This window comes from Actinoplanes sandaracinus, assembly GCF_030009775.1.
In the GTDB taxonomy this organism is placed as follows: Bacteria; Actinomycetota; Actinomycetes; order Mycobacteriales; family Micromonosporaceae; genus Actinoplanes; species Actinoplanes sandaracinus.
In genome coordinates this window covers 1-55,464 of the sequence record NZ_JASCTH010000022.1, presented here as the reverse complement: position 1 = coordinate 55,464, position 55,464 = coordinate 1, and the positions used below count along the sequence as shown (strand labels likewise).

General features: G+C 69.9%; 57 protein-coding genes, 3 tRNA genes and 3 pseudogenes (1 of these 63 only partly in view). 37 read left to right on the top strand and 26 right to left on the bottom strand.

Features of this window, described 5'->3' with window-relative positions:
* Nucleotides 1–102, top strand: the end of a protein-coding gene (locus QLQ12_RS30045) for a hypothetical protein (RefSeq protein ID WP_282763945.1). 420 nt of this gene lie to the left of the window's left edge; only the last 102 of its 522 coding nucleotides appear in the window; its start codon lies beyond the left edge, outside the window; its stop codon occupies nt 100–102.
* 8 nt (nt 103–110) lie between these two features.
* Here the strand turns inward: QLQ12_RS30045 and QLQ12_RS30040 are convergent, their stop codons facing one another.
* Both QLQ12_RS30040 and QLQ12_RS30035 read right to left on the bottom strand, forming a co-directional pair.
* Nucleotides 111–437: a hypothetical protein gene (locus tag QLQ12_RS30040; protein WP_282763944.1), complete on the bottom strand. Its 327-nt coding sequence runs from the start codon at nt 435–437 to the stop codon at nt 111–113.
* A gap of 26 nt (nt 438–463) precedes the next feature.
* Nucleotides 464–1,651 (bottom strand): LOG family protein, encoded by a 1,188-nt coding sequence (locus tag QLQ12_RS30035; protein WP_282763943.1) that lies wholly within the window; start codon nt 1,649–1,651, stop codon nt 464–466.
* Between the two features lie 97 nt (nt 1,652–1,748).
* Between QLQ12_RS30035 and QLQ12_RS30030 the strand changes: the two genes are divergently transcribed.
* Both QLQ12_RS30030 and QLQ12_RS30025 read left to right on the top strand, forming a co-directional pair.
* Nucleotides 1,749–2,738, top strand: coding sequence for an ADP-ribosylglycohydrolase family protein (locus tag QLQ12_RS30030; RefSeq protein ID WP_282763942.1), 990 nt, complete (start codon nt 1,749–1,751; stop codon nt 2,736–2,738).
* A gap of 74 nt (nt 2,739–2,812) precedes the next feature.
* On the top strand, nt 2,813–3,235 hold the full coding sequence (locus QLQ12_RS30025; protein WP_282763941.1) for a DUF3151 domain-containing protein: 423 nt from the start codon (nt 2,813–2,815) through the stop codon (nt 3,233–3,235).
* Nucleotides 3,236–3,274: 39 nt separating this feature from the next.
* Here the strand turns inward: QLQ12_RS30025 and QLQ12_RS47175 are convergent.
* The 3 genes and pseudogenes from QLQ12_RS47175 to QLQ12_RS30010 all read right to left on the bottom strand — a co-directional run.
* A pseudogene (locus QLQ12_RS47175) lies at nt 3,275–4,450 on the bottom strand (MinD/ParA family ATP-binding protein); the annotation flags it as partial.
* Between the two features lie 882 nt (nt 4,451–5,332).
* Nucleotides 5,333–6,292 carry a diacylglycerol kinase family protein gene (locus QLQ12_RS30015; RefSeq protein ID WP_282763939.1) on the bottom strand — a complete coding sequence of 320 codons (960 nt, stop codon included), beginning with the start codon at nt 6,290–6,292 and terminating at the stop codon, nt 5,333–5,335.
* 3 nt (nt 6,293–6,295) lie between these two features.
* Complete coding sequence (locus QLQ12_RS30010) at nt 6,296–7,588, bottom strand: adenylosuccinate synthase (protein ID WP_282763938.1); 1,293 nt, start codon at nt 7,586–7,588, stop codon at nt 6,296–6,298.
* A 103-nt stretch (nt 7,589–7,691) separates the two neighbouring features.
* Between QLQ12_RS30010 and purD the strand changes: the two genes are divergently transcribed.
* Nucleotides 7,692–8,933, top strand: coding sequence for a phosphoribosylamine--glycine ligase (purD, locus tag QLQ12_RS30005; protein WP_282763937.1), 1,242 nt, complete (start codon nt 7,692–7,694; stop codon nt 8,931–8,933).
* On the opposite strand, the gene QLQ12_RS30000 is transcribed toward purD, so the two are convergent.
* Together QLQ12_RS30000 and QLQ12_RS29995 are read right to left on the bottom strand one after the other, a co-directional pair.
* Nucleotides 8,923–9,192 (bottom strand): hypothetical protein, encoded by a 270-nt coding sequence (locus QLQ12_RS30000; RefSeq protein ID WP_282763936.1) that lies wholly within the window; start codon nt 9,190–9,192, stop codon nt 8,923–8,925. The two genes, purD and QLQ12_RS30000, sit on opposite strands and share 11 nt — an antisense overlap.
* Entirely contained in the window at nt 9,147–9,329 is a 183-nt protein-coding gene (locus QLQ12_RS29995) for a hypothetical protein (protein WP_282763935.1), read from the bottom strand. Before QLQ12_RS29995 ends, QLQ12_RS30000 begins: the two co-directional genes overlap by 46 nt.
* 2 nt (nt 9,330–9,331) lie before the next feature.
* Between QLQ12_RS29995 and QLQ12_RS29990 the strand changes: the two genes are divergently transcribed.
* Entirely contained in the window at nt 9,332–9,547 is a 216-nt protein-coding gene (locus QLQ12_RS29990) for a hypothetical protein (RefSeq protein ID WP_282763934.1), read from the top strand.
* 67 nt (nt 9,548–9,614) lie between these two features.
* Here QLQ12_RS29990 and QLQ12_RS29985 read toward each other — a convergent pair whose 3' ends face one another.
* Nucleotides 9,615–10,067, bottom strand: a complete 453-nt coding sequence (locus QLQ12_RS29985) for an SCP2 sterol-binding domain-containing protein (RefSeq protein ID WP_282763933.1) — start codon at nt 10,065–10,067, stop codon at nt 9,615–9,617.
* 128 nt (nt 10,068–10,195) lie between these two features.
* Here QLQ12_RS29985 and QLQ12_RS29980 point away from each other — a divergent pair, with 128 nt between their 5' ends.
* The 3 genes from QLQ12_RS29980 to purB are packed head-to-tail and all read left to right on the top strand — an operon-like array spanning nt 10,196 to nt 13,406.
* Nucleotides 10,196–10,738 carry an ArsR/SmtB family transcription factor gene (locus QLQ12_RS29980; protein WP_282763932.1) on the top strand — a complete coding sequence of 181 codons (543 nt, stop codon included), beginning with the start codon at nt 10,196–10,198 and terminating at the stop codon, nt 10,736–10,738.
* Nucleotides 10,735–11,988 (top strand): MFS transporter, encoded by a 1,254-nt coding sequence (locus tag QLQ12_RS29975; protein WP_282763931.1) that lies wholly within the window; start codon nt 10,735–10,737, stop codon nt 11,986–11,988. The genes QLQ12_RS29980 and QLQ12_RS29975 overlap by 4 nt, the downstream gene beginning before the upstream one ends.
* On the top strand, nt 11,985–13,406 hold the full coding sequence (gene purB / locus QLQ12_RS29970) for an adenylosuccinate lyase (protein ID WP_282763930.1): 1,422 nt from the start codon (nt 11,985–11,987) through the stop codon (nt 13,404–13,406). Before QLQ12_RS29975 ends, purB begins: the two co-directional genes overlap by 4 nt.
* A gap of 4 nt (nt 13,407–13,410) precedes the next feature.
* Here the strand turns inward: purB and QLQ12_RS29965 are convergent, their stop codons facing one another.
* Nucleotides 13,411–14,088, bottom strand: a complete 678-nt coding sequence (locus tag QLQ12_RS29965; protein WP_407651627.1) for a S1 family peptidase — start codon at nt 14,086–14,088, stop codon at nt 13,411–13,413.
* Nucleotides 14,089–14,323: 235 nt separating this feature from the next.
* Here QLQ12_RS29965 and purS point away from each other — a divergent pair, with 235 nt between their 5' ends.
* From purS to purL, 3 genes are read left to right on the top strand one after another with little or no spacing between them, the layout of a single operon-like run.
* Nucleotides 14,324–14,581: a phosphoribosylformylglycinamidine synthase subunit PurS gene (gene purS, locus QLQ12_RS29960; protein ID WP_282763929.1), complete on the top strand. Its 258-nt coding sequence runs from the start codon at nt 14,324–14,326 to the stop codon at nt 14,579–14,581.
* The gene (gene purQ, locus QLQ12_RS29955; protein WP_282763981.1) at nt 14,578–15,279 is read left to right on the top strand and encodes a phosphoribosylformylglycinamidine synthase subunit PurQ; all 702 of its coding nucleotides are present in this window, start codon (nt 14,578–14,580) and stop codon (nt 15,277–15,279) included. Before purS ends, purQ begins: the two co-directional genes overlap by 4 nt.
* On the top strand, nt 15,276–17,771 hold the full coding sequence (gene purL, locus QLQ12_RS29950; RefSeq protein ID WP_407651626.1) for a phosphoribosylformylglycinamidine synthase subunit PurL: 2,496 nt from the start codon (nt 15,276–15,278) through the stop codon (nt 17,769–17,771). The genes purQ and purL overlap by 4 nt, the downstream gene beginning before the upstream one ends.
* A gap of 135 nt (nt 17,772–17,906) precedes the next feature.
* On the opposite strand, the gene QLQ12_RS29945 is transcribed toward purL, so the two are convergent.
* Nucleotides 17,907–19,604, bottom strand: coding sequence for a carboxypeptidase regulatory-like domain-containing protein (locus QLQ12_RS29945; protein WP_282763928.1), 1,698 nt, complete (start codon nt 19,602–19,604; stop codon nt 17,907–17,909).
* 277 nt (nt 19,605–19,881) lie between these two features.
* On the opposite strand from QLQ12_RS29945, the gene QLQ12_RS29940 reads away from it, so the two are divergent.
* The 5 genes from QLQ12_RS29940 to amcA all read left to right on the top strand — a co-directional run bounded on the left by QLQ12_RS29940 (nt 19,882) and on the right by amcA (nt 24,670).
* Nucleotides 19,882–20,244, top strand: coding sequence for a sterol carrier family protein (locus tag QLQ12_RS29940; RefSeq protein WP_282763927.1), 363 nt, complete (start codon nt 19,882–19,884; stop codon nt 20,242–20,244).
* Between the two features lie 142 nt (nt 20,245–20,386).
* Nucleotides 20,387–21,997, top strand: a complete 1,611-nt coding sequence (gene purF, locus QLQ12_RS29935) for an amidophosphoribosyltransferase (RefSeq protein ID WP_282763926.1) — start codon at nt 20,387–20,389, stop codon at nt 21,995–21,997.
* Between the two features lie 34 nt (nt 21,998–22,031).
* Complete coding sequence (gene purM / locus QLQ12_RS29930; RefSeq protein ID WP_282763925.1) at nt 22,032–23,183, top strand: phosphoribosylformylglycinamidine cyclo-ligase; 1,152 nt, start codon at nt 22,032–22,034, stop codon at nt 23,181–23,183.
* A gap of 187 nt (nt 23,184–23,370) precedes the next feature.
* A complete protein-coding gene (gene amcB / locus QLQ12_RS29925) occupies nt 23,371–24,474 on the top strand; it encodes a cyclophane-forming radical SAM peptide maturase AmcB (protein WP_282763979.1) in 1,104 nt (367 codons plus the stop codon).
* Nucleotides 24,443–24,670 carry a multiple cyclophane-containing RiPP AmcA gene (amcA, locus tag QLQ12_RS29920; protein WP_282763924.1) on the top strand — a complete coding sequence of 76 codons (228 nt, stop codon included), beginning with the start codon at nt 24,443–24,445 and terminating at the stop codon, nt 24,668–24,670. The genes amcB and amcA overlap by 32 nt, the downstream gene beginning before the upstream one ends.
* A gap of 142 nt (nt 24,671–24,812) precedes the next feature.
* Here amcA and QLQ12_RS29915 read toward each other — a convergent pair whose 3' ends face one another.
* Both QLQ12_RS29915 and QLQ12_RS29910 read right to left on the bottom strand, forming a co-directional pair.
* Nucleotides 24,813–25,052, bottom strand: a complete 240-nt coding sequence (locus QLQ12_RS29915) for a DUF3073 domain-containing protein (RefSeq protein ID WP_282763923.1) — start codon at nt 25,050–25,052, stop codon at nt 24,813–24,815.
* Between the two features lie 182 nt (nt 25,053–25,234).
* Complete coding sequence (locus QLQ12_RS29910) at nt 25,235–26,299, bottom strand: Glu/Leu/Phe/Val family dehydrogenase (RefSeq protein WP_282763922.1); 1,065 nt, start codon at nt 26,297–26,299, stop codon at nt 25,235–25,237.
* A 207-nt stretch (nt 26,300–26,506) separates the two neighbouring features.
* On the opposite strand from QLQ12_RS29910, the gene QLQ12_RS29905 reads away from it, so the two are divergent.
* Together QLQ12_RS29905 and QLQ12_RS29900 are read left to right on the top strand one after the other, a co-directional pair.
* On the top strand, nt 26,507–27,346 hold the full coding sequence (locus QLQ12_RS29905; RefSeq protein ID WP_282763921.1) for a hypothetical protein: 840 nt from the start codon (nt 26,507–26,509) through the stop codon (nt 27,344–27,346).
* Nucleotides 27,347–27,629: 283 nt separating this feature from the next.
* Nucleotides 27,630–27,839, top strand: coding sequence for a BldC family transcriptional regulator (locus QLQ12_RS29900; protein WP_014687221.1), 210 nt, complete (start codon nt 27,630–27,632; stop codon nt 27,837–27,839).
* Between the two features lie 119 nt (nt 27,840–27,958).
* Here QLQ12_RS29900 and QLQ12_RS29895 read toward each other — a convergent pair whose 3' ends face one another.
* Entirely contained in the window at nt 27,959–28,330 is a 372-nt protein-coding gene (locus QLQ12_RS29895; RefSeq protein WP_282763920.1) for a PPOX class F420-dependent oxidoreductase, read from the bottom strand.
* Between the two features lie 18 nt (nt 28,331–28,348).
* Here QLQ12_RS29895 and QLQ12_RS29890 point away from each other — a divergent pair, with 18 nt between their 5' ends.
* From QLQ12_RS29890 to QLQ12_RS29875, 4 genes are all read left to right on the top strand, one after another.
* Nucleotides 28,349–29,125, top strand: a complete 777-nt coding sequence (locus tag QLQ12_RS29890) for a class I SAM-dependent methyltransferase (protein ID WP_282763919.1) — start codon at nt 28,349–28,351, stop codon at nt 29,123–29,125.
* Nucleotides 29,122–29,688 carry an RNA 2'-phosphotransferase gene (locus QLQ12_RS29885; RefSeq protein ID WP_282763918.1) on the top strand — a complete coding sequence of 189 codons (567 nt, stop codon included), beginning with the start codon at nt 29,122–29,124 and terminating at the stop codon, nt 29,686–29,688. The genes QLQ12_RS29890 and QLQ12_RS29885 overlap by 4 nt, the downstream gene beginning before the upstream one ends.
* A gap of 82 nt (nt 29,689–29,770) precedes the next feature.
* Nucleotides 29,771–30,367, top strand: a complete 597-nt coding sequence (locus QLQ12_RS29880; protein WP_282763917.1) for a hypothetical protein — start codon at nt 29,771–29,773, stop codon at nt 30,365–30,367.
* The gene (locus tag QLQ12_RS29875) at nt 30,364–31,638 is read left to right on the top strand and encodes a PrsW family intramembrane metalloprotease (protein WP_282763916.1); all 1,275 of its coding nucleotides are present in this window, start codon (nt 30,364–30,366) and stop codon (nt 31,636–31,638) included. The genes QLQ12_RS29880 and QLQ12_RS29875 overlap by 4 nt, the downstream gene beginning before the upstream one ends.
* Nucleotides 31,639–31,640: 2 nt before the next feature.
* On the opposite strand, the gene QLQ12_RS29870 is transcribed toward QLQ12_RS29875, so the two are convergent.
* Nucleotides 31,641–31,895, bottom strand: coding sequence for a hypothetical protein (locus tag QLQ12_RS29870; protein WP_282763978.1), 255 nt, complete (start codon nt 31,893–31,895; stop codon nt 31,641–31,643).
* Nucleotides 31,896–32,096: 201 nt separating this feature from the next.
* On the opposite strand from QLQ12_RS29870, the gene QLQ12_RS29865 reads away from it, so the two are divergent.
* From QLQ12_RS29865 to QLQ12_RS29855, 3 genes are read left to right on the top strand one after another with little or no spacing between them, the layout of a single operon-like run.
* Nucleotides 32,097–32,447, top strand: a complete 351-nt coding sequence (locus QLQ12_RS29865) for a hotdog fold thioesterase (protein WP_328518322.1) — start codon at nt 32,097–32,099, stop codon at nt 32,445–32,447.
* A 50-nt stretch (nt 32,448–32,497) separates the two neighbouring features.
* Nucleotides 32,498–32,887 (top strand): hypothetical protein, encoded by a 390-nt coding sequence (locus tag QLQ12_RS29860; RefSeq protein ID WP_282763914.1) that lies wholly within the window; start codon nt 32,498–32,500, stop codon nt 32,885–32,887.
* Between the two features lie 37 nt (nt 32,888–32,924).
* Nucleotides 32,925–33,614 carry a DUF2786 domain-containing protein gene (locus QLQ12_RS29855; RefSeq protein WP_328518321.1) on the top strand — a complete coding sequence of 230 codons (690 nt, stop codon included), beginning with the start codon at nt 32,925–32,927 and terminating at the stop codon, nt 33,612–33,614.
* A gap of 12 nt (nt 33,615–33,626) precedes the next feature.
* Here the strand turns inward: QLQ12_RS29855 and QLQ12_RS29850 are convergent, their stop codons facing one another.
* Nucleotides 33,627–33,935, bottom strand: a complete 309-nt coding sequence (locus tag QLQ12_RS29850) for a hypothetical protein (RefSeq protein WP_282763913.1) — start codon at nt 33,933–33,935, stop codon at nt 33,627–33,629.
* A 130-nt stretch (nt 33,936–34,065) separates the two neighbouring features.
* Here QLQ12_RS29850 and QLQ12_RS29845 point away from each other — a divergent pair, with 130 nt between their 5' ends.
* The 3 genes from QLQ12_RS29845 (at nt 34,066) to QLQ12_RS29835 (ending at nt 36,819) form a co-directional block, all read left to right on the top strand.
* The gene (locus QLQ12_RS29845; protein WP_282763912.1) at nt 34,066–34,566 is read left to right on the top strand and encodes a permease-like cell division protein FtsX; all 501 of its coding nucleotides are present in this window, start codon (nt 34,066–34,068) and stop codon (nt 34,564–34,566) included.
* Between the two features lie 150 nt (nt 34,567–34,716).
* Entirely contained in the window at nt 34,717–35,754 is a 1,038-nt protein-coding gene (locus QLQ12_RS29840; RefSeq protein WP_282763911.1) for a calcium-binding protein, read from the top strand.
* 213 nt (nt 35,755–35,967) lie between these two features.
* On the top strand, nt 35,968–36,819 hold the full coding sequence (locus QLQ12_RS29835) for an NAD(P)H-binding protein (RefSeq protein ID WP_282763910.1): 852 nt from the start codon (nt 35,968–35,970) through the stop codon (nt 36,817–36,819).
* 84 nt (nt 36,820–36,903) lie between these two features.
* Here the strand turns inward: QLQ12_RS29835 and QLQ12_RS29830 are convergent, their stop codons facing one another.
* Nucleotides 36,904–37,653, bottom strand: coding sequence for a hypothetical protein (locus QLQ12_RS29830; RefSeq protein ID WP_282763909.1), 750 nt, complete (start codon nt 37,651–37,653; stop codon nt 36,904–36,906).
* Nucleotides 37,654–37,738: 85 nt separating this feature from the next.
* Here QLQ12_RS29830 and QLQ12_RS29825 point away from each other — a divergent pair, with 85 nt between their 5' ends.
* Both QLQ12_RS29825 and QLQ12_RS29820 read left to right on the top strand, forming a co-directional pair.
* Nucleotides 37,739–38,308: a hypothetical protein gene (locus QLQ12_RS29825; RefSeq protein WP_282763908.1), complete on the top strand. Its 570-nt coding sequence runs from the start codon at nt 37,739–37,741 to the stop codon at nt 38,306–38,308.
* Nucleotides 38,309–38,328: 20 nt separating this feature from the next.
* Nucleotides 38,329–38,673 (top strand): annotated as a pseudogene (locus tag QLQ12_RS29820) (NUDIX domain-containing protein); the annotation flags it as partial.
* Nucleotides 38,674–38,706: 33 nt separating this feature from the next.
* Here QLQ12_RS29820 and QLQ12_RS29815 read toward each other — a convergent pair.
* Entirely contained in the window at nt 38,707–39,723 is a 1,017-nt protein-coding gene (locus tag QLQ12_RS29815; RefSeq protein WP_282763907.1) for a hypothetical protein, read from the bottom strand.
* Between the two features lie 422 nt (nt 39,724–40,145).
* Here QLQ12_RS29815 and QLQ12_RS29810 point away from each other — a divergent pair.
* A protein-coding gene (locus QLQ12_RS29810) for an IS5 family transposase (RefSeq protein ID WP_407651624.1) occupies nt 40,146–40,951 on the top strand; the annotation gives its coding sequence in 2 pieces (ribosomal slippage) (nt 40,146–40,491 and nt 40,491–40,951; 807 coding nt in all).
* An 18-nt stretch (nt 40,952–40,969) separates the two neighbouring features.
* Here QLQ12_RS29810 and QLQ12_RS29805 read toward each other — a convergent pair.
* Together QLQ12_RS29805 and QLQ12_RS29800 are read right to left on the bottom strand one after the other, a co-directional pair.
* Nucleotides 40,970–41,539: a hypothetical protein gene (locus QLQ12_RS29805; protein WP_282763905.1), complete on the bottom strand. Its 570-nt coding sequence runs from the start codon at nt 41,537–41,539 to the stop codon at nt 40,970–40,972.
* Between the two features lie 559 nt (nt 41,540–42,098).
* A complete protein-coding gene (locus QLQ12_RS29800; RefSeq protein ID WP_282763904.1) occupies nt 42,099–44,033 on the bottom strand; it encodes a LamG-like jellyroll fold domain-containing protein in 1,935 nt (644 codons plus the stop codon).
* A 450-nt stretch (nt 44,034–44,483) separates the two neighbouring features.
* Here QLQ12_RS29800 and QLQ12_RS47170 point away from each other — a divergent pair.
* A pseudogene (locus tag QLQ12_RS47170) lies at nt 44,484–44,585 on the top strand (hypothetical protein); the annotation flags it as partial.
* Between the two features lie 76 nt (nt 44,586–44,661).
* Nucleotides 44,662–45,078, top strand: coding sequence for a tyrosine-type recombinase/integrase (locus tag QLQ12_RS29790; protein WP_282763903.1), 417 nt, complete (start codon nt 44,662–44,664; stop codon nt 45,076–45,078).
* A 272-nt stretch (nt 45,079–45,350) separates the two neighbouring features.
* Here QLQ12_RS29790 and QLQ12_RS29785 read toward each other — a convergent pair.
* The 7 genes from QLQ12_RS29785 to QLQ12_RS29755 all read right to left on the bottom strand — a co-directional run bounded on the left by QLQ12_RS29785 (nt 45,351) and on the right by QLQ12_RS29755 (nt 50,129).
* Nucleotides 45,351–45,427, bottom strand: a tRNA-Phe gene (locus QLQ12_RS29785).
* Nucleotides 45,428–45,441: 14 nt separating this feature from the next.
* Nucleotides 45,442–45,515, bottom strand: a tRNA-Asp gene (locus QLQ12_RS29780).
* A 69-nt stretch (nt 45,516–45,584) separates the two neighbouring features.
* Nucleotides 45,585–45,657, bottom strand: a tRNA-Glu gene (locus QLQ12_RS29775).
* Between the two features lie 170 nt (nt 45,658–45,827).
* Entirely contained in the window at nt 45,828–46,790 is a 963-nt protein-coding gene (locus QLQ12_RS29770; protein WP_282763902.1) for a MerR family transcriptional regulator, read from the bottom strand.
* A complete protein-coding gene (gene idi / locus QLQ12_RS29765; protein WP_282763901.1) occupies nt 46,780–47,442 on the bottom strand; it encodes an isopentenyl-diphosphate Delta-isomerase in 663 nt (220 codons plus the stop codon). Before idi ends, QLQ12_RS29770 begins: the two co-directional genes overlap by 11 nt.
* Before the next feature lie 49 nt (nt 47,443–47,491).
* On the bottom strand, nt 47,492–49,012 hold the full coding sequence (gene crtI / locus QLQ12_RS29760) for a phytoene desaturase family protein (protein ID WP_282763900.1): 1,521 nt from the start codon (nt 49,010–49,012) through the stop codon (nt 47,492–47,494).
* Nucleotides 49,013–49,058: 46 nt separating this feature from the next.
* Nucleotides 49,059–50,129 carry a polyprenyl synthetase family protein gene (locus QLQ12_RS29755; RefSeq protein ID WP_407651623.1) on the bottom strand — a complete coding sequence of 357 codons (1,071 nt, stop codon included), beginning with the start codon at nt 50,127–50,129 and terminating at the stop codon, nt 49,059–49,061.
* Nucleotides 50,130–50,205: 76 nt separating this feature from the next.
* Between QLQ12_RS29755 and QLQ12_RS29750 the strand changes: the two genes are divergently transcribed.
* From QLQ12_RS29750 to QLQ12_RS29735, 4 genes are all read left to right on the top strand, one after another.
* Complete coding sequence (locus QLQ12_RS29750) at nt 50,206–51,093, top strand: phytoene/squalene synthase family protein (protein WP_282763899.1); 888 nt, start codon at nt 50,206–50,208, stop codon at nt 51,091–51,093.
* Nucleotides 51,093–52,418, top strand: coding sequence for a cryptochrome/photolyase family protein (locus QLQ12_RS29745; protein WP_282763898.1), 1,326 nt, complete (start codon nt 51,093–51,095; stop codon nt 52,416–52,418). The genes QLQ12_RS29750 and QLQ12_RS29745 overlap by 1 nt, the downstream gene beginning before the upstream one ends.
* 240 nt (nt 52,419–52,658) lie before the next feature.
* The gene (locus QLQ12_RS29740; protein WP_282763897.1) at nt 52,659–54,023 is read left to right on the top strand and encodes a dihydrolipoyl dehydrogenase family protein; all 1,365 of its coding nucleotides are present in this window, start codon (nt 52,659–52,661) and stop codon (nt 54,021–54,023) included.
* A 77-nt stretch (nt 54,024–54,100) separates the two neighbouring features.
* A complete protein-coding gene (locus QLQ12_RS29735) occupies nt 54,101–55,018 on the top strand; it encodes a Rieske (2Fe-2S) protein (protein WP_282763896.1) in 918 nt (305 codons plus the stop codon).
* The last annotated feature ends 446 nt before the right edge of the window (nt 55,019–55,464 follow it).

Below are 55,464 nucleotides of genomic sequence, written 5' to 3'. Positions count from 1 at the left end.
GCGCGCCTCGCGATCTACAACGCGATGGACGAGAACGGCATCACCGACGTGCCGGAGAGCGACCTGCCCGTGGCGCACTGGCGCCGGGTGCACGTCGCCTGACCGGAGCGTCAGTCCCCGCCGCCGCCCCCTCCACCGCCGCCGCTGTCGCCGCCACCACCCCAGGACGAACCGCCGCTGTCGCCGCCACCCCAGCCCCAGCCGCCACCGCTGTCACTCGACGATGAGCCGCTGTCGCTCCATGAGTGGTCGTCCGACGACGAACTGCCGTGGTGGTTGTGCGAGCCGCTGGCCACCCAGGCGCCGCCGTTGCCACGCCCACCGCCGTGCCGGCCCTGGCGGTATGCCTGACGGGTGTTGTGGCTGACGACCAGCACCAGAATCATCACGAAGACCACGACGACGATCGCCGCGACGAGGAAGAACATCAGGTCCATGGCAGCAGTGTGCGACAGCCCCGCCACTATGTCGTCAGTGCCGCCACGGCTTCGTCCAGAGAGTCGGTGACCACGATCAGATCGGACTGGTCGCCGTGGGGCGAACGGGCGAGCAGCGGCCCCAGCAGGTCCGCCACCGGCAGTGCCGACCAGTGCTCGACGCCGAGGAAGACGTACGCCCCGGAGGGCCCGTCGGTGGCGTAGAACGTCTTCGTCGCCGCCTGGAAGATCTCCTGCACCGTGCCGGCCCAGCCCGGCGCGAAGACGATGCCGCCGCGGGCCAGCCGCAGGATCGAGTCCTCCCGGACCGCGTTGGAGAAGTACTTGCCGATCTGGCCGGCGAACAGGTTCGCCGGCTCGTGGCCGTACAACCAGGTGGGCAGGGCCAGGCCGCCGTGCCGGAGCCGCCCGGCCACGTCGAGGTCCGGCAGCGGGTACGCCGCCCGCACGTCCAGCGCCGCCGCCGTGTAGGGATCGTGGTCGCCGAAGTGCGGCGCGGCCGAGAGCCGGTCGATCGCCGCCTTCAGGTCCGGCGCCGGGCGGGACGCGAAGTACGCCCCCAGGTTGGCCGCCTCCATCACGCCGGGGCCGCCGCCGGTCACGATCAGGCGGTCGGCGTCGGCCAGGCGACGGGCCAGTTCGGCGGCCATCCGGTACGGCTCCGACCCGCGCGGCTCGGCGTGCCCGCCCATGATGCCGATCGCGCCGCCCGGCCCGTGCGCACGCGCCCACTCGTTGAGGGCCTTGCCGAGCGCGTTGTCGATCCCGGCGTCGTGCAACCGCTGGGAGAGCGCCTCCCGGATGTCCGGTACCGCGCCGCCGTGTGCCACGAAATGGCGGTAGACCATCGTGTCGAACATGCCGGCGAAGCCGTGCCCGGCGAACCCGGCGGACAGGTCCTCAGGGGTGTAGAGCAGCGCCGGATGGGTCGGGTAGGGCCGCCCGTCGAACGGCGGAATCACGTGCGCCCCGCGCCGGATCAGGTCGGCCTCCACCTCCGGGCCGGCCAGATGACAACCGGCGAACATGGTGTCCCGCACATCCACGCCGGTCAGGTCCGGCGGGTCACGGTCCAGGCGCAGGCCCAGGACACAGAGCCCGGCCAAGGTGTTCTTGGCCAGGTGCACGTCCAGTTCGGCACGGGTTTCGATCTCGTCGGCGGTCGCGTCGAACGGCGCGTCCCCACCGAGCACAGGTTGCAGCGGATCGGGCATGCCGTCCATCTTGCGCGCAGCACGCACTTCGCCGACGCCCTACCCGGGGGCTCGCCGCACTTCTGCCCGCTCCGCGGCCACGCCCTAGAGTTGTCGCATGCGTGCTGCGACGGGTTCACTCTTCGGTCTCGCCTACGGCGACTCACTCGGGAAACCGACCGAATTCCAGGAGTACGCGACCATCGTGGCCCGTTACGGCCCCGGCGGCCCACAGCAGCTCGTCGGTGAGCCCGCCCTGGTCACCGACGACACCCAGATGGCGCTGGCGGTCGGCGAGGCGCTGCTGGAAGTGAGCGCCGTCACTCCGGCGGTTCTCGAACCCGTGCTGCGGCGCCGCTTCCTGGAGTGGGCGGCCAGCCCCGAGAACGACCGCGCTCCCGGCATGACCTGCCTGCGGGCGATCGGAAACCTGGCTGACGGCCGGCCCTGGACCCGGGCCACTCAGCCCGACTCGAAGGGCTGCGGGGCGAACATGCGGGTCACGCCCGTCGGCCTGGTGCCGGGCCTCACCGACGATCAGCGGGCCGGGGTGGCGCAGTTCCAGGCCGCCCTCACGCACGGGCATCCGACGTCGCTGGCGGCGAGTGAACTCACCGCGTACGCCGTCCTCTGGCTTCGTGCGGGCCTCGCGCCGGCGAGCCTGCTCGCCGCCCTGCGTGAGCGCTGCGCCGAGCAGCGCAAGGTCTACCGCGGTGACTGGCTCGGCGAGCTCTGGCAGCGGCCGGCCGTGTCCTCGCCGGAGGAGTTCATCGCGCGGGGCTGGGAGGAGTGCGCCGCCGCGCTGGACCGGGTCGGCGACGCGCTCGCCGCCGGCGACCACAGCGGCGACCCCTGCCTGCGCACCGGCGCCGGGTGGATCGCCGAGGAGGCGCTGGCCACCGCGCTCTACGTCTATCTGATCTCCCCGGAGGAACCGGTCGCCGTCCTCGGTCGCGGTGCGGCCTCGTCCGGCGACTCCGACTCCATCGCCTGCCTGGCGGGGGCCTTCGCGGGCGCGGCGCTCGGCATCACCGCCTGGCCGGCCGAGTGGCAGACCCAGATCGAGTACGCCGACAGATTGTTCCGCCTCGGCTCGGCCTGGGACTGAGCTTTTCGGGCTGTTCATGTGGCGAAACGCCGTCAAGGCGGAATGAACCCCGGCCGGGCGGGTTGAATGGGGGCATGCAGAACCTCCTTCCCGAGCCGCCGGCCACCCGACTGCCCGCTGACGCCGAGGCCGACAAGGCCCTGGCCGACGCCGCTGCCACGGGCTCCGAGCAGGCCTTCAAGGCGGTCGCCGCCAAGTACCCCTCCTACAGCGCCGCATGGGCGCCGCTTGCCGCTGCCGCTCTGGCCGCGAACGAGCCGGTCACCGCGTATGCCTACGCCCGCACCGGTTACCACCGCGGCCTGGACGCGCTGCGCCGTAACGGCTGGAAAGGCCACGGCCCGGTGCCCTGGTCGCACGAGCCCAACCAGGGCTTCCTGCGCTGCCTGCACGCCCTGTCGCAGGCCGCCGCGTTGATCGGTGAGGCCGACGAGGCGGCACGCTGCGCCCAGTTCCTGCGCGACAGCGACCCGGCCGCCGCCGACGCCCTGACATAACCTGACCACCCGCGATCTTGTTGATTCCCGGCGCATCTTTTACAGGCCGTCGGCTACTGCTGCGGCGATCTTCAACCAGGCGTCCTTCGTCTGGCCGGAGAGTTCGCCGTACCGGATCGGCTCACCCGAGTCGATCAGACGCTCGTACGGCGCCACCAGCACGGCCCTGGTCCGGGCCGCGAAGTGCTGCTGGATCCACTGCAGGTCGATGTCCTTGCGGGTCGGCGGCATGGTGACGATGGTCACCGCCTGCCGCACCAGCCGTCGACGGCCACTCTGCTCCAAGTGGTCGAGCGCCCGCGCGGCGGTCTCGGCCGAGTCGTTACGGGCGGACATCGTGATCACCAGCTGGTCGGTGGCGTCCATGGCGGCCTGCCAGTTCTCCGCGCGGACGTTGTTGCCGGTGTCCACGAAGATCAGCTTGTAGAACCGGCTCACCACGTCACGGATCTCGGCGAACGAGGTGGCGGTCAGCATCTCGCCGGCCGTCGCCGACTCGTCCGACGCGAGCACGTCGAACATGCCCTCGCCCTGGGCCCGCACATATTGCGACAGGTCGCCGACCCGCCCCTGCGCGCCCTGGAAGAGATGCAGGTCACGCATCATGTCCCGGACCGTGCGCGCGTGGAAGTCCTGCTGCGCCCGCATGCCGAGCGTGCCCTGGGTCTCGTTGTTGTCCCAGGCCAGCACGTAACCCCCGCGCTTCTGCCCGAACGTCATCGCGAGCAGCAGCACGGCCACGGTCTTGCCGGCGCCGCCCTTGGGATTGACCACGGTGACCTGACGCAGCCCACCGAAGTTGCGGCGGACCATCTCGACGTCCTGTTTGTACTCCAGCTCGCGCTGCCCCGGGGATAGCTTGACCAGGCCGAGCATGCCCTTCTGCAGGATCGCCCGGGCACCCATGGTGGCGGTCTGCTGAGCCGGCTTGGCGAGCCGCCGGCGGGCGAACTCCTCCGCCGTCGGCGTCGCGTCCGCCATCCAGTTGAGCTCCTGGAACGGGTCGGCCTCACCGCCGCCCGACTGCCGCGCCTGATCCTGCTCCTCGGTGGGCGGCGGCTGATGGATGTTCAGACACCCCGGGTCGGCCGGCCCGGCCTGCACGGCGGGCGAGGGCACGGGCGCGACGTGGGCGGACGGCCAGGTCTCCGCAGCGCCCTGCGGCGGCTGCGAGGGGTGCTGCGCATGCGGGGGTACGGGCGCGGCGTGCGCGGGCGGCCACGTCTCGGCCGCGCCTTGCGGCGGGCGGGGCGTGTGCTGCGCCTGCGGGGGTACGGCCGTCGGCTGCGCCGGAGGGACCGGCTGCACAGGGACAGGCTGTACAGAGATCGGCTGCACAGAGACCGGCTGCACAGAGACCGGTTGCACAGAGACCGGCTGCACAGGGACCGGCCGCGGCGGCGGTTGTGGGACCACCGGCGCCTGCCCCTGCTGGGCCGCGCCCTGACCCGGCCGGATGGGAGCCGTCTCCTGCTGGACCGGAGTCGTCGGTCGGTGGAGCGGCTGCGCCCACGGCGAGTCGGCCGCGGTGTGCCCGGGATGCGCGTCCGGCGTGGGGTGCGCATTCGGCCGGACATGGGCGTCCGGACCGGGAAGCGTGTCCGGCGTGGGATGCGCATTCGGCCGGGGGAGCGCCTCCGCTGCGGGATGCGGGTGCCGCTGCGGCGCCGGCGAGGTGTGGGCGGCCGGTCCGGGCCATCCGTTCGGATCGGCCTGCGGTGCCGGTGCCGGTGCCGCAGTGGTGGCGTCCGGGGGCGGCCAGCTCTCGGGACGCTCAGCCGACGGCGCCCGCTGCGCGGGGACGTGCACCCCCGGTGGCAGGTCAGGGTCACCGGCCGGCCGGAACACTCCCGGCTCCACCTGCGCCATGCCGAACTGCGGCACCTCGATCGGCGGCACCCGGTCGGCCAGTGGAACGGCGCGGCCGTGCACCGGTGTCTCGGGCTCGTCGGCCCAGAACGGTTCCACGTCCCGGGCCGGGGGCGTGGGCTCGGTCCCCGGGACGTAGACGCGGTCGGCGTGCTCCTCCGTCACGGATGAGACCTCCGGTATCACGTAAATATCTGGCTGAGAACCCGTCCAGCGTGGCACGGGTCGTCAGTCCGCGTACACCGCCCAGGCACCCGGCTCGGTCCACCAGGATCGCTTGCGGCTCGTCGATCCCGCCACCCCATCATCGAGGAACTGTAGATCCCCCTCACGGGGGAGGACCGAGACCGCTCGTCCACGGGTCCGGCGGACCTCTACTCGTACCCTCGTGCCCTGGAAGAGCTTTTTGACGACGACCGGGACCGCGACGGCGACCTCGACCCGGCCGTCGGTGGGGTCGCCGTCGGCCAGCAGCCGCAAGCCGTCGAACTCGGCATAACCGGCCGCGTTGCCGATGGCGACGGCGAGGACCGGTTCCTCGCCGTCGGTGAGCACGGCGTCGTCCACCTCGACCCGGCCGCGCCACGGCACCGCCCGGCCGTTGTCGTCGGAGCCGCCGAGCAGCGCGCCGTCCAGGGTGACCGAGCCGCCGTCGTTGCGCAGCAGGTCGAGCCGCCGGACCGTGCCGTTCAGCACGGCCGCGGCGACGCCGGCGGGGGTCCGCGGCAGGCCCAGCTGGGCCGCGAGATCCTCGGTGTTGCCGGCGTCGAGCGGCAGGATCGCGATCGGAGGCAGGTCCGGCACGGTCCGGGTGGCGGGCAGGTCGCCGGGACGCTTGCTGGGCGGCGGGGCGTACCGTCGGACCAGCCGGCGCATGACGGCCCGGAGCTGGCCGTCGGCCGCGCTCGCCACCACCAGCCGTAGCCCGGTGTCCGGGCCGGGCCAGGTCAGGCCGTCCGGCCGGGCCGGCCCGTCGAAACGGGCCAGCACCGCGTCGATCTCCTGATCGGAGCCGGCCAGCACGGTCTCCACCGCCGCGCCGGCCTCACGCAGCGCGTCGGCGCAGGCCAGCACGGGGGTGCGCGGGGTGGCGCACTCGGACTTGCAGCCGCCGCAGCCCGACCCGCAGGAGTCGCTCGACCCCTCGGCCAGACTGAGAAGCACGACGGTCAGATTGTCACGTGGCATGGGTCAGGCGTCGCCGAGCACCGAGTGCCGCTCGATGACGGCCTCCCGGCCGGGACCGACCCCGACGATGGAGATGCGGGCGCCGATCCGGGCCTCGACGAACTCGACGAAGTCCTGCGCCTCGCGAGGCAGGTCCTCGAACTTGCGGCAGCCGGAGATGTCCTGCTTCCAGCCGGGCAGCGTCTCGTAGATCGGGAGCGCGTGGTGGAAGTCGGTCTGGTTGACCGGCATCTCGTCGTGCCGGACGCCGTTGACCTCGTAAGCGACGCAGACCGGGATCTCGTCGAGGTCGTCGTAGTTGTCCAGCTTGGTCATGGCGAAGTCGGTGACCCCGTTGATCCGCTGCGCATACCGGCCGATGACCAGGTCGAGCCAGCCGATCCGGCGCGGGCGGCCGGTGGTGGTGCCGTACTCGTGACCGACCTCACGCAGGTAGTCGCCGAACTTGTCGTGCAGCTCGGTGGGGAACGGCCCCTCGCCGACGCGGGTGGTGAACGCCTTCAGCACGGCGACGACCCGGTCGATCCGGGTCGGCGGGATGCCGGAGCCGGTGCAGGCGCCGCCGGACGTCGCGTTCGAGCTGGTCACGAACGGGTAGGTGCCGTGGTCCACGTCGAGCAGGGTGGCCTGGCCGGCCTCGCAGAGCACAACCTTGCCACCGTCGATGGCCTGGGACAGCTCCAGGGCGGTGTCCGCCACGTAGGGCCGGAGCCGGTCGACGTAGGAGAGCAACTCCTGGACGACGTCCTCGACCTTCACCCCGGAACGGTTGTAGATCTTCGACAGCACCTGGTTCTTCAGGGCGAGTGCGGCGGTGACCTTCTGCCGCAGGATCGACTCGTCGAACAGGTCCTGGATCCGGATGCCGACCCGGTTCATCTTGTCGGCGTAGGTCGGGCCGATGCCGCGACCGGTCGTGCCGATCCGCCGGGAACCGAGGAACCGCTCGCTGACCTTGTCGAGCGATCGGTTGTAGGAGGCGATCACGTGCGCGTTCGCGCTGATCCGCAGCCGGGAGGTGTCGATGCCACGCGCTTCCAGACCGTCGATCTCCTGGAAGAGCACGTTGAGGTCGACGACGACGCCGTTGCCGATCACCGGTACGACGCCCGGGGAGAGGATCCCGCTCGGGAGGAGGTGCAGTGCGTATTTCTCGCCGTCGATGACGACGGTGTGGCCCGCGTTGTTGCCACCGTTGAACTTGACCACGTAGTCGAGCCGGTCACCCAGCAGGTCTGTGGCTTTGCCCTTGCCCTCGTCGCCCCACTGGGCGCCGACCAACACGATCACCGGCACTTGTGTGATGCCCTTCCGAACGGCACTGCCCCGACGTCGTACCTGGAGGAGCCCGGGTACTGCCGAAGTTTACGCGACCCTTCCCCCGGTAGCATGGGCCGTCGTGCGCGTACTTCTGATCGGCTCCGGTGGGCGCGAGCACGCGCTGGCCGTCGGGCTGTCCAACGACCCGTCCGTCGACTTCCTGGCCGCCGCGCCGGGCAACCCTGGCATCGCCCAGCTCGCTGAACTGCATGAGGTGAAGGCCACCGACCCGGCCGCGGTCGCGGCGCTCGCCGTCGAGTTGAGCGCCGACCTGGTCGTGATCGGCCCGGAGGCCCCGCTGGTGGCCGGCGTCGCCGACGCGGTCCGGGCCAAGGGCATCGCCTGCTTCGGCCCGAGTGCGGCCGCCGCCCGGCTGGAGGGCTCGAAGGCGTTCGCCAACGAGATCATGGCCGCCGCCGGGGTGCCGACCGCCCGTTCCTTCGCCTGCACGTCCGTCGCCGAGGCCGCCGCGGCCCTCGACGAGCTGGGCGCGCCTTACGTGGTGAAGAACGACGGCCTGGCCGCGGGCAAGGGCGTGGTCGTCACCGACGACCTCGAGGAGGCCCTGATCCACGCCGAGGCGTGCGGCAAGGTCGTCATCGAGGAGTTCCTGCCCGGTCCCGAGGTCTCCCTCTTCGTGGTGACCGACGGCACCGCGGTCGCGCCGCTGATGCCGGCGCAGGACTTCAAACGGCTGCTCGACGGCGACGAGGGCCCGAACACCGGCGGCATGGGCGCCTACGCCCCGCTCGACTGGGCGCCGGCCGACCTGGTGGAGCGTGTGCTGCGGGAGACGGTCGAGCCGACGCTGGCCGAGATGCGCAAGCGGGGCACCCCGTTCGCCGGCCTGCTCTACGTCGGGCTCGCCCTCACCCCGGACGGCCCGAAGGTGATCGAGTTCAACGCCCGGTTCGGTGACCCGGAGACCCAGGTGGTGCTCGCCCTGCTGGAGAGTCCGCTGGCCGGTCTGCTGCACGCGGCCGCCACCGGTACGCTCGCCGGCCACGAGCCGCTGCGCTGGTCGGACGGCGCGGCCGTCACCGTGGTCGTGGCCAGTCACAACTACCCCGGCGTCCCGCGGACCGGTGACGTCATCGAGGGCGCCGAGCGTCCCGGCGTGATTCACGCGGGCACCGCCCGTGACGCCGGCGGCGCCCTGGTCTCGGCCGGTGGACGGGTCCTCAGCGTCACCGCCACCGGCGCCGACCTCACGGCCGCCCGCGAGGCCGCGTACGCCCTGATCGAGGGGATCCGGCTGGACGGCGCCCAGTTCCGCACGGACATCGCCCTGCGTGCCGTCGAGGGACGCATCACGCTGTGACGAGGGCCGGCCGCGTGGCGTCCCGCAACAGCGCTACGGAGCCACAGGACGCCCGCGGCCCCGGCCACCAGCCCGCCCAGGTAAGCGCTTCGGGAACGGCGGCGCGCAGTGCCGCGGCGCCCAGGCCCGGCACGTAGAGGGCCAGGGCGGCGCGGGGCAGCACTCCGGCGCGCCATGACGCGATGCCGAAGAGCACCACGCCGGCCAGGAAGGTCAGAGCCACCACCAGGAAGTACGGCCGTCCCGGCCCGGTGAGCACACCGCCTCCCGGGCCGCCGCGTCCTGATGTTGCGGGACCGCGTGGGTGAGGAACTCGATCGAGAAGAGCCCGCTCAGCCCGAGGTGGTTGAGCACGAAGCCGGCCAGCCGAGCCGCTCCGCCTCCCGCCGCTGACACAGGTGGAGCGCGGTCAGGGTGAGGGCTGTCTGCTCAAGGATCTGCCGCCCCGGGATCTGGCCCGGGCGGTCCGGCTGGCCGGGGCCGGTGTCGACCAGCACGACAGCACTGTGCTGCGGCGGCTCGGCACGGCCCTGGACCGGAGTGCGGTAGGTGCGACGCCCCGGATCGACCTGACTCAGGCCGCCATCTACGCCCGCGACCATGGGCTGCTCTGAGGCCGCCCGTACCGATGAGTGGTTTCGGGCGCGCGAGGCACCCGAAACCGCAAGCGAGCCGCGGCGGTCAGCCCTTGGGGATGTCGAAGAGCTTCGGGATGCTGGTGGCGAGGTTGAGGTCACCCTTCGCCTTGATCTTGCCGGTCATGAACAGCATCATCGGGTTCCCGCTGCCGGAGACGACCTTGAGGAACGTGACCGCGTCCATGGTCATGGCGAGTTTCGGCTCGCGGACCGGCGAGCTGGTCACGGTGCAGGTGGCGTTCTCGACCACCGTCTCGTAGGTGTCGCTCGAACCCTCCGGGCCGCCGGTGAGGATCCAGTGGATCACGGTGGCGGTGTTGCCGGCCCGGTCGGCGCGGAAGAGCGTCGGCATCCGGTTGAAGACCTCGTCGAGAACCTTGGTGCGGCTGTCCGACGCCATCACTTCGGCGATCTTGGAGTCCGGCGTGGACTTGACGAGCTGAGTGAACTCCTTCGGGCCGATCGACGCGAGCGACTCGGGGCTGAAATCGGTCATCAGTAGGCCTTTCGAATCTGCCGGTTTACTCGCCGGTAACTTTAGCGAGAATGCCGTGAACTCGTGCAGTGTGCCACTCTCCAACAATCGTTTGACAGTCGGGTGACGGCGTTCCTAGAGTCCCCAACATGTCTTTGGGAGAAGGTGGCGCAGAGGGGGGCAGGGCCGCGTTGCGGGCCCTGGCCCATCCGGTTCGCCTCCAGATCATGTCTCTGCTCACCGGGGCCTCGCTGACCGCGGCCGAGGTCGCCCGGGAGCTCGGGCTGACCCACGCCAACGCCAGCTACCACCTGCGCAACCTCCTCTCCGGTGGGCTGATCGTGGTGGCCGGAGAGGAGAAGATCCGCGGTGGCCTCGCGAAGCGGTACCGGTACGACACGGATCGCGAACCGGTCCGCGGCCCCGACCCGCAAGCCGAGCGCCGCGCGGAGTTCGCCGCGCTCGCCCACGAGCTGATCCGGCGCAGCGGGACGGCCCGGTTCGTCGAGGGCGCCGGTCTGGGCGCCGACGGCGACTTCTGGGTCGACCCCGAGACCTGGCTGGCGATCCGGGACCGGATCTGCGAGGCGGTCAACGACCTGCACCGCGCGGCCCGGCCGCCGCGCACCGCCGGCACCGTGCGCACCAGCACCACGGTGGCGATGTTCCAGCTCCGAGAGGAGCAGGAGTGAACGCGCTCGCCCCACTGCGGCACACGCCGTTCCGGTTCCTGCTCGCCGGCCGCACGATCAACGCTCTCGGCAACTCGATCGCGCCCATCGCCCTGGCCTTCGCCGTCCTCGACCTGACCGGTTCGGCCGGCGACCTGGGCCTGGTCGTCGGCGCCCGCAGCCTGGCCAACGTGCTCTTCCTGCTGTTCGGCGGAGTGCTGGCCGACCGCCTGCCACGCCACCTGCTGATGGTCGGGTCGAGCCTGGCCGCCGGCGCCGTGCAGGCCGTGGTCGCCGCCCTGGTGCTCACCGGCAACGCGACGATCCCGCTGCTCATCGCCCTCTCCATGGTGAACGGCATGGCGAGTGCCCTGGCTCTGCCGGCCAGCGCGGCGCTGCTTCCGCAGACCGTCGGCGAAGAGGTCCGGCTCCAGGCCAACGCCCTCAGCCGGCTCTGTCTGAACACCGCGCTGGTGGGCGGCGCCTCGGTCGGCGGGGTGGTGATCGCGGCCACCAGCCCGGGTGTCGGGCTCGCTGTCGACGCCGCCACGTTCGTCCTCTCGGCCCTCTGCTTCGCCGGGGTGCGGGTGGCCGTACCGAAGAAGGCCGAGGTGAAGGCCGATCGGCCGAACGTTTTCGCCGACCTGCGGACCGGATGGTCGGAATTCCGCTCGCGGACCTGGCTCTGGGCGGTGGTGGCCGGGTTCAGCCTGCTCAACGCGGCATGGAGCGGTGGCATGTACGTGCTCGGGCCGGCCGTCGCCGACGAGACCATCGGCCGTCAGGCGTGGGGTCTGGTGCTCGCCGGGGAGACCGTCGGGATGATCGTCGGCGGGCTGCTGGCGATCCGCCTCAAGCTGCGCCGGCTGCTCCTGTTCGGTGTGCTGAGCTGCTGCGGGATGGCGTTGCCGCTGTTCGTGCTGGGCGCCTACCCGAAACTCTGGGCGCTGCTCGCCGCGACCTTCGTGGCCGGAGTGATGCTGGAGCAGTTCGCGGTCGCGTGGGACACCACGATGCAGGAGCACGTGCCGCCCGACCGGCTGGCCCGGGTGTACTCGTACGACATGGTCGGCTCGTTCGTCGCGATGCCGGCCGGTGAGGTGGCGATCGGTCCGGTCGGGCAGGCGGTCGGCCTGGAGGTGGCGCTGGTCGGCGCGGGCGCGGTGGCGACCGTGGCGGTGGCCAGCATGCTCACCAGCCGCGAGGTCCGTACCCTGCGTCACCGGCTGCCGGAGGACGAACCCGCGAGCGTGAAAGAATCGGTCGCGTGACCATCCCGAACGTGCTCGCCGCCCGGTACGCCTCCGCCGATCTCGTCACCCTCTGGTCCCCGGAGGAGAAGATCCGGATGGAGCGCAAGCTCTGGCTCGCGGTCCTGAAGGCTCAGCGTGATCTCGGCGTCGACGTGCCCGAGGGCGCCGTCGAGGCGTATGAGGCGGTTCTCGACCGGGTCGACCTCGAGTCGATCGCCGCCCGTGAGCGGATCACCCGGCACGACGTGAAGGCCCGCATCGAGGAGTTCAGCGAGCTGGCCGGCTTCGAGCAGATTCACAAGGGAATGACCTCCCGCGATCTGACGGAGAACGTCGAGCAGCTGCAGATCCGGGCGTCCCTGGAACTGATCCGGAGCCGGGTGGTGGCCACGCTGACCCGCCTGGCCGCGCTCGCCGTCGAGCACTCCGACCTGGTGATGACCGGCCGGTCGCACAACGTCGCGGCGCAGGCCACCACGCTCGGCAAGCGGTTCGCCTCGGCGGCGGAGGAGCTGCTGATCGCGTACGAGCGGCTGGACGACCTGATCGGCCGTTACCCGCTGCGTGGCATCAAGGGCCCGGTCGGCACCGCCGCCGACCAGCTCGACCTCTTCGACGGCGACTTCGACAAGGCCGCCGCTCTGGAGACCAAGGTCGCCGAGCACCTCGGGTTCGCCCGGGTGCTGTCCAGCGTCGGCCAGGTCTACCCGCGATCGCTCGATTTCGACGTGGTGTCCGCGCTGGCCCAGATCGTCGCCGGCCCGTCCTCGCTGGCCACCACGATCCGCCTGATGGTCGGCCAGGAGCTGGTGACCGAGGGATTCAAGCCCGGCCAGGTCGGCTCCTCGGCGATGCCGCACAAGATGAACACCCGGTCCTCGGAGCGGGTCAACGGCCTCGCGGTGATCGTCCGCGGTTACCTCTCGATGGTCGGCGAGCTGGCCGGTGACCAGTGGAACGAGGGTGACGTCTCCTGCTCGGTGGTGCGCCGGGTCGCGCTGCCGGACGCGTTCTTCGCCGCCGACGGGCTGTTCCAGACGTTCCTCACGGTGCTGGACGAGTTCGGGGCGTACCCCGCGGTCGTCGCCCGCGAGCTGGACCGCTTCCTGCCGTTCCTGGCCACCACGAAGGTACTGGTCGCGGCGGTGCGCAAGGGCGTCGGCCGGGAGGTCGCGCACGAGGTGATCAAGGAGCACGCGGTCGGTGTCGCGCTGGCCATGCGGGAGAAGGGCGCCGCGGTCAACGACCTCTTCGACCGCCTCGCGGCCGACGAGCGCCTGAAGCTGTCGCGTGCCGAGATCGACACCCTGGTGGCGGACCGTGCCGCCTTCGTCGGCGCGGCGCCGGCGCAGGTGCGTGCGGTCGCCGACCGGATCGCCGAGATCGTCGCCCGGCATCCGGAGGCGGCGGCGTACGCACCCGCGCCGATCCTCTGAGTCGTCAGACGCCCGCGGTGGTCGAGATCCACGCGCGGTTGTAGGCGACACTGCCGTAGTACTGGCGGCTCGAGCCGTCCGCGGTCGACGCGACGCCCACCTGGGCGCCGTTGTAGACCTGCGGGCCGCCCGAGTCGCCACGCCACGCGTTGCCGTTGACGCGGGTGCTGGCGATCGCCCGGCCGTTGTAGGCATCGGTCGCGTTGGTCGAGGTGACACGCACGGTGGCGGTCTTCAGGGTCGTCGACGCCGAGCAGCCCGAGTAACAGGTCATGCCCCAGCCGTAGATCGAGTTCGTCGAGTTGACCGGCGGGTAGGCGCTGGACAGCGGCATGTAGGTGGTGTTGACCGGGCTGCTCAGGCGGAGCAGGGCGAGGTCGTACCGGGAGGCGGACGACGAGACGGTACGGGTGACGCCGCCCGAGGTCCGGTTGACGCTGCCGACGCGTACCGACATGGCGCCGCTCACGCAGTGCCGTGCGGTGAGCACGTAGTTGGCCGAGATGATCGTGCCGGAGCAGGTGAAGCTGCCGTTGCTCAGCACGGCGGCGGCCCACGGCGCCGAGGCGACGGTGCCGCCGCCGATGATGAACGGGGTGACGGGTTCGTCAGCGTGGGCGGCGGTGGGGGCGACCAGGGCCGTGACCGCACCGGCGACGGCGGCCAGGAGTCGAATGCGCACGTCGAGATCTCCTTCTGGGGGAATATTAAATCGAAATCGACAAATGCAAACTACGGCCGGTACGCCGTCCGCCCCAGAACCCAATTGATACATATCACTAAGTGATGGCCGGGATGTGAACGCGCATGCCCTGCTCAATGACGCTCGGGTCGGGCTGTTGACACCGGCCCCCGGCTTGTGCGCGGGCCCCACCGGGTAGGCTTCGCGTGCTTACACCTATCAGTCAGGAGTGCCCGTGGCTCGCGTCGTGGTCGACGTCATGCTCAAGCCGGAGATCCTCGACCCACAGGGTCAAGCGGTGGCGAATGCCCTGCCCCGGCTCGGCGTCACCGATGTCACATCTGTCCGCATCGGCCGCCGGATCGAGATCGACTTTGCCGGTGAACCCGACCTTGACCGGGCTCGGGAGATCGCCGACAAGCTGCTCGCCAACCCGGTGATCGAGGACTTCGAGATCCGGCTCGTGGAGACCGCCGCGGCGGAGGTCGCCTGACCATGCGGATCGGTGTGGTCACCTTCCCTGGATCGCTCGACGACGGGGACGCCGCCCGCGCCGCCCGGATCGCCGGCGCCGAGGCCGTCCGCCTCTGGCACGGCGACCCGGACCTGCAGGGCGTCGACGCTGTCGTGCTCCCCGGCGGATTCTCTTACGGCGACTATCTGCGCTGCGGCGCCATCGCCCGGTTCGCGCCGGTGATGGAGTCCATCATCGATGCGGCACGCGGCGGGCTGCCCGTGCTCGGCATCTGCAACGGCTTCCAGGTCCTGTGCGAGGCGCACCTGCTGCCCGGCGCCCTGACCCGGAACCAGCACCTGCACTTCCGCAACCGCGACCAGTGGCTCAAGGTCGAGGCGACCAACACCGCCTGGACCAACCGCTTCACCGCCGGCCAGGAGATCCTGATCCCGGTGAAGAACGGCGAGGGCTGCTTCGTCGCCGACGCTCGCACCCTCGACCAGCTCGAGGCCGAGGGCCGAGTCGTCGCGCGCTACATCCGTGGCAACCCGAACGGCTCGCAGCGCGACATCGCCGGCATCACCAACGAGGCCGGCAACGTCGTCGGCATCATGCCGCACCCGGAACACGCCGTGGAGGCGCTGACCGGCCCGTCGCTGGACGGCCTCGGCTTCTTCACCTCCGTCCTGCGGAACCTGGCAGCGGACGGTCAGCTCGCAGGGGGACAGAAGTGACCGCGCAGCAGACTGACCCCACGAAGTCGGAAACCGCCTTCGCGGCCACGGACGTCCTGGCCGACGACTTCGACGGTCCCGACACCGTCGAGCGGGCGGAGAAATCCCCCGACGACCTCCAGCCCTACAGCGACCTGGGCCTCAAGGACGACGAGTACGCCAAGATCCGCGAGATCCTCGGTCGCCGGCCCACGGCGTCCGAGCTGGCGATGTACTCGATCATGTGGAGCGAGCACTGCTCGTACAAGTCGAGCAAGGTGCACCTCAAGCAGTTCAGCGAGAAGGCCCCGAAGAACACCCGGATGCTCGCCGGCATCGGTGAGAACGCCGGTGTGGTGCAGATCTCCGAGAAGATCGCGGTCACCTTCAAGGTCGAGTCGCACAACCACCCCAGCTACGTCGAGCCCTACCAGGGCGCGGCGACCGGTGTCGGCGGCATCGTCCGCGACATCCTGGCGATGGGCGCCCGGCCGATCGCGGTGATGGACCCGCTGCGCTTCGGTGCGCACGACCACCCCGACACCGCCCGGGTGCTGCCCGGCGTCGTCGCCGGCATCGGCGGGTACGGCAACTGCCTCGGCCTGCCCAACATCGGCGGCGAGATCGTCTTCGACCCGTGTTACCAGGGCAACCCGCTGGTCAACGCGCTCAGCATCGGTGTCCTGCCGGTCGAGCGCCTGCAGAAGAAGGAAGCCACCGGCACCGGCAACATCGTGGTGCTGCTCGGCGCCCGGACCGGCCGGGACGGCATCGGCGGCGTCTCCGTGCTGGCGTCCGCCACCTTCGACGAGGAAGCCGAACAGCGCCGCCCGTCGGTGCAGGTCGGCGACCCGTTCATGGAGAAGCTGCTGATCGAGAGCTGCCTCGAGCTCTACGACGCCGGCCTCGTCTCGGGCATCCAGGACCTCGGCGGCGCCGGGCTCACCTGCGCGCTCACCGAGACCGCCGCCGCGGCCGGCACCGGCATGCGGGTCTGGCTCGAGCGGGTCCCGCTGCGCGAGGCCTCCATGTCACCGACCGAGATCCTGGCCAGCGAGTCGCAGGAGCGGATGCTCCTGATCGTCACGCCGGAGAACCTGGACGCGGTCCTCAAGGTCGCTGAGAAGTGGGGCGTCTGGGCCACCGCCATCGGCGAGGTCACCGCGGCTTCCGCCGACGGCACCCCGGGCCGGCTGCTGATCACCTGGAACGACCACGTCGTCGTCGACGTGCCGCCGGGTTCGCTCGCCGACGACGGTCCGGTCTACAACCGGCCGTTCCGGGAGCCGAACGACGTGATCCTGCTCCAGGCCGACCGGGCCGAGACCCTGCCGCGGCCGTCCACCGGCGACGAGCTGCGCGAGACCGTGCTGCGGATGGCGGCCTCGCCGAACCTCTGCGACAAGAGCTGGGTCACCGAGCAGTACGACCGGTACGTGCTCGGCAACACGGTCCTGGCCCAGCCGGAGGACTCCGGCGTGCTGCGCATCGACGAGGAGACCGGCCTCGGGGTGGCGCTGTCCGTCGACGGGAACGGGCGGTTCGCCCGCCTGGACCCGTTCGAGGGCGCCCGGCTCGCGCTCGCCGAGTCGTACCGGAACGTCGCCGTCACCGGCGCCGAGCCGGTCGCGGTGACCGACTGCCTCAACTTCGGCTCCCCCGAGGACCCGTCGGTGATGTGGCAGTTCGCCGAGGCCACCCGTGGTCTGGCCGACGGCTGCCTCGAACTGGGCATTCCGGTGACCGGCGGCAACGTCAGCTTCTACAACCAGACCGGCGCCGCCGCGATCCACCCGACCCCGGTGGTCGGCGTGCTCGGCGTCTTCGACGATGTGGCCCGCCGCATCCCGATGGGCTTCCCGCAGCCGGCCAAGGCCGGTGGCGACCTGCTTTTCCTGCTCGGTGAGACCCGCGTGGAACTCTCCGGCTCGGAGTGGGCCTGGGTGACCCACAACCACCTCGGTGGCCGCCCGCCGAAGGCCGACCTCGCGGCTGAGCAGGCGCTCGGCCGGGTGATGGCGCGGGCCTCCCGGTCCGGCCTGGTCAGCGCGGCGCACGACCTCTCCGACGGCGGTCTGGCCCAGGTGCTCGTGGAGAGCACCCTGCGCTACGGCGTCGGCGCGAAGGTGACGCTCCCGGACGACGGCAACTCGCCGTTCGTCCACCTGTTCAGTGAGTCGGCGGCTCGCGCTCTGGTCGCTGTGCCGCGCGGGCACGACAAGGCGTTCGTCGCCCTGGCGGCTGAGCACGGCGTGCCGATCACTCCGCTCGGCGTCACCTCCGAGGAGGAGTCGCTCCAGGTGGAGGGCCAGTTCACGATCCCGCTGGACGAGCTGCGCGAGGCGTGGACGGCGACGCTGCGCAACCTGTTCGGCGGAGCGGCGGAGCTGGTGAACCGGCACGGTTCCGAGGAGGAGCCGGCGCCGGTGGAGACCGGCGAGGTTCGCTCGGTCACGCTGGAGCTGAGCCCGCAGGCTCCGGGCGGGCCGATCGACCCGGCCGCCAACGCCTGACCGCACCACGTTGAAGGCCGGCCGACGTTCTCGTCGGCCGGCCTTTTCGGTACACCACCGGGTACACCGCTCGGTACACGCGATGAGGGCCCCCGCGCATCAAGCGCGGGGGCCCTCATCGTTCGGTCGCTGTGGCTATTCGTTCCACTCACGGTTCGGGCGCTGACCGTTGTTGCCATACGTGCCGCCCTGCTGCGGCGGTGACGGCGGCGTCGCCGGAGGCGGATAACCTCCCTGCTGGTGCTGCTGGTCCTCCCAGCCGGCCTGCGGCTGCTCGTAACCGGCCTGCTGCGGCTGGTCGTAACCAGCGCCGTAGGTCCCCCCCTGCTGGTCGTAGCCGCCCTGGTCGTAGCCGCCCTGCTGGGGGTAGCCGGCGCCCGGGTGCTGCTCGTAACCGGCCTGCGGCCCGTAGCCGCCCTGTTCCTGGCCGGCCCAGCCGCCCTGGTCGCCGTAGCCGGCCTGCTGCTGGTCGTAGCCACCCTGCTCGTAACCGGCGCCGCCGTAGTTGGCGTCGCCGTACCCACCGCCCTGCTCGGGCTGGTAGAGGCTGGTGTGCTCGTCGTAGCGCTGCGGCTGCTGCGGCTGCTCGGGCTGGTACAGGTTGGTGTGCTCGTCGTACCGCGGCTGGCCGGGGTCGTTGTAACCGCCACCGGGAGCCGCGCCGTGCTGGCCGTACGGCTGCGTGGCGTAGTTCCCGCCACCCTGCGGGTTGTCCCACTGGTTGCCGCCGAAGCCGCCACCGGGGGGCAGCGGAGCGCCGTACGGGTCCGGGAACTCGTCCTCGGCCGGTCGGTGGATCATCGTGGGCGCGTTACTCAAGTCGGCGGGCATGCCGGCGCCCATCGCGCCACCGAGACCGGCGCCCATCGCACCACCGAGACCGGCGGCCGGAGCGATCATCGTGGCGTCTCCGCGGCCGGCGCCCACCGGCGCGGCCACCCGGGTGGCGTCGAAGCCCCCGGCACTCGCCGGGACCGCCTTGCCGACGCCGGTGTCCGAGCTGAGCTTGTCGGCGTTCTTGCGCCGTAGCCACACCAGCACCATCGCGCCGATACCGGCGGCGACGAGCAGGCCGCCCATGACGATCAGCAGCCAGCTGCTGCCGCCCTCATCGGTGCTCGCGGTCTTGTCGAGACCCTGGTCGATCGGGATCTTGCTGTTCTCGTCGGTGGGGTCGTCCTCGGCCGCGTCAGTGGTGGCCTGAGCCTTGGTCGAGGTGCTCGACGACGGAGTCGGCGAGGTGCTCGTCGTGGCGGCCTTCTTGATCGTGAGAGGCACGTTCACCGTACGGCCGGCGGCGCCCTGGACGCTGACCTGGGCGGCCTCGTAGCCGGCCTTGGCCGCGGCGACCTGGATCGTGCCGGCCGCGATCGGCTTGGCGTCCGTCGAGGTGAACGAGTAGCCGCCGCTGTTGTCGGTGGTGGCGGTGTAGCTGTGGCCCTGGCTGTCCTTCATCACGACCTGCACGCCGGCCACCCGGGCGCCGTCGTCGTTCTTGATGCGGCCGGACACCTGGCGCACGGTCGTCGGCGCGGCGGGCCCCTCGACCGTGATGTCCGCGGTCGCGACGCCGGGCTGCTCGCCGGACACCGTGGCGGTGACGCTGACCGTCACCGTCTTTGTCTGGCCCGCCGGCACGGCCGGAGCGGTGAGGGTCGCCTCGAAGCTCTCCGGGTTGTTGATCTCCCGGCTGGGGCTGCAGTCGCCGCTGCAGCCCATGCCGGTGACGGCGATGTCGACGCGCCCGTTGCCGCCCTCGCCGCCGCCCCCGGGGTTACTTACGGTGTAGCGGATGGTTACAGTGGAACCCGACGCGACGTTCCGCGCTGACACAGAGCCGATCGACACCTCTGGAGGCGCCGCCAGGGCAGCCGTCGGAACACCGGCCACCATGCCGATGACCAGTGCCAGCAACGCACCGGCCTGGGTAGTCCGGGCTCGTAGGTGCGTTCTCACGTCCACCGCCTTCCGGTCGCGCGGTCCCCGGTTTCTTCGATGTCCGGTGGATCCCACGACGTGCACACCGTCGGCAACTATGCCTTGTCATACGTCACTCGCGCGACCCAGGGCGGTGTGCCGTTCTCCTCAGCTCGGGTCGTATCGTCCCGACATGTCACCTGCGCACAATAATTCCCAACCGGTCGCCGCGGCGTTGGACGCGCTGGACCGGGGTGTCGAACCCGACCGCACGGTGCTCCGTGACGCGGTGCGAGCACTGCTGACCGAGTTGTCCCGGCAAGCGCCTGGCCGTTCGGTGGAGGTGCGGATTCCGCCTTTCGGCGCGATTCAGTGCGTCGCCGGCCCGCGGCACACCCGCGGCACACCCCCCAATGTGGTCGAAACGGATCCGGCGACCTGGCTGCTCGTGGCCACCGGCCGGGTGCAGTGGAACGACGCCGTTCACGACGGCCGGATCCGTGCCAGCGGTGTCCGTACCGATCTGTCCGAGTACCTGCCGCTCGTCGGCCGATGAGCCCGGGTGCCGTTCCCTCGGGCTCGCGTACACTGGGCGGTCGGACGGACCAGCGAGTTCGGGCAGATCGGACTCGGCCAGATTCGAGCGGATGCCGATGACGACCAGGGTCCGTGCAGTTCCGACATGAGGGAGCGAGCAGGTGCCCCGAGGCGACGGCCGATTGACCGACGATCTCGACCCCCAGGAGCGCGGCCCCCAGGATGCCTGCGGCGTCTTCGGCGTCTGGGCCCCCGAGGAAGAGGTCGCCAAACTCACGTACTTCGGGCTCTACGCACTCCAGCACCGAGGACAGGAAGCCGCCGGCATCGCGGTGAGCGACGGCTCGGGCGTGGTGGTCTACAAGGACATCGGCCTGGTCTCGCAGGTGTTCGACGAGCCGACGCTGGCCAGCCTCCGTGGCCATCTCGCGATCGGCCACGCACGTTATTCCACGACCGGCGGCTCCAACTGGGAAAACGCCCAGCCCACCATCCGGGCCACCCCGGCCGGCACGACGATCGCGCTGGCCCACAACGGCAACCTGGTGAACACCGCCGAGCTGGCCAAGGAGGTCGCCGACCGCGGCCTCGAGGTCGGCGACTCCACGTCTGACACCGCCCTGGTCACCACGCTGCTGGCCGGCCGTCCCGACCTCTCGGTCGAGGCCGCCGCGATGGAGCTGCTGCCGACCCTGCGCGGCGCCTTCAGCTTCGTCTTCATGGACGAGCACACCCTTTACGCCGCCCGTGACCCGCAGGGCGTCCGCCCACTGGTGCTGGGCCGGATGGAGCGGGGCTGGGTGGTCGCCAGCGAGACCGCCGCCCTGGACATCACCGGCGCGAGCTTCGTCCGCGAGGTCGAGCCGGGCGAGATCATCGCGATCGACGAGCACGGCCTGCGCTCCAGCCGGTTCGCCGCGCCGGAGCCCAAGGGCTGCCTCTTCGAGTACGTGTACCTCGCCCGCCCGGACACCACCATCGCCGGCCGGAACATCTACTCCGCGCGCGTCGAGGTGGGCCGCAAGCTGGCCAGGGAGCACCCGGTCGAAGCCGATCTGGTGATCGGTGTGCCGGAGTCCGGCATCCCGGCCGCGATCGGTTACGCCGAGGCCTCCGGCATCCCCTACAGCGCCGGTTTCATGAAGAACGCCTACGTCGGCCGGACCTTCATCCAGCCGTCGCAGACCATCCGGCAGCTCGGCATCCGGCTGAAACTGAACCCGTTGCGCGAGGTGGTCCGCGGCAAGCGGCTCGTCGTGGTCGACGACTCGATCGTCCGCGGCAACACCCAGCGCGCTCAGATCCGGATGCTGCGTGAGGCCGGCGCGCTCGAGGTGCACGTCCGCATCTCCTCGCCGCCGGTGAAGTGGCCGTGTTTCTACGGCATCGACTTCGCGACCCGGGCCGAGCTGATCGCCAACGGCCTGGAGCTCGACGGGATCCGCCGCTCGATCGGCGCCGACAGCCTGGGCTACGTGTCGCTCGACAACCTGGTGCAGGCGACCGAGCAGCCGAAATCCCGGCTCTGCATGGCCTGCTTCGACGGGGAGTACCCCATCGAGCTGCCGGCCGGCGACCTGATCGGCAAGCACGTTCTGGAGGGTGTCGGCCGCCGGGCCGCGATGCCGGGCGCCACTCCCGCGGCGGCCTCGGCCGCCGTCGCCGACCTAGAGTCCGACTATGAGGCCCGCGAGTTCGCGGGCGACGACCGTCCGGCATCGGAGCCGCTGGTCGCCAGCCCTGGCGGCGCGACCGCGCTGCACCACCCGTGACCTTCAGTTACACAGAACCGCTAAGGGGAGAACCGTGACGCACGTGTCCGAGCGCAGCAGTGCCGGATCCAACGGTGCCGAAGGAGGCGACCGTCAGCTTTGGACCGCCGGCGCCGGCCGCGGAGTGCGCAAGCGCTCGGCCACGTACGCGGACGCGGGTGTCTCGATCCACGCCGGTGACCGGGCTGTCGAGCTGCTCAAGTCGAAGGTGAAGAAGACCTCCCGGCCCGAGGTGATCGGTGACCTGGGCGGCTTCTCCGGCCTGTTCCGGCTGAACACGGCGAAATACAAGAGCCCGATCCTCGCCTCCTCCACCGACGGCGTGGGCACCAAGCTGGTGATCGCCCAGCAGCTCGACATCCACGACACGATCGGCATCGACCTGGTCGCCATGGTCGTCGACGACCTGGTCGCCTGTGGCGCCGAGCCGCTGTTCCTGCTCGACTACATCGCCTGTGGCGAGGTCGTGCCGGACAAGGTGGCCGAGATCGGCGCCGGTATCGCCGACGGTTGCCGCTATGCGGGTTGTGCCCTGCTGGGCGGCGAGACGGCCGAACACCCGGGCGTGCTGCGTCCCGACGAGTACGACGTCTCCGCCACCGGTGTCGGTGTGGTCGAGGAGAGCGAGATCCTCGGCAAGGAGCGGGTCGAGCTGGGTGACGCGGTCATCGCGATGCGCTCGTCCGGCCTGCACTCCAACGGCTATTCGCTGGTCCGGCACGTGCTGCTCGGCGCCGGCCGGATGCGGCTGGACACCGTGGTCGACGACTTCGGCACCCAGCGCACCCTGGGTGAGGAGCTGCTCACCCCCACCAAGATCTACGCCAAGGACTGCCTGGGCCTGATCGAGGAGACCGAGGTGCGGGCCTTCTCGCACGTCACCGGCGGTGGCATCCCCGGCAACCTGAACCGCGTCCTCCCGGGCACCATGGACGCCGTGGTGGACCGCTCCACCTGGCGCCCGCAGCCGATCTTCGACCTGATCCAGGCCAAGGGCCGGATCGAGGACTCGGAGATGGAGGCCACCTTCAACATGGGTGTCGGCATGTTCGCGATCGTCTCCGCCGACGACGCGGACCGGGCGATGGCCTACCTGACCGGCCGTGGCGTCGAGGCGTGGCAGGTCGGTGAGGTCCTGGAGGGCACCGGCGAGGTGCAGATGATGGGCTCCTACACCCGCGGCTGACCGGACGGTGCTTTTGGTAGGCAATCGGATTCTGGTTCGCAATAGTCCGACGTGAAATGATCCGCGTGTGTCGATGCCCGGCGCATGCGGATCTTTCGCATGAGTAATGGACTGCGAGGCCTAGCCTGACCTGAGTCACGAGTGCCGGACAGGAGTGTGCGGAAACATGACGTTTGCGTGGAGCGGGATGCGGGGCATCTCGGCAGAGCCCGGATACGTCGTCATGCAGCCCACTACCCTCTGCAACCTGGCATGCGACTACTGCTATCTCCCGTTCCGGCGGGAGAACCGGAAGATGCCGGTCGCGGTCGCTGAGGCCGTCGCTGCCGGGGTGGTGGACTTCGCCCGTACCGGAAGGTTCTCGGTGGTGTGGCACGGCGGTGAGCCGCTCGCCGCGGGCCGCGCCCACCTGGCCGCGCTCTTCGCGCCGTTCGGCGCGGGCGTCGAGCACCACGTGCAGACGAACGCGACGCTGATCGACGACGAGTGGTGTGACTTCTTCATCGAGCACGACGTCCGGGTTAGCGTCAGCGTGGACGGCCCACGGAAGCGCAACGGCGACCGGGTGGACCGGGCCGGCAAGCCCGCCTACGACCTGATCTCGCGGGGGATCGAGCGGCTCCGGGCGCGCGGCATCCCGTTCTCCACCCTCTGCGTCGTCGGCGACCCGGGCCCCGGCGTCGCCACCGAGCTGTACGAGTACTTCCTCGGCCTCGGCTGTGAGGTGCTCGGCATCAACGTGGAGGAACTGGAAGGCGTCAACACCCGGTTGAACAGCCACGACCCGGCCGCGGTGAGCGCCTTCTGGGCCGAGCTGGTCACCGCCTGGCGACGTGATCCGCGGATCCACCTGCGCGAGGTGGAGTGGTCGCTGCGGTACGCGGCGGCGGTCCTCGACGGCAACGCCGACGATCTTCTCCCGCGCCGGCTGGACCCGATCCCGACGATCGCTCAGGACGGATCGGTCGTGCTGCTCTCACCCGAGCTGGCCGGCTTCCACGATCCACGGTACGGCGACTTCAGCAGCGGCAACGTGCTGACCACCCCGCTGCCCGAGATTCTCGCCCGCGCGGCCGAGACGCCGTGGATCGGCGAGTTCCTGCGCGGTATAGAGGCGTGCCGCACCAGTTGCCCCTACTTCGGCTTCTGCGGTGGCGCGCATGCGGCCAACCGGTACTTCGAACACGGCAGGTTCGACGGCACCGAGACGAACCACTGCCGGAACAGCAAGATTCGCCTATTGGAAGGAGTGCTGGATCATGCCCGAGATCACGAAGCCACGGCTGTCTGACGGCGTGGAGACGGATCCGGTGACGGCGCGGGTGCACGACACCCGAGCCGGGCTGGCCATGCTCATCGCGGAGGCGGAGGCCGCCAGGGAACAGCGCGCCGAGGAGTCACCGAAGGATGGCGGCTCGGCGGTGTGCGCCTGGAACCACTTCGAGAACATTCCCACGTTCTACAACTGGAACAACCGTCCACGCTGAAGCGCGACGCGGTCGCAGGCCGGAACGACTCGGTGGGAAGCCCACGCGGAAGGAACCCGCGTGGGCTTCGTCAACCGTAGGAATCGTGACCGCGCGACACACGCGAGCACGCGGTCACGCCGCGTGCTCTGTGCAGAACGGGTCAGTGCCGCCTTGTAGGCGACCAGGTGTCCTGGTTGGTCCAGGTGTCCTGGTCATCATCATCATCAGCGTCGTCCTCGTCATCGTCGACGAACTCGTCGTTATCGTCGTCGAAGTGACGGTCGGACTTACCGGCACCCGCCAGTTCGCGCTGCAAGGCGGTGAGGTCGGTGTTCGGGGAGTGATACTTCAGCTCCCGGGCCACCTTCGTCTGCTTGGCCTTAGCACGGCCGCGCCCCATGGCTCGACCCCCTCGCACAGAATTCGGGGCAGCCCGAAGGCGGGCCCCGATGACGTCAGGCATCTCTCGTGGGTCTTACGGTACATGGACGATGGCTCGTTCGGCACCTCGGGTTGCGTGTGACACTGCCGCGCGTCGCGGTTGACCTTCTCCGGCGGCGCGCGGCAGGCTCTCCGAACGCCTTAACCGAGGTGAATCGAGCGGAGCCGGCCGACTTCGGCCATCCGCCGCTCGGCGAGCCGGTCGGCCGCGATCGCGGGCGGCACACCCTCGTCGCCGGCGAGTTTGAGGATGCGGCGGGTGGTCTCGAAGATCCCGGTGGCCCGCAGCTTGGCCCGGTCGAAGTTGAAGCCGTGGATCTCGTCCGCCACCTGGATGACACCGCCGGCGTTCACCACGTAGTCCGGGGTGTAGAGGATCCCGCGGTCCTCCAGAAGCTTGCTGATGCCGGGGTGCGCGAGCTGGTTGTTGGCGCCACCGGCCACCACCTTCGCCCGCAGCACCGGCACCGTGTCGTCGTTCAGCGCGCCACCGAGAGCGCACGGCGCGTAGACGTCGATGTCGGAGGTGATCAGGGTGTCGGTGTCGGCCACCAGCCGGATCTGTGGGTGGGTGGTGCGGGCCCAGGCCAGCGCCCCCTCGTTGACGTCGGTGGCGACCACGTCGGCGCCGTCGTCGATCAGATGCCCGGCCAGGTACTTGCCGACCTTGCCGAGGCCGGCGACACCGACGGTGCGGCCGCTCAGCGACGGTGTGCCCCAGGTGTGCTCGGCCGCGGCGCGCATGCCCTGGAAGACGCCCCAGGCGGTGAGCACCGAGGAGTCCCCGGCGCCGCCGTGTTCGACGCTGCGGCCGGTCGCGTACCGGGTCTCGCGGGCGACCACGTCCATGTCCTGCACGTAGGTGCCGACATCACAGGCGGTGTAGTAGCGGCCGCGCAGCGACTCGACGAACCGGCCGTACGCCCGGAGCAGGGCCTCGCTCTTGAGCTGGGCCGGGTCGCCCCAGATGACGGCCTTGCCGCCGCCCAGGTCCAGGCCGGCCATCGCGTTCTTGTAGGCCATGCCGCGGGACAGCTTCAGCACGTCGGCGAGGGCGGCCTCCTCGCTCTCGTACGGGTAGAACCGGGTGCCGCCGAGCGCGGGACCCAGGGCCGTCGAGTAGATGCCGATGATCGCCTTGAGGCCGGTGTCCCGGTCCTGGCAGAAGACGACCTGTTCGTGCCCGTCGGTGTCGAACACGTCCACGTTTGTTCTCCTGATCTCGTGCGGGCTCTTGTGAAGCCCATGATTCCGGCAGGGTGAGCCGGTGGGGTGAGGCTCCTCCGCGACGGTGAAGAGTTGGTGGAGATCAGGTCGCGAATGAGCCTCATGCGAGCGTAGTCGCGCGAATAGCGCGTTGATTACGTCCGCGCGGGAAGTTCCACCCGGCCGGATTCGTGAAAGGATCGCGCCGTGCCGTCACTGTTCGCGTCGTACCTACGGGTTTACGAGCCACTGACCGCCTTCGACCGCGAGCGGCAGATCTTCTGGCGTGAGTACGCGCGGGAGGGCCGGGACCTGGGCCTGGTCGAGGGTCCCGCGCGGCAGCGCACCGCCGTGCTCGAGGCGCTCGGGGCCGGCTGGACCCGCCTGCCTGACCTGCCTGACGAGGCCTACGTCCTGGAGTGGGACAACGCGGTGCTGGTCTGCCCCTGGAACCTGCGGCTGCGGGTCGCCGAGGCCGCCCTGAGCGCCCGCGACGGGGTGCCCGCGGTGCTCGCCGATGCCTTCGTCCCCCCGGTGCTGGCCGGCCAGGCGAAGGCCGTCGTGGAGGACTGGCGCAGCGGCGCGCGCGTGCTGGAGGAGGGCGTGCCCCGGGTGCACGAGCAGACCTCGACGTGGGGAGTCCCGCTGCGCTGGTTCGCGTTCGTGGACCTGGACGAGCGGGATATCTCGCTCTCCGGCCGCCGGCGGGTGCTGCGGTATCGCACGGAGATCTCGAAGGCCCGCCGCCGGGCGCACCGGGCGGTGTCCGTGCTGCGGAAATCGCTGGGCGACGCGCCGATCACCGAGGCGGTCGAGGAGGGCACCCGGTGGCTGGAGGAGTTCCACCCACGGTCGGTGGTCGAGCTCGATTACGGCGGTCTCGTCAACCTCCTGCCGGAGGACAGCCTCGCGGAGGACGATTCCCCCGGACTGGTGGCAGCCGGACTTTCCGCCCTTTCTCGCGGTGACGCAGAGTCAGCAAGTGAAGCGTACGAGAAGTTGGTGGCGCGGTGGCGTGCCGTCCAACTTCTCGAGCGATGCAATTGACCTGCGGAAATAGGACAGACAGGCACGATTCCCGGCCGGTGGAAGCGCTCCCGAAGTGAGTACTCTTCGTAATCGGTGCCAGGCGAAGCGTGATAATCGGACTAAACGAGACACTATCTGGCGTAGAAAACGCGCAAAAATCGGGCATGCTTCATCCGTCTATCTGGGGACGTTCGTCCGTTCGGCCCATGTCGGACATCGGGGACTAGCCGGACCATGAGAGACGCACCGGCCGGCGGGACCCCGGCCGGATGTTTTTTAGGCACCTGTGGAGGAGTGACCGATGGCATCGCGTACGCACGATCCTGAGCCGCTACTAACGCCGGCCGAGGTGGCGTCGATGTTCCGTGTCGACCCGAAGACCGTTACCCGGTGGGCCAAGGCGGGCAAGCTCAGCGCAATTCGCACGTTGGGCGGCCACCGTCGCTACCGGGAGTCGGAGGTCCGCGCCCTGCTGCAGGGGCAGATCCCCACGCAGCGACAGGGCGACTGACCCAGTCGACACCAGAACGTAGCAAGGGGCGAGCGCTGGGGAAGGCGATCGCCCCTTCTTCGTTTCCGGGCGCCGGCGCCCTCTTCTCTTCCCAGACCCTTCAAAGGGGTACGGGGGAGTCAGTCGACCAGGACGGCGACCGTTCCGTCGACACCCCGGCGCACCCGGCTGCCGAGCATGGTCAGGCGGCCGAGCACACCGTACTTCTTCTTGATGCCCTCGCCGACGCGAAGCCGGTCGGCGTGGTCACCGATCCGCGCGGTCGCCTCGATCGCAGCGCCGGTGGGGTTGCCCCGCATGTCGCAGGGGGCGACCGTGACCCGGCCGCTGTTGCGGATCCGCTTCAGCTTGCCGCTGCCCGCGACTGTCCAGAAGCCCAGGCCCGCGCCGTCCGGAACGACCCAGAGCGGGGTCGGAACCGCCCGGCCGTCCCGCCGGAATGTGGTGAGAAGGACGTATTTCTCCGAGCCGAGTTGCTCCAGTGCGGTCATGCCCCAAGAGTATTGACCATGACTCAACCGGCGATCGGTGACGCCTTCGGCGAGATGATCCGCGACGCGTACGCGGTGCACATCGGGGTCGGTCCGCGGCCTCTGGCCGGCGGGCGTTACCCGCGTCCCGTGATCGAGGTGATCGAGCGGGACGACGGCCTGATCAACGGTGCTCTCGCCGGTCACTACCTGAGTGAGCCGGCCGACTGGCGGCCCTTCGACCACCGGGCGATGAGCCTGTGCCGGGGCCGGGCCCTCGACATCGGCGTGGGCGCCGGCCGGACGGCGGTCGAGTTGCAGCGTCGGGGTGTCGCGGTGACCGGCCTGGACACCTCCGCCGGCGCGATCGAGGTGGCCCGCAAACGCGGACTGCGGGACACCGTGCTGAACACGGTCGACGAATTCTCCCGGGCGAGCGTCCGGTACGACACGTTCCTGCTGCTCGGCAACAATCTCGGGCTGATCGAGGGTCCGGAGCGGGCGCCGCTGTTCCTGGCCGCGCTGGCCCGGCTCGCCAATCCCGGGGCGCTGATCGTGGCGCAGGGCACCGACCCGTACGGGACCACCGATCCGGTGCAGGTGGCCTATCACGAGGGCAATCGGGCACGCGGGCGGCTGGGCGGGCAGTTGCGGTTGCGGCTGCGCTACCGGGAGATCGCCAGTGACTGGTTCGACTACCTGAACTGTTCGGTGGCGGAGCTGGAGTCCCTGGTCGCGGGGACGTCGTGGCGTCTGAAATCGATCGACGACCGCGACCACCCCTATTATCTTGCGGTCATGGAGTTCACTGGATGACAGTTCTCAGCCGGGATCAGGTCCGCCTCAGCAAGCGGTTGTCCCTGGTCCTGCGGCACCGGCCCGAGGTGGCCGGCCTGACCCTCGACGCGAACGGCTGGGTGCCGGTCGCCGAGTTGCTGGCCGCGCTCGACGTGACCCGCGCCGAGTTCGACCTCGTGGTCGAGCGCAACGACAAGTCACGGTTCGCGGTGCGGACCGGACCGGACGGCGTCGATCGTGTCAGGGCCGGCCATGGTCACTCCCGGCGGGTCGCCGTCGATCTCGATCTGCCGCCCGCGGTCCCGCCCGCCGAGCTCTTCCACGGCACGCCCCGGGCCAACCTGGAGGCGATCCTGCGGGAGGGGCTGCGCCCGCGGAGCCGTCGCCACGTACACCTTTCGGTTGACCTGCCGACGGCGGTGGCCGTCGGTCGCCGGCGCTCGCCCGACGTGGTGGTGTTCAGCGTCGCGGCGGGGTTGATGGCCGGCGAGGGACACGTCTTCCACCGCAGTGACAACGGGGTATGGCTCACCGCGGTCGTGCCGTCACAGCATCTTTCGGAAAAACGGACAAATACGTAATCTGCCAGGTTGATCCTCCATCCACATTGGCCGGTCACCGGTTCACCGGACAACGGCGGGTAACCGCCGTTAGCTTGGACGGATGGGGAGGGTCACTCGGCGTCAACTGACCGATCTTCCCGGCACCCTCGGACTGCCCCTCGTGATCGCGGTGGCGTCGATTCTGGCCTTTCTGGCCCTCGGCCTGCCCGCACTGGACCGGGCCGTCCCGGCCGAGCACGCCGTCGCGGCCGGCCGGCCGTACCGGGTGGGCGCCGGGGTCACCGTGGTGCCGCCGGCCGGCGCCACGCTCGACGTCACCGGCACCCGTCCCGGTGACGACCGCGGAACCGCGCTGTTCAGGCTCGGCGCGGTCAGGTACGCGATCGAGGTCGAACCGTTCGACGGCGATCTGACCGCGGCCGCTGTCCGGCTCCGGCAGCGCATCACCGGCACCTCCGGTCACCAGGTCACCGGCACCCAGCTCACGGTCTCCACGGCCGGCGGGCTCGCCGGGGTCCAGGGCGGATACACCGCCGGCGACCGGGACGGGCGCTATGCCGTGTTCGTCGCCCACGGGCTCACCATCGAGGTGATGGTCAGCGGCGACGACGCCGACCTCGGCCGGGCCCTGGCCGCCATCGAGGCCAGCACCAGCACGCTGCGGTACGACACCGGACCCGCCGAAGGCCGCCGATGAGCGAGGCGGTGCGTCCCGGCGCGACCAGGGCGGCCGTGCTCCTCCGCCAGCCCGCGTTCTGGATCGTGATCACTCTGCTGGCCGCCGGGGCCGTGCGGATCTCGCAGATCACCGCGCTCTTCCTGGAGACCTACCCGATCGCGACGATCACCGCGATCCTGCTGTTCGGGCTGCTCGCCGTGCCGTTCTGGCTCTTTCTGTCGGAGCTCGACTTCCTGGAGCGGGAACCGCCGAGTCTGCGGATCCTCGCCTTCGCCTGGGGCGGCCTGGTCGCGACCAGCGTGTCCATCCCGGGCAGCGCGGCCCTGGACAACCTGATCGCCAAACTCGGATCGCCCGACCTGGCCGCCGAGTGGGGCGCGGCCCTGGCCGGGCCCACGGTCGAGGAGATAGCCAAGACCCTCGGCGTGGTCGCGATCGTGCTGATCGCCCGTGCCCAGGTCAACAGCGTTCTCGACGGCATCGTCTACGGCGCGCTGGTGGGCCTGGGGTTCCAGATCGTCGAGGACGTGGTCTTCGCGATCGGGGCGGTGCAGCTCGCCGGGGAAGGCGACCAGGTACGGCCGGTGATCACCACGTTCCTGGTGCGCGGCTTCCTCGCCGGGGTGTGGAGCCACACCCTGTTCGGCGCCCTGGCCGGGGCGGGCATCGGCTATCTGGTGGTCCACCGGGATCGCACCCGGTCACACCGGATCGCGGTGGCCGTCCTCGCCGTCCTCGCCGCCTGGGCCTCGCACTCGCTGTGGAACTCACCGCTCTTCCGGGAGAGCCTCGGCGACGCGACCATGGCCCTGCTGGCAGTGCTGATCTTCAAGGGTCTGCCGCCGTTGCTGCTGGTCCTCTATCTGGTGCGCCGGGCACACGACCGGGAGGCGGCCTACTACGTGGGCGTTCTGGCCACGGTGCGGGATCCCGGGCTGATCACGGAGAACGAGTTGCGGATTCTCGGCTCGGGGTCGCGGCGGGGCGCGGCCCGCCGGCACGCCGCGGCGCACGCCGGTCGCCGGGCCCGGGCGGCGGTACGACGACTTCAGCGCGCCCAGGCCGGCCTGGCCGTCGAGCTGAGCCGTGCCTCCGCCGACGTCCCGGACGACTCGGTCGAGGCACGGGCGGCGGAGGTACGGGAGCATCGCGCCACCCTCGCCGCCCTGGGGCATCCGGAGGCGGTCGAGGGCACGCGATCCTGGCGGCACACCGCCTCCACCGTGGGGACCGCGGCTGTCGCCGTCGCGGTCGTCTGGGTGGCGCTGTCTGCCCTGGGTGGTGACTGAGCTCAGGCTGGCGGGGTGGGGGGAAGGCCGCCGTCGCCGTCGACGATCACGTCCGGGGTGCCGTCCTCGTCCAGATCGACCATGGTCACGTCGACCTTGCCGTCCCCGTCGGTGTCGAACTGGAAGAGGTCGGGCTTGCCGTCGCCGTCGGTGTCCGAGACCCAGACGTCGGTCTTGCCGTCGCCGTTCGCGTCCTTGGTGAGCAGGTCGACTCGATCGTCGCCGCGGGTCTCGATGATCTCCTGCGGGTCGGTCATGGTGCTCCTCTCGCCGGCCGACGGGTCCGGCCGGTCCTGCCCGGTCAGTACCCAGCGGTTCAATCGAACAGTCCCCGATCCTGTGATGGTTGTCGCTGGTCCGGGCTCACGACAGGGGTAACGTACGCCGACGTGGACATCGCGGAGGACGGCAAACAACACCTGTTCACCAGCGGCGGCGGTGGTGCGCTCGCCGAGCGCATGGGCATCGAGATCACCGAGGCCACCGCGGAACGGGTCGTAGGAATCATGCCGGTCGAGGGCAACACCCAGCCGTACGGCCTGTTGCACGGCGGCGCCTCCTGCGTGCTCGCCGAGACCCTCGGCTCGGTCGGTGCGGTGCTGCACGGGCAGACCGTGGACCGCCCGTTCGCGGTCGGCGTCGACATCAATGCGACCCACCACCGGGCGGCGCGGTCCGGTCTGGTCACCGGCGTCGCCACCCCCGTGCACCGCGGCCGGGCAGTGGCGACCTACGAGGTGGTCCTCACCGACGAGTCCGGCGAGCGGGTGTGCACCGCACGCATCACCTGCCTCCTACGGGGTGCATGAAATCCCTCGTCGGGATGCGTTCCTTGACCGCCCGACGTACCTTTTCTTGCGTGACCGACGTACCACAGCACGCATTCGACGACGCCGCGCAGGTTCTGCAGTGTGCGCTCAGCGGCGACACCGCGGCTGTGGCCGACACCTTCGACGCGGTCGTCGACCGTGAGGGTGTCGTCGGCGCCTGGGACATCGCCTGGTGCCTCGCGGCGACCATGGTCGGGCAGGTGCCGGGGGGTGGCGCTTGGACCCTCGAATTCCCCGGGATCGACGAGGCCAGATATGACAAGCGCTGGGTGGCCCGGTTCGTCAGCGCTTACGTCAACGGCGACTTCCCGACCGGTGAGGCGCTCTTCGGGGCGGCGATCGCCGACGGGACCCTACCCGACTGCCTGATCGCCCTCGCCGGGTCCACGGTGGCGACACTGCGGCACCGGGCGGCGTGAGCGGGCTTTTCGCGTACACCTGTTGTCTGATGCTCTGATGTCCGACGCCGTGATGTCTGATGCCCTGCTCGCCCGCGTCCGCAAGCTGCTCGCGATGGCCGAGGACCCGGCCTGCACGCCCGGCGAAGCCGAGGCGTTCACCGCGAAGGCCGCCGAGCTGATCGCCAAGTACGGCGTCGACCAGGCGATGCTCGCCGTCGCCGACCCGGCGGCGGACCCGGTCGGCGACCGGGTCGTGACCGTCGAGCCGCCCTACGCGCGAGACAAGTCGGGGCTGCTCGCGGCCGTGGCCGCGCCGATGCGCTGCCGCGTCGTCCTCCTGGAGCGCCGCGGCCAGACCCGCAGCCACCTGTTCGGCCACCGAGCCGACCTGGAGCGGGTCGAGTTGCTCTTCACCTCGCTGCTGGTGCAGGCCGCACACGGGATCGCCGCGAGCCCGGTGCCGCCGGGTGAGCATGTGGCCGCATACCGCCGGTCGTGGATGGCCGGTTACACGCAGGCGATCAGCGTGCGGCTCTGGGCCGCGGAGCGCTCGGCGGCCGCGGAGACGCCCGGGGCCGAACTCGTGCTCGTCGACCGGACCGGTCTGGTGGAGCGCAGGCGCGACCAGACCTACCCGCGGCTGGCCCGGATGCGGCCGCGGCGGCTGCAGGGCAGTGGAATGGTCCGCGGTTACCAGGCCGGCGAGACCGCCCACCTCGGCGGCGGTGAGGTCACCCGGTCCTGAGGCCGGCTCGGCTCACTTGTTCTTGAGATAGAGGGCCTTCGCGTACTGGGCGGCGGCCGCGTTGTTGTACATCGACGCCTGCGACATGAAGAAATTGTTTTCCGAGATCGCCCGGGTCGCCTGCGACGTGCCCGCCCATCTGATGTCCGCCTCCGCTTCGGACAGCCCGCGCGCGCGGAACTGGCGGCGCATCGCGATCCGTCCCGCGCGGAACACCTCGGCCGACTCCTCCGCGTACTTCATGCAGGAGAGGGCCTTCTCGCTCAGCGCCTCGGCCAGGTTGTAGGCCGACTGCTCCGCATCGTTAGAGAAGCCGTTCACGGCGACGCCTCCTTGCGTCCGAGGTTGACCGATCCCGACAACACTCTGTAGCACCGAGCGACGGTCTACAAGGCCCTCAGTGACGGGTGTGGACTACGGCATCACCGTCCGCTGATATAGCTTGCGGATCATGAGCGATCCACAACCGACCGACGATCTGCTGGAACCCGAGTCGCGGCCGACCTCCGGCCCGAGCTGGCTCCATCTGCTGGCGGCGGCCGCGGGCGCGCTCGTCTTCGGCACGGTCGCGTCCACCGGGGTGATGCTGTTCGCCGGGTACCGGTACACCCCGGAGCGTGAGTTCAGCGTGTCGGTGCACCTGTACCCGGACGCCGATGTGCGGCAACGCGCGGCGGTGGAGACGGCGATGCGCCGGCTGCCGGCCGAGGACGGGGTGCGCCTGGAGAGCCGCCAGCAGGCGTACGAGAAGCTTCGTGCTCGCTCGACCGACCCCGTGCAGTGGGAGGGTGTCGACGCGGAGTCGATGCCGGAGTCGCTCCACCTGACCACTGTGGGCCGTGACTTCGACTGCGCCCCCATTCCCGGGATCCGCAAGCTCGACGGCGTCGACCGGGTCCGTGTCGTGATGCGACCCGAGGCCGGACGGCCGGGCGCGGAGTGGGGCTGCTGACCAGCCAAAACGTGAAAGTGACTCAGATCACTGTTACGGGGGCGGATCGTCGAAACGGTCGCGTTCTATGATGACGTCCTTCACTTGGCCGGTCTCGCGCCTGGCTCTCATTTGGCCGGTCTCGTGCCTGGCTCTACACGGGGGAACTTCATGTTCTTGATCAACCGCAAGACTCTCGCTCTGATCGGCGCCACCGCCGCGGCGATCGGCTCCACCGCCTTCTTCGCCGCTCCGGCTCAGGCCGCCGGCGCCGGCCTGGCCAAGGTCGTCGGCAGCAAGACCGTCTCGTTCCAGGCCCTGATGGGCAAGGCGAACGGGGTCACCGTCACCATCTCCGGCAAGACCGTGACGCTGACCGACAAGGTGGCGATCAAGGCCGGCAAGGGCTGCAAGTCGGTCTCCGCGAAGAAGGTCCGCTGCAAGACCTCCGCGAAGACCAAGACGCTCCGGATCGCGCTGGGTGACAAGAACGACTGGGTCCGCAACAAGACCAACGTCCACATGGTCGCCGACGGCGGCAGTGGCAACGACACCCTCACCGGTGGCGGAGCCTGGGAGTACCTGTACGGCGGCACCGGCAAGGACAAGATCTACGGCAACGGCGGCAACGACGAGATCGTCGGCGGCAGCGCCATCGACCTGCTGCGCGGCGGCGCCGGCAATGACAAGATCTTCGGCGACAGCGGCAACGACAAGATCTACGGCGACGCCGGCCAGGACAAGCTCTACGGCGACAGCGGTGCCGACCTCATCTACGGCGGCAACGACGTCGACGTGGTTCGCGCCGGCTCCGGCAACGACTGGATCTACGGCGGCGCCGGTCAGTACACCGAGGGTGAGCTGATCTACGGCGACACCATCTACGGCGAGGACGGCAACGACACCATCCGCGGCGAGGCGGACACCGACATCGTCGAGGGTGGCGCGGGTGCCGACCGGATCTGGGGCGAGGACGGCGACGACCTTCTCGCCGGTGACTCCTACATCTACGACGGGGTCGACTACCTGCCGTACGGCGGCGACTCGGCGACCGACGCGGTCAACGGTGGCGCCAACGGCCACCTCGGTGACGTGTGCGTGGTGACCGGTTCTTCCTCGGTCTCCGAGTGCGAGGGTCCGCAGCAGTCGTCGCTCTCCAAGTCCGCTAAGAAGGCGGCTCGCCCGGAGAACATCCGTCGCGCGGGCTGATCCACACAGCTTCACGTCAACGGCTCGGCAGTCCGGCACCTCGTGCGGGACAGCCGGGCCGTTGCCCGTTTCTGATCCTCGACCCACTCCAGGCGAATCACGGGGACCCATGCCAAGCGGCTGGCCCGCCCAGCAGCCGCCACCGCTTTCCTTGACCTGAACCGCGGTTGATGTACGACAGTCGTGTCATCGAACGGCGACGAGGAGCTTCCGATGACACAGCCCAAGATCCTGGTGACCGGCGCGACCGGAAACGTCGGCGGCGCGGTGGTGACCCGGCTGCACGCCGCGGGCGTGCCGGTGCGGGCGCTGGTGAGAACGCATGCGGAATTCCCGGACGGTGTCCAGGCGGTGCGCGGCGACCTCGGTGATCCCGCGTCGCTGGACGCGGCTCTGGAGGGCGTCGACGCGGTCTTCCTGGTGTGGCCGTTCCTGAGCGCCGACGGCGCGCCGGACGTGATCGACGCGATCGGCAAGCGTGCCCGGCGGGTGGTCTACCTGTCATCCGCCGGGGTCGGGAACGAGAAGGAGAAGCCGGGCGAGGCGATCACCATGTTCCACACGGAGCTGGAGCAGCTGATCGAGGCGTCGGGTCTGGAGTGGACGGCGGTGCGGCCCACCGGGTTCGCGAGCAACACGCTGGGCTGGGCCGAGGAGGTCCGCACCACCGGGGTGGTCCGGGCGCCGCTCGCGAGACTGGCCCGCCCGCTGATCCACGAGGCGGACATGGCCGCGGTCGCCGTTCAGGCGCTGACGACCGACGTCCTGGTCGGCGCCCGCCCCCTGATCACCGGCCCCGAACTGATCACCCAGGAACGGCAGGCGGCGCTGATCGGCGAGGCGATCGGGCGGCCGGTGCGATTCGAGGAGATCGCCCTGGACGAGGCCGTCGAGCGGATGAAGGTCGCGGGTTACCCGGCTGAGCTCGTGGAGGCGGTGTTGCCGGCTCAGGCGTCGATGCTGGGCAATCCGGAGCCGGTCAACGACGAGGTGGAGCGCATCACGGGCACCCCGGCCCGATCATTCCGGGAGTGGGCGGTGGACCACGCCGCAGACTTCCGCTGAACAGACGTCCACGATGGTGCGGGCCGACGGCGCCGACGAATCGATGGCAAGGCCGCTGCGGGCCCCACGGCCCATCCTCTCCGGTCAACCGTTGGCTGAGGGCGACACCCGCGGCGATGACAAGGCGAAATCAGGTCTGTCGACTGCTGCCGCGGCACCACCCTTGCCGAGAGGTACGGCCAACAGCGGCACACGCATCGGTTGCGATCCGCTGTGTTGCCAACGCACTAACTCCACTTCCTGGACGTGCGTACTGCCCAGGTCGATGTCACGGCGGGCGGCGACCCAAGCCACGAGTGCCGAGGGGTCGGGCAGGGGACCCGTGAAGTGGATGAGGGTGGCGTACCAGATGTCCCGGGTGAAGTCGGCCTCGAACCCGCCATCGCGTCCGAGTTCATCGGCGAGCACCGCAGCGAAGCTGTCTGCGGCGTCGTCGGCGGGGTATGCGCAGGCCATCACGCCCGAAGGGGTCAACGTCAGGCCGGCGAATCCGAGTCGGACGCTGCGCCCGCTCGCAGCCGCACGTCGCAGGGCGGCGCCGTAGCGGCCGACCGCCACATCTTCGTCTGGCACCGCCAAGCGATGGGCCTCCAAGGCTCGCACGGTCATGTGCAGTGTCGTTCGCGCGCCGGTCGGCCAATGAATACCGCCCGCTACGTCCAGCGCCTCCGCGGTCAGAGCGTCCAGTCTGTCCGCCAGCTCCCCGCCGGGCCGAAAGATCACCGAGATGCCCCACCGGCCACCGTCTACCGGAGGCGTGTCCCGGTAGTGCTGACCGGACAGCACGGCATCGCGGCCGCGGTCGAAGAGCCGATCGAACTTGTCCCTACGCATGGCTGTCGAACTTACAAGGGCAGCGCCAAGATCAAGCCGTCCCGCGCAGGGGGCCGCTACCGCAGTCTGCGACGCAGCCGCCGACGTGCTCGACTGCCAGGACCAGGACGACGCACGGAGCCTGCTCGGCCTCACCTACCAGTTGGCGGCCACTCGGCTCACCAAGCTCGGCGAGACGGATCTCGCGTGGATCGCGGCCGACCGCGGGCTGTCTGCCGTGCGGCCCGTTGGAGATCCAGCGATCACGGGGTCACTGTTCCGGTCCGTCAGCCATGCGCTCCTGTCGACCGGGCGTTACCAGGAGGCGGTGCGGTTGACCACGGACGCTGCCGACTTCTTGGATCAGTACCTCACCGATGCCGGGCCGGAGCTGCTGTCCGTCTACGGGACTTTGCTGCTCGGCGGCTCGGTTGCCGCCGCCAGGGCGAACGATGCCAGCACCGCCCGCACCTTGCTCACGGCCGCCGACGAGGCAGCGACCAGGCTCGGCAAGGACGCCAACCACCTGTGGACCGCTTTCGGGCCGAGGAACGTCGCCATTCACCGAGTCGCCACGGCCGGCGAACTCGGGAACATCCAAGTGGCGATCGAACTCGGGCCACGCGTCGCGGGCGTACAGCTCGTGAAACCGTCAGGACGAGGCGCTTCGGTGTGACGACATCCGGCACACCCCCGATGACCGCCCCACGCGTCGCCGCCGGCGCCCTCTTCTTCGACGAGGCGGGCCGTGTCCTTCTGGTGAAGCCCGCCTACAAGCAGGGATGGGACATCCCTGGCGGGTACGTCGAGCCCGGAGAGTCGCCGCGGGCGGCGTGCATTCGTGAGATCCACGAAGAGCTTGATCTGACAACCGTCATCGGAAATCACCTCGTAGTTGACTGGGCACCGGCTCAGAACGAGGGCGACAAGATGCTCTTCATCTTCGATGCCGGCACTCTGGCCGATGAGTCGCGCTCAAAGATCAACTTCCGGGACGGCGAACTGACCGAGTGGCGTTTTGTAGCCGGCGAGGACTTAGACGACTACATGCCGGAGCGTCGGCCGCGGGCCCTCTCAGGCGGGTTCGACCACGGCGTGGAGAGCCGTTCGGCTGTCGGTCGGGTAGAGCGCCCAGCGGCGAGCGTGGCGGGCCCGGTCAAGGAACACCGGCATCCGGTCGGGGGAGACGACCTGGTACCGGAGGGCACCGCTCTGGCCGTCCTCGAGGAAACCGTGATAAAAGTCGGCGGGAGCGGGGGCGAAAGTGGTCGTGTCGGTGGCGGCCGGCGGCTCAGGGAAGGCGGTGACGACCGCGCCGGGCGGCAGGGCGGCCCGAACCGCGGTCAGCTCCCCGGTCGACGGCACCAGTACCCAGCGGCGCGTCACCGCGCCGGTGGTCTCCAACAGGGCCAGGTCGCCGCCGGCTGAGCCGGCCAACTGGCCGACCCGCTGCCAGAACGCGTCGTCGGCCGGGCCTAGGTCGGCCGGTGCCGGCGCGACCGGCCGGTCCGGCGGGGGTAGTAGGCGGACCTTGCCGGACGGCCTGCGGGCCGCCACGCCGGTCTCGGCCACCACGCCTCGGACCCGAGCCCGGATCTTCCAGACACCGACCAGCAGCAGGGCGAGCCCGGCCAGCCGTATGCCCGTCTGCACCGCATCCCAGGTCAGCATGGTCGCCAACGCGTCCCGAGTATCGTCGGGCGCCTTGTTCTGCGACCGGATCGTCAGCGCGGCGCCGATGGACAGGTACCACGCGGGGATCGTCCAGTGCGAGGTCGCCGTGCCGGCCCGGTCACCGGCTTCGCTCAGCATGCTCCGGGTCGCGCGACGCCACCAGAGGAAACCGGCGAGGGCCGCTATGGTCGCCAGCAGGAAGAGCCGGCCGACCGACACACCGTGCCTGGCCACAGCGTCGACCAGCGGCAACAGGCCTGACTCGGGGCCGGACAGCAGGAACGACCGGACCACCAGATCGCTCACCAGCAGGACCATGCTCAGCAACGCGGACGCGCCGATAGCCGCCATCAGGACGATGGTCTGGATCTCCCAGGCCTGGGTGGGGCGAGCTGTGGAAGTAGGCGTGGTGGTCATCGGCGTCCCCCGGATCGCAAGATCAAGCGAACGAAACGTACGGACGGCCCCTCGCAGTGTCAATGCGATTGCGGCCGAACGGCCCGGCGCCCGGAGAATCCGCTGGGCCGGGCCCGGCGATGGTCCGTGGAGCTGTCGCCGTTCCTCTCAACCAACTCGCCGTGGTCCTGAAGTTCTTAGTCAGTCCGCCTGACCAGCTTCAGCTTGGTGGACAATGGGCAACGGCCTACGGCCAGCCGTTCTCAAGGTACTGGCACGACGTGATCGACTCGACGAACCAGTACATGCCACCGCCCTGGGGGTCGTCAGGAGCGCCGCCCATGTATGGGCGAGCTTCCTCGTCGGCTTAGAACTCCTAACACGATCTGCTGAATCGATGTTGATCAGCGTTACGATGTGAAGATCGGTCTCGTTCGCTGGTCATGGCCAGGCCGTGGGATGTTGATGACGAGTTGTGGGCGTTGATCGAGCCGGTGCTGCCGCCGTGGCCGGAGAAGGCGCCAGGGCCGAAGCCGATCCCGGACCGCTCCTGCCTGCAAGGCATCCTGTTCGTGCTGCACACCGGGATCGGCTGGGAAGATCTCCCGCAGGAACTTGGCTTCGGCTCCGGGATGACCTGTTGGCGCAGGCTGGAGCGCTGGACCGAGGCGGGAGTCTTTGACCAGGTACACCAGATACTGCTTGCCAAGCTGAACGCGGCGAACCGGATCGACTGGTCGAGAGCGGCGATGGACGGCAGCCACATCGACGCCAAAAAGGGGGCGCCGGCACCGGTCCGTCGCCGGTTAACCGCGGTAAACCAGGCTCTAAGCACCACCTGATCTGCGACGGCAACGGCACCCCGATTTACGTGCTGACCAGCGGCGCGAACGTCCCCGACATCAGCCGTGCGCTCGACCTGCTCGACTGCTACCCGCCGATCGCCGGCCGGCCGGGCCGGCCCCGTCGCCGCTTCGACGTCCTGCTGGCCGACAAGGGCTACAGCAGCGAAGCCTTCCGACAGGCATGCCGTGAACGCGGCACCGAACCGATCATCGCCAAGCCGAAGACCCCCAACATCAAGGGCCTGGGCAAGCTGCGCTACGTCGTCGAACAGACCTTCGCCCTACTCCACCAGTTCCGTCGGCTCGCCGTTCGCTGGGAACGCCGGCTCGACATCCACGACAGTCTGGTCAGCCTCGCCTGCGCCATGATCTGCTGGCGCCGCATGATCAAATGGACTGCTTAAAGATCGCGTTAGGAGCTCTTACGTCAACATGGGTCCGACCCCGGACTTGATGGCGATCGTGATACCGAACTGTGCGGTCGCGGCGGCGGCGAGTGCGGCATCCGCGGTTACCAGGTCGCCGGCGGGAGGGGTGATGTACTCGCCGTAGACGGTAATGCCGTCGATGTCACCGGCGACACCACCGATGCCCGTGACGCGGAAGTTGGTGAACACGCCATGGGCACCGGCGTCGCTGATCGCCTGCTGTGCCCGGTCGATTTCGTCGCGGCTGTAGCGGCGTTGTTCGACGGTGACCGGGATACCCATCTGGCGGGCCTTGTCCTTGATTTGCTGCTGCAGATGGTTCGCCGGGCCCTTCCAGAGCAGGATGGTGGATCCGGCTTCCGGGTTGTTCACCGACTCGATGTAGCCGCTGGTCTCGATACCGGGCTGGGCGACGATCCAGGTTTTCAGGTCGGCGAGCAGGGCTTGCCTCCGCCAGAGGTCGCCTTCCTGTGCCCACCATGCCGCCTGCTCGGCTGTTTCCGGAGTGGCCGGCCCGTCGTCGGCTGATGCGGTCCGTGCGCCAACCGACGCCACCGACGCCAACGGCGACAGCGGTGACCGCAATCGCTGCTGCGGTCACCGCCCATTCGCGGGTGCCAAGTCGCTGGAGTGTCGGTCGGCTAAGTGGCGGGGTCATCGGCAACAGCCGCAGTAGAGCCAGAGCGTTGGTCACACCGAGGTAAGCCAGTCGCAGCAGCACAACCGATTATCCTCGCGGAGCACTCTGCATCGAGCGTCGCCGAGGCCCGGTCGCTGATACCAGCCCCCGAGTCAGGCCAACACATCGGTGATCGAGATGGCTTTGACCAGGGTGGATGAGGTTTTCGGACCCGCACCCCGCAGCCAGCCCCTAGCGCAGCGACGTGGACGTCGGTCCGTACCAACAATGCCGATGCGGCCCTCGGTAGCGGAGCACCCTATCAGTTACGTGGACTCCTTGGAATCCCTGACGAGATCGACCTCCACGATCGCCGCCACCCGGGTGGCACCGATCGTGGAGGCCGCAGCCAGCGCTCGTCCGGCCGGCTCTCGACCTGCGTTCGGCGTCGTTTCGCCCCTATGACATGACGTCCGGTGACATGACGTCCGGTCCGGGTGGGGGCTATTGAGCCGGAACGCGGAAGTGGCAGACCGCAGTCGTTTCGGAGACGCTCCTGCCGTCCGTACTTCGGGCGTACCAGCCATAGAGGTGACCGGGGATAAGGGTAGGCACGGTGACCGCCACCGTACCTGAACCGGTGATCCGGTCGCTGACACCTGCCGCGTCACCCAGGTAGAACACGTTCTTGTTGCTGTTGGAGTTGTCCCAGAGCGAGAACTCGCCCCACACCGGCACGGTCGGATCGGCGTGCGCCACGCGCACTGCCAACTGTGGTGTCAGGGTTGGCGTGGTGCCGTACCCGCCGTTGGAATGACATCCGGGATCGGCCGGGTCGGCGGCCGCGGGAATCGTCGTGTTCCCGGCCGGAGTCTGAGGCCGGATCGTCTCGGCAGCGTTCAGGTTGGCGATCTCCACCGGCCTGAGCGGGTAGGCGTACGCATGGACGTCGTCGATCTCACCGGTGAACGCCGCCACGGCACCAGCGTTGGTGGCCGAGCCGACCGAGAACTCCTGGTCGGCGGTCCACCGAGAGGTGTGCGAGGCCGTGGCGGCGAGCTTGCCGTCGACATATAGGCCGATCTTTCCGGCGACGGCGTCGAAGGTCACGACCAGGTGAGTCCAGACACCGGGCTTGGCGGGCGCGGCGACCCGGTCGATGGGATTCCCGGCGCCACCGGGCGCATCGTTGGCCGGCATGGCGAACTGCCAACTGTTGTCGGACCTGCTGTATCCCAGTTGCAGACCATAGATCGCCTCGCCGGGAACGCTGAGCACCGTTCCGTTAGGGGCCCCGGCCGCGACCCGGGCCCAGGCCGACACCGTGAAACTGCGCCGCGTGGGCAGCAGGACGCCTCGCGCTTTGACACCAGCCACCCGGCCGTTGCCTCTGAAGGACATGGAGCCTCCACGCGCGGAGGACCATGTCGCGTCGCCGGCGACAGTGCCGGAATATCCGTTGCCGGAGGCGTCACCCACGGTGGCGCCGCTCTTCTCGCTGAACCTCCACGTAATGGCCTGGCCACGGGTGTAGCCGATGACGGGTGCGTGGTCGGAGTAGCCGTTCGGATCCTCAGCGCTCGCGGAGAGGTTGAGGCTGTCGGCCCACTCGGTGAGCACATCACAACTGGCGAATCCCGCCGTGGAGAACATGTAGTCCAGCTTGGTCGGCGGCTGTGGCGTGTTGTTCTCTGGCACGTTGTTGTGCGTCACCTCGTTGACCGAGTCACCCGGCACGTACGCCTGCCCGTCACACTCGGCATAGGGGCCGTCGTACAACGGTTGCAGCATGTTCCCGGCGCGGTAGGAATGATTGAAGTCACCGCCGAGAAGGACCGGCCCGACTGCCGCCAGCTTCTCCACCAGGATCGCCGTCTGCTCCTGATACTGCTGTGCGCTGCTGTGCAGGAGGTGGGCGTTGCACAGCGTGGTGCCCCACCCCTCGACCTTCGCGCAGTGCATCCTCTTCACCCGCGGATCGGGTACGGGTTGCAGGTCCACACCCCAACTACTGGTGATCTTTCCGCGTACGACGATGGCATTGCCGATGACACCGTCGATGCCATCTCGACATCCGCTCCCGGTGGAGTGCCTCCCCGTCTGGGTGGTGTATGTCCATCCCGGACCCAGCAGACGCATCACCATCGTCAGCAGGTTGTTGGTCTGCCGTTCGTTCTCCGAATAACAGATCTCCTGGAGAAGCAAGGCATTGAGGTCACGCGTGTGCGCGATGCTGGCGATCGCCTCGGCCTTACCCTGCTGCTGGTTGCGCCAGGCGCAGAAGGCGTCGGAGCCGCGCATCCCTCCGGCCTCGTTGCACACGTTCCAGCTCATCGCCCGAACGGACTCGAACTGGTAAGCGACGCCGGCGGGATCCACAGCCGCTCCGGCCGAGTCGACCGGGGTGGGCGCCAGCTGCACACCGACCAGTTTGATCACGCCGAGAGTGACTATCACCGCTAGTGCGGCCCCCCATGATGCCGCCGCCCGTAGGCGGCGGCGGACACCAAACGCCATTTGCGTTCCTCTCCCCGTGAGAACGGGACTGTCCGAGAATCGCCGGCCGCCCGCGGCCCATATTTCGCCAACCTGGGTGACTTTGCGGAAACCCCCACGCCAGATCCGCCGTCTCGGACAGGCCCGTGAGAACCTGTCGCAGCCATGCGGCGGCATAGCCTCTCACGAATGAAACCTCTTCCACGCGGCGAGGTCCCCGGAACAAAGTTGACGGTACGGGGGTCGATGATGTGCTTACCTTTTCGCCATCAACGGGTTGGGCGCCATCGCAGCGGTCCGGGCTGCCATGCATACTTTCGATCTCAGAGGGCGTTCGATTTGTACTTGATTTACTAGTATGTACATCTCTAGGTAGGTGTTGATTCGTCCGTTATGCGGCGGCTGACGTTGTCGATCATCACGATGTGGATCATGGCTTCGGCTCGCGGCTACTCCGACAACATCAAGAACTACATCCGGCCCAAACTCGGCCACATCAAACTCCGGGACCTGCGAGGCGCCGACCTCACCCGCTTCTACGCCGAGATCGCAGCCGAGCGGGCGCAGGCTCGTGGCGAGGCGATCGAGAAGAACGAGCAGTTGGCAGCCGAGATGCAGATGGTCAACGAAGAGCGCCGACAGGCCGGGTGCGTGCGGATGCTGGCACCGAAAGGTTGTCATCGCCCGGCAGATCGTTTCGGTCGCATACAAGCTCGTCGAGCGCGAAACCATAACCAAGGTGGCCGCCCGGTTGCCGCGCCGGCACGGTCTCGAGAGCTCGCTGCACGGCCTGCGGCACTTCTGGGCGGCGGCGCTTATTTCCTCGGGTGCGGACATCTCTGCGGTGTCGAAGGCGATGGGCCACGCGAATATCGCGGTCACGAATGACATCTACGGATCGCTGTTCGACAAGTCGGCGGCGGAGATGTTCGAGCGGGGCGCGGCGCTGATCCCGCGCCGAGGCCAGACGGCAAAGGAGGTTGCGTGATGGGCATGGAGCGACTGGGTCTGCTGGGCGGGGTCGCCATTGGCGATCTGACACGGTCGCAGGTGGAGAGGGCGATGAAGGGACTGGTTCGCTGGCCCTACGGGGTGCCCACGCCGCTGGTCTGTGCGCTGCAGGCGAAACAGCCGTCCCTAGCATTTCCCTAGCAAAAGGCCCCGGACCAAGGTCCAGGGCCGTGAGTTCGGGTCCGGATAGCAGAACGTCCACCGGAGGAATCCCCTGGTGGACGAGCGCTCAAAGCCCGGCGAGAGGCTTGGTGGCCAGGGGCGGGGTCGAACCGCCGACCTTCCGATTTTCAGTCGGACGCTCGTACCAACTGAGCTACCTGGCCGTGGATCTTTCTTGCGGTCCTGACGGGACTTGAACCCGCGACCTCCGCCTTGACAGGGCGGCGAGCACTCCAACTGCTCCACAGGACCTTGCGTCTTACAACCTACTGCATTGCCTTGCTCGGTTCATCACCGGCCTCGCGACCGATAACTTACCAGTACCCCCAACGGGATTCGAACCCGTGCTACCGCCTTGAAAGGGCGGCGTCCTAGGCCACTAGACGATGAGGGCAACTCCACCATCATTGCACATCGCGCTGGCTGCGCTTTTGGCAACGCTTGCTGGTTTCTGGCCCCAACCGCGCCCCCCGCTTGAGGCATGCAAAGCATATGCGATGCCTGTCCCGATCTTCAAATCGGTATCCCCCTTTCCATGCTCCATCCGCCTGACCTGGGGAAACGTCACGAGCAGGCGGCGGCTACGACACGGACGGCGTCGGTGAGGTTGCCCAGCGGCGTCGCGGACGGCGGCAGATCGGCGGTCGGCCAGCCCGGTCCGGCCGCGCCGACGACGATCGGCGGATGCGGCAGGGCCAGGAGACGCTCCAACTGGCTCACGTCGCCGGTGGCGGGCACCTGCGACCACAGGACCACCACCGAGGGCCCGGTACGGTCCACGGCGTCCAGCAGCGCCCGGGGCGGCACCCGCGCGCCCAGCAACTGACTCGCGACCCCGGCCTCGGCCAGCGCGGCCGCCAGCGCCTCCAGTGGCAGCGTGTGCTGTTCCTCGTCGGCCGCGGCGAGCAGTGCCCGTGGGGCGATCTCCCGGGGCGGCCGGGGCACGGTGCTGAGCGCCTCGGTGACGGAGCGGGACAGCAGATGTTCGACCTCGACGAAGCGTGCGGTCGCTTCATAGCGCTGACCGATCCCGATCAGGACCGGCATCATCACCTCCTCCCACGCGGAGATCACGCCGCGGCCCTCGACCGCCAATGCGAGGATGTGGCGCATCGACGGCCCGTCCAGGCGCATGGCGGCCCGGGCCAGGCCGCGGGCGGCGGGATCGGCCCGTGCGCCGAGCGCGATGACCTGCCCCCCGCCGGCCGGATTGCCGTCCGTCGCCACGGGGACGCCGTCGGCGCCGAGGATGCCGTCGGCGCCCGCGTGGGCGGCGGACGGGTCGGCGCCGGTCGTGCCGGGTGAGCGGCGGGCCCAGGCGGCCGCCTCCGCCGGGGCCACCCCCTGCGCCGTCAGCCGCTGCATGACCTGCAACCGGACCATGTCCTCGACGGTGTACCGCCGGTGATGGCCGGGCTCGTGCCGGCTGGGGCCGAGCCCGTACCGCTGGTGCCATGTGCGCAAGGTGGTCACCGCGACGCCGAGGCGGCGCGCGGCGGCTCCGGCGCTCAGCCCGCTAGTTGTCACCCGGCCGCTCCGGCGCCTGGAAGGCCGAGGGCCGCGGGGCGGCTTCGACGGCCGTAGGCCCTGAGGTGGCTTCGGCGGCTGAGGGCTGGGCGTTCAGGTGTTCGGCGAGACGCCGGGTCACCCCTTCGAGCCAGGGGGCGTACGCGGTGGGCGACGTACCCAGGGCCTCCTGCAGTTCGGTGACCGAAACCCATCGCAGCTGGGCCACCTCGCCGGGGTCCGGTTGCGGCTCGGCCCCGTCCGGCAGGTCCCCGAGGAGCACGTGGTCGTACTCCCGCTCGACACGACCGGTCACCGGGTCCTCCGCGAAGTACACGTAGACGCCGACCTCGCGCAGTGTGGCCCCGTCGATGCCCAGTTCCTCCACGAGGCGCCGGGCCGCCGAGATGGTGACCTCCTCGCCGGGGGCGGGATGTCCGCAGCAGGTGTTCCCCCAGCGCAGCGGGAACCGTGTCTTCACCGCCGCACGCTGCTGCAACAGCACTCGCCCGGTGGAGTCGCGCAGGAAGACGGAGAAGGCCCGGTGCAGCATGCCCGGAGCCTCGTGCGCGTCCAGGACCGTGGCGGCGCCCGTGACGGCTCCGCGATCGTCGACGAGTTCGACCAGGTCGCCCTCACGCGAGCGAGGGCGCACGGACGGGTGTGCGGTCATGAGACACCGCCGGGGGTCGAGGCGCCGCCGGAGACGGGCGGGCGTGCGGTCATGAGACACCGCCGGCGATCGGGGCGCCGCCGGAGACCGCCGAGCCACCGGTGATCCGGGTGGCGGCCAGCTTTCCGGAGATCAGCACCATCGGGACGCCGACTCCGGGCTGTGTCCCGCTGCCGGTGAAGACCACGTTCGGGATGCCGGGGTGCAGGTTGGACGGACGGAACGGCCCGGTCTGCGTGAAGCTGTGCGCGGCGGCGAAGGGTGTGCCGGCGGCCATGCCCTGGTCGGCCCAGTCGGCGGGCGTGATGATCCGCTGCACCTCGACGCCGTCCCGGAAGCCGATGTAGCCGCGCGTCTCCAGGACGCGCATCAGCTCGTCGGCATAGCGCTCGTCCATGCCGCCGCGCCAGTCGATGGGACCGGCTTCGAGGTTGGGGGTGGGCGCGAGCACGTAGTAGGTCTGCCGGCCGTCGGGCGCGGCCGAGGGGTCGGTGTGGCTCGGGTTCGTCACGAGCAGGGACGGGTCGCTCATCAGGAGACCCTTACGGATCACCTCGTCGAAGGTGCCCTTCCACGCCGTACCGAAATGGATGTTGTGGTGGGCGATCTTGGAATAGGCCTGACGGGAACCGATGTGCAGGACCACGCATGACGGTGAGTAACGCAGCCGCCGGAGGCGGCGTCGCGGTGGGAGCAGGTCGCGGTAGGCGACCGGGAGGTCCGGGTTGAGGACCACCACGTCAGCCCGTATGTGTTCGCCGTCGGAGGTCAGCACGCCGGTCGCGCGGCCGTTCGCGGTGGTGACCTTCTCGATCGTGGTGTCGTAGCGGAACGTGACGCCGTGCTTCTCGGCGGCGCCCGCCAAAGCCTTCGGCACGGCGTGCATGCCGCCCTTCGGGAAGTAGACCCCGGCGACCGAGTCGAGGTACGCGATGACGGCGTAGATGGCCAGCGCGTCGTGCGGCGCCAAGCCGGCGTACATCGCCTGGAAGGAGAAGATCCGCTGGGTACGGGGATCGCGGAAGTAGTCGTCGATCTTCGGCTGCAACCGCCGGAACGCGCCCATCCCGAGCAGCTTCAGCAGGTTCAGGTTGAGCAGATCGAGCGGGCTGTCCAGGTTCCGGTCGATGAAGTTGTCGCGTTCGAGCTGCCAGAGCCGCCGGGTGAAGTCGACGAAGCGCAGATATCCGTCAGCCTCGCGGGCGCCGCAGACCCGGGCGATCTCGGCCGCCATCCGGGTGGTGTCGGTGCGCACGTCAAGCGTCGAGCCGTCCGGGTAGTACGCCCGGTATGCCGGGTCGAGGGGCGTCAGTTCCAGCCAGTCGCTGAGTTTCTCGCCGACGGCCGCGAGCGGTTCGGCGATCAGTTCGGGCATGGTGAGCACGGTCGGGCCGGTGTCGAACTCGTACCCGCCGGCCGCCAGCCGCCCGGCCCGGCCGCCGGGGACCGGCTCCCGCTCGACGACGGTGACCTGGCGCCCGGCGGCGGCCAGGTGCAGCGCGCAGGCCAGGCCGCCCAGGCCGGCACCGACGACGACTACATGGTCGGTGGGTCCGGTCACAGTTCGCACGTCACGGCTCCAAGGCTGCGCAGAAGAGGGGAGGAAGAGGGGGACATCATGCCGGGCGGTGCGTGGCTGCCGTAGCCAACTCGATCAGGGCGGCGCGTGCGTCGGACCGGACCGGGGCCTCGGCGATCGCCGCGACACCCTCCTCGACTCTGGCCCGGATCATCTCCTCGACCTGGGCCGGCGCCCCGGTCGCTGCGATGATCTCCGCCTGCCGGGTGGTGCCCGCCGCGGCGAGCTCGTCGAGCTGCGCGCCGGTGGCGAGCTGCCGGGCCAGCATGAGCAGGGTGGTGGGCTTGCCGGTGCGCAGGTCGTCGCCGGCCGGTTTGCCGGTGACCGCCGGATCGCCGTAGACGCCGAGCAGATCGTCACGCAGCTGGAAGGCCTCACCGACGGCGAGGCCGTAGACCCGGTAGGCCTCGTCGAGGTCGGCACGGACCGACGACGCGAGAGCCAGGCCGAAACCGAGCGGCCACTGCACCGTGTAACTGGCCGTCTTGTGCCGGGCGACGAGCAGCGCCCGTTCCACCGACCAGGACGCCGGGTCGGTCTCCCCGAGCACGTCGAGGTACTGGCCGGCGACCGCTTCGACCCGCATGTGGTCGTAACGGGCGCGGACCTCCAGCAGGGTGGTCGCCGGCAGCGCCGCCCGCGCCAGCAGCTGGTCGGCCCAGACCAGGCAGAGGTCACCGACCAGGATCGCGGCCGAGTCACCGAACCGGTCGCCGTGCTGGGCGGCGAAGAGGCGGTGAGCGGTGGGACGCCCCCGCCGGGTGGCGGAGCGATCCATCAGGTCGTCGTGCACCAGCGCGAACGTGTGCATGAGTTCAAGAGCGCCGAGAGCGGGTAAGACGCCCTCGACCGGTTCGGCGGCGCCGACGACGCCGCGCCAGCCCCAGTACGCGAACGTCGGCCTGATCCGCTTGCCGCCGGCCATGACCAGGTCACGGGCGGTCCGGGCAAAGCCCCCGAGCGCGGGGTCGACGGTGTCGAGGGCGGCGATCTGGCAGGCGAGGAAGTCGGCCAGCGTGCCCTCGACGGCGCCGATCAGCGCCCGGTGCGAGACCGGCTGGCGAGGGATCGCTTCGAGGCGATTTCCCTCGAGGGTGTGATTGGCCACGCTCAGTACCGTACCCTAACTTCTTGAAGTTGCGTCGATTCGTGCGTCGATTTTGAATGTGACCGGAGGACCCGGGATGGAAACCGATCTGGCGGCTGCCTACGAGCGCTGCCGCGAACTGCACCGCGAGCACGGACGGACCTACTACCTCGCGACCCGGTTGCTACCGGCGTGGAAGCGGCGGCATGTGCACGCCCTCTATGGATTCACTCGATATGCGGACGAAATCGTCGATCGGACCGAGTCCCGTCCCTCCGCCGAGCGCGCTGTCGTGCTCACCGAGTGGTCCGAGCGGTTCCTCGCCGGGCTGCGCGGCGAGCCCGTCGACGACCCGCTGCTGCCGGCGGTTCTGCACACCATCGCGGTCTTCGGCCTTGATCTGGACGACTTCGAGAAGTTCCTGCGGAGCATGGCGATGGACCTCACCGTCACCGCCTACCCCCGATACGACGATCTACTCGACTACATGGATGGGTCGGCCGCCGTGATCGGCACCATGATGCTGCCGATCCTCGGCTCCTCCGACCCGGCCGCCGCCCGCGAACCGGCCCGCCAGCTGGGCATCGCCTTCCAGCTCACCAACTTCGTGCGGGACGTCGCCGAAGACCTCGACCGCGGCCGGATCTACCTGCCCGGGGAGCACCTCGCCGAGTTCGGCGTCACCCGCCGGATCCTCCAGCAGCGCGTCGCCACCCCGGCGATCAAAGAGCTGATCAAGGCGGAGGTGGCCCGGGCCCGCGATCACTACGCGCTGGCCGCCCCCGGCATCCCCCTGCTCGAACCCGCCTCGCAGGCCTGCATGCGGACCGCGTTCCAGCTCTACGGCGGCATCCTCGACGAGATCGAGGCGGCCGACTACGACGTCTTCGCCCGCCGGGCCACCGTCCCCAACCGCCGCCGCGCCGCCGTCGCCGTTCGCAGCCTGCTCACCCGGCCCGGCACCCCGGTCCAGCTGGCTGCCTGATGGGCGCCGCGGTCGTCCTGTTCACCCGGGACCTGCGCGTGCACGACAACCCGGCGCTCGCCGCGGCCTGCGCCGAGGACCGGGTGGTGCCCCTCTACGTCCTCGACCCGGGCCTGGCCGACATCTCGCCGAACCGCTCCCGCTTCCTCCACCAGAGCCTCGCCGACCTCGGCGAACGACTCCGGAAGCGCGGCGGCGACCTGATCGTGCGCAACGGTGACCCGGTCGCCGAGACGATCCGGGTCGCCCGCGACACCGGCGCCGGGACGATCCACCTGGCAGCCGACGTCAGCGGCTACGCCCGCCGCCGCGAACGCCGCCTCGCCGACGAGTGCGAACGCCACCGCATCGCCCTCGAACTCCACCCGGGCCTCACCGTCGTCGCACCCGGAGCGGTCCGCCCGGGCGGCGGCGGCGACTGCTACAAGGTCTTCAGCCCCTACCATCGTGCCTGGTCGAAGGCCCCATGGCGCAGCGCGGCGCCGACTCCGGAGCGGATCACCCTGCCCGACGGCCTAAGCCCGGGACACCTGCCGACCCTTCCGGCCGGCGCCTCACCCCACGCCGCCGAGGGCGGTGAGACCCCGGCACGCCGGCGGCTCGCCATGTGGACGAGCAACGACATCGAGGGGTACGAGGACGCGCACAACGATCTACCCGGAGACGGCACGAGCCGGCTCAGCCCGTACCTCCGCTGGGGTTGTCTCTCCCCGCTGGCCGTCGCCGAGGCGGCCCGCTCCCGTGACGCCGACGCCTTCGTCCGCCAGCTCTGCTGGCGGGATTTCTACTACCAGGTCGCCCGGGTCTTCCCGAAACTCTCCACCGAGCCGCTGCGTCCCGCCGGAGATCGGGACTGGCGTCACGACGAGGACGCCCTCCAGCACTGGCGGGACGGGCTCACCGGAGTGCCGATCGTCGACGCCGGCATGCGCCAGCTCCGCGACGAGGGCTGGATGCACAACCGGGCCCGGCTGATCACCGCGGCGTTCCTGACCAAGCACCTCGGCATCGACTGGCGGCTCGGAGTGGCCTGGTTCTTCCGCTGGCTCCTCGACGGCGACGTGCCGAACAACTCCGGGAACTGGCAGTGGACGGCCGGCACCGGCAACGACACCAGGCCGTACCGACGCTTCAACCCGATCCGTCAAGCGCTCCGATTCGATGCGGAAGGCGTGTACGTTCGTCGCTACGTACCGGAATTGAAGGGAATCGACGGCGCCGCGGTGCATCAGCCCTGGCGCCTGCCCGAACCGGAACGCCGCGGGCTCGACTACCCCGGACCGCTCGAGTCACACCGGGACGAGGCGGTCTGGCTGCGCGACTGATTCTCCGTCCGGTCTACCGGACGGGAGCGGGGCCCGTCGGCGGTTGCGTCCGTCAAACGTTCTTCCGGCGGGGCCCGCGGTCTCTCCCGGGTGAGTGCGCGGGGAGTGTCCCGGGAAGGTGGCGGGCGCCAGCCAACGCCCGCCACCACACCGAACCCGGTGTTCCCGCTTCCGCGACGGTCCTGAATCGGCCGCGTCACGGTCCACATGAGGAAACCTCCCAATGGTTAGCTGGCAACCATGGGCGACGTGCGGAACGTGGACGTGGTGGTCATCGGACTCGGCGTGGGCGGTGAGGAGGCGGCCGGGCGGCTCGCCGCGGCCGGGCTCGACGTGGTCGGGGTGGAACACAACCTGGTCGGCGGTGAATGCCCGTACTGGGGGTGCATCCCGACGAAGATGATGGTCCGGGCCGGTGCGGCCCTCGCCGAGGCGCGCCGCATCCCCGGCCTCGCCGGCGCCTCCACCGTGCAACCCGACTGGGCCCCCGTCGCACGGCGGATCCGCGACGAGGCTACCGACGACTGGAACGACAAGGTCGCTGTCGACCGGCTCACCGACAAGGGCGCCGATTTCGTACGGGGTACGGCCACCATCACCGGGCCCGGCCGCGTGCGGGCCGGCGACCAGGAGTACGCCGCCGCCCGGGGGCTCGTCATCGCCACCGGCACCGCGGCGTTCATCCCGCCGATCGACGGGCTCGCCGGTACGCCGTACTGGACCAACCGGGAAGCCGTCGAAGCCGCCACCCTGCCCGCCTCGCTGATCGTCCTCGGCGGTGGCGCGATCGGCTGCGAGTTCGCCCAGGCGTACGCCCGCTTCGGGGTCCAGGTCACGATCGTCGAAGGCTCCGGCCGGGTGCTCGCCATGGAGGAACCCGAGTCCTCATCGGTGGCCGCCCAGGTCCTGACCGCCGACGGCGTCACACTCCGCACCGGCGTCCACGCCGCCCGCGTCTCCTACACCCCGGGCGCCGCCTTCGCGGTGGAACTCACCGACGGCAGCACCGTCACCGGCGAGAAACTCCTCGTCGCCACCGGGCGGACGGCCCGCCTGCGTGACCTCGGCCTGGAGACGGTCGGACTCGACCCGTCCGCCAGGTTCCTCACCACCGACGACCGGATGCGCGCCGCCGACGGCATCTGGGCCGTCGGGGACGTCACCGGCAACGGCGCCTTCACCCACATGGCCATGTACGAGGCCGACATCGCCGTGCGCGACATCCTCGGCCAGGGGGGACCCGGCGCCGACTACCGTGCCCGCCCCCGTGTCACCTTCCTCGACCCCGAGATCGGCGCCGTCGGCCTCACCGAGCAGCAGGCCCGCGACGCCGGCATCGACGTACGCGTCGGCCAGGTCCCGCTCTCCGCCACCTCACGCGGCTTCGTCCATGGCCCCGGCAACGAGGGCTTCATCAAGGTCATCGCCGACGCCGGCCGGGGCGTGCTGGTCGGCGCCACCACCGCGGGCCCGTCCGGCGGCGAGATGATCGGCGCGCTCGCTGTCGCGGTGCACGCGGAGGTTCCTCTCACGACGATGCTCAGCCAGATCTGGGCGTACCCGACGTTCCATCGCGGCATCGGCGACGTCCTGAAGACCCTCTGACAGCCCTCGGAAATTCCGGGCCGGGGTTTCTTCCCGGCCCGGGTTTCACCCGAGCCTCGCCGGGAACGGCCCAAGACATGTTGCGGCAGGTACTCACCCGGCTCGAACAGGCGCACGCCCTCGACGGCGCCAGCGACAGACTTCAGGCGGCGGTCTCGGCCACGGTGCGGCCGCGACCTCTGCGCGATCTCCTGCACGGCAAGTGGCTGGGGCATCCGCTCCATCCCGTTCTGGTGCAGGTTCCGGTCGGCGCGTTCATCTCCGCGGCGGTCCTCGACCTGCTCCCGTCTCGGTCAGGCTCTCCTTCCAGGTCCCGCTTCGGCTCCCTCTCCGGATTCCGCTCCGGCTCCGCGCCGGCTTCCTCGGGGGACCGGGCGGTGACCGCGCTGATCGCCGCGGGACTCGCCGGGGTGGCGCCCGCGGTGATGGCCGGACTCGTCGACTGGTCGGAGATGACCAAGGACCGGCGGCGCGTCGGGCTCGTCCACGCCGCCGCCAACACCGTTGCCGTCGGCCTGTACGCGGGATCCCTGGTGGCCCGGCTCACCGGGCGCGCCACTGCGGGCAAGGCCCTCGCTTTCGCCGGGCTGTCGGTCGCGGGAACCGGCGCCTTCCTGGGAGGGCATCTCTCGTACGCGCAGGGCGGCGGCGTCAGCCACGCCGCGCCCGAGGTCGCTCGCGTGCCGGAGGAGTGGACCGTGGCGGGGTCGCTCTCCTCGCTGCCCGACGGCAAGCCGGCCGCCCGCCGGGTCGGCGACGTCGCCGTTCTTCTCTACCGTCAGGGCGATCAGGTGACCGCGCTGATCGACCGTTGCTCGCACGAGGGGGGACCACTCAGCGAGGGCGACCTGTCGGACGGTTGTGTGGTGTGCCCGTGGCACGGAAGCACCTTCCGTCTCTCCGACGGAGCGGTGGTGCACGGCCCGGCCGGCAACGATCAGCCGGTTCTGCCGGTCCGGGTCCGGGACGGCCTCGTCGAGGTACGCCGCCCCTGATGGGCGATCCGCAGGTGTTGACCTGCGGAAACTTCTCAGGGTGACCCCCGATTTGGAGCTGCGGGAAACCAGCGGGTAATGTTTTGCGAGCCGGCAGGGAAACGGGCGAGGCAAGCGAGTCAAAGCAACACAGACTCGCAGCGGCCGTCCTGCCAAATCCTCTGAACTGAGATCACGACCTGGTCGTGCGCTGAGCGCGGGGGATACTAGGGCAGATCGGGGCCAACCGGGAGAAACCGGTTGACAACACCGAGAAGGCCTAGTAAAGTAGAGCGAGTGCCCCGGAGAACGGGCCGCGGAATGCGGAACGGTTTGATGGTGTGCGGTTGTTCTTTGAGAACTCAACAGGGTGCTTGATAAGCCAGTGCCAATTATGGCAATACCCCGGCTTGTCTTAACGGTAGTAATACTGTGGGCAGGTTAGGGATTCCTTTGGCAACATTTTT

Coding starts and splice junctions, on each gene's coding strand:
- QLQ12_RS29835 (WP_282763910.1), top strand. CDS start 35,968: ATGACACAGCCCAAGATCCTGGTGACCGGCGCGACCGGAAACGTCGGC.
- QLQ12_RS29745 (WP_282763898.1), top strand. CDS start 51,093: ATGGGCGCCGCGGTCGTCCTGTTCACCCGGGACCTGCGCGTGCACGAC.
- QLQ12_RS29840 (WP_282763911.1), top strand. CDS start 34,717: ATGTTCTTGATCAACCGCAAGACTCTCGCTCTGATCGGCGCCACCGCC.
- idi (WP_282763901.1), bottom strand. CDS start 47,442: ATGACCGCACACCCGTCCGTGCGCCCTCGCTCGCGTGAGGGCGACCTG.
- QLQ12_RS29815 (WP_282763907.1), bottom strand. CDS start 39,723: ATGACCACCACGCCTACTTCCACAGCTCGCCCCACCCAGGCCTGGGAG.
- QLQ12_RS29880 (WP_282763917.1), top strand. CDS start 29,771: ATGGGGAGGGTCACTCGGCGTCAACTGACCGATCTTCCCGGCACCCTC.
- QLQ12_RS29885 (WP_282763918.1), top strand. CDS start 29,122: ATGACAGTTCTCAGCCGGGATCAGGTCCGCCTCAGCAAGCGGTTGTCC.
- QLQ12_RS29845 (WP_282763912.1), top strand. CDS start 34,066: ATGAGCGATCCACAACCGACCGACGATCTGCTGGAACCCGAGTCGCGG.
- QLQ12_RS30030 (WP_282763942.1), top strand. CDS start 1,749: ATGCGTGCTGCGACGGGTTCACTCTTCGGTCTCGCCTACGGCGACTCA.
- QLQ12_RS29855 (WP_328518321.1), top strand. CDS start 32,925: ATGTCCGACGCCGTGATGTCTGATGCCCTGCTCGCCCGCGTCCGCAAG.
- QLQ12_RS29895 (WP_282763920.1), bottom strand. CDS start 28,330: ATGACCGCACTGGAGCAACTCGGCTCGGAGAAATACGTCCTTCTCACC.
- QLQ12_RS29890 (WP_282763919.1), top strand. CDS start 28,349: ATGACTCAACCGGCGATCGGTGACGCCTTCGGCGAGATGATCCGCGAC.
- QLQ12_RS29900 (WP_014687221.1), top strand. CDS start 27,630: ATGGCATCGCGTACGCACGATCCTGAGCCGCTACTAACGCCGGCCGAG.
- amcB (WP_282763979.1), top strand. CDS start 23,371: ATGCGGGGCATCTCGGCAGAGCCCGGATACGTCGTCATGCAGCCCACT.
- QLQ12_RS29940 (WP_282763927.1), top strand. CDS start 19,882: ATGTCACCTGCGCACAATAATTCCCAACCGGTCGCCGCGGCGTTGGAC.
- QLQ12_RS29750 (WP_282763899.1), top strand. CDS start 50,206: ATGGAAACCGATCTGGCGGCTGCCTACGAGCGCTGCCGCGAACTGCAC.
- QLQ12_RS30035 (WP_282763943.1), bottom strand. CDS start 1,651: ATGCCCGATCCGCTGCAACCTGTGCTCGGTGGGGACGCGCCGTTCGAC.
- amcA (WP_282763924.1), top strand. CDS start 24,443: ATGCCCGAGATCACGAAGCCACGGCTGTCTGACGGCGTGGAGACGGAT.
- QLQ12_RS29870 (WP_282763978.1), bottom strand. CDS start 31,895: ATGACCGACCCGCAGGAGATCATCGAGACCCGCGGCGACGATCGAGTC.
- QLQ12_RS30025 (WP_282763941.1), top strand. CDS start 2,813: ATGCAGAACCTCCTTCCCGAGCCGCCGGCCACCCGACTGCCCGCTGAC.
- QLQ12_RS29740 (WP_282763897.1), top strand. CDS start 52,659: ATGGGCGACGTGCGGAACGTGGACGTGGTGGTCATCGGACTCGGCGTG.
- QLQ12_RS29865 (WP_328518322.1), top strand. CDS start 32,097: ATGGGCATCGAGATCACCGAGGCCACCGCGGAACGGGTCGTAGGAATC.
- QLQ12_RS29875 (WP_282763916.1), top strand. CDS start 30,364: ATGAGCGAGGCGGTGCGTCCCGGCGCGACCAGGGCGGCCGTGCTCCTC.
- QLQ12_RS29830 (WP_282763909.1), bottom strand. CDS start 37,653: ATGCGTAGGGACAAGTTCGATCGGCTCTTCGACCGCGGCCGCGATGCC.
- QLQ12_RS30040 (WP_282763944.1), bottom strand. CDS start 437: ATGGACCTGATGTTCTTCCTCGTCGCGGCGATCGTCGTCGTGGTCTTC.
- QLQ12_RS30015 (WP_282763939.1), bottom strand. CDS start 6,292: ATGCCACGTGACAATCTGACCGTCGTGCTTCTCAGTCTGGCCGAGGGG.
- QLQ12_RS29915 (WP_282763923.1), bottom strand. CDS start 25,052: ATGGGGCGCGGCCGTGCTAAGGCCAAGCAGACGAAGGTGGCCCGGGAG.
- QLQ12_RS29985 (WP_282763933.1), bottom strand. CDS start 10,067: ATGACCGATTTCAGCCCCGAGTCGCTCGCGTCGATCGGCCCGAAGGAG.
- QLQ12_RS29980 (WP_282763932.1), top strand. CDS start 10,196: ATGTCTTTGGGAGAAGGTGGCGCAGAGGGGGGCAGGGCCGCGTTGCGG.
- QLQ12_RS29735 (WP_282763896.1), top strand. CDS start 54,101: ATGTTGCGGCAGGTACTCACCCGGCTCGAACAGGCGCACGCCCTCGAC.